The organism is Aeromonas sp. R2-2 (genome assembly GCF_040908355.1).
In the GTDB taxonomy this organism is placed as follows: Bacteria; Pseudomonadota; Gammaproteobacteria; order Enterobacterales; family Aeromonadaceae; genus Aeromonas; species Aeromonas veronii.
In genome coordinates, this window is record NZ_JBFODQ010000068.1 from 57,672 (window position 1) to 107,396 (window position 49,725).

Annotated in this window: 54 protein-coding genes, 1 tRNA gene and 1 other annotated feature (1 of these 56 cut by a window edge); of the genes, 16 read left to right on the forward strand and 39 right to left on the reverse strand. The window is 58.0% G+C overall.

Translation table 11 applies throughout. The features are described 5' to 3' along the window. A protein-coding gene (locus tag AB5Z09_RS14000; protein WP_136501477.1) for an isocitrate dehydrogenase crosses the window boundary here: on the forward strand, window positions 1-89 show its 3' end. 919 nt of this gene lie to the left of the window's left edge; the window shows 89 of its 1,008 coding nt (coding positions 920-1,008); its start codon lies off the left edge, out of view; it ends in the stop codon at window positions 87-89. A 117-nt stretch (window positions 90-206) separates the two neighbouring features. Further along, window positions 207-665 (forward strand): hypothetical protein, encoded by a 459-nt coding sequence (locus tag AB5Z09_RS14005; protein WP_005349721.1) that lies wholly within the window; start codon window positions 207-209, stop codon window positions 663-665. Between the two features lie 82 nt (window positions 666-747). Here the strand turns inward: AB5Z09_RS14005 and rlmM are convergent, their stop codons facing one another. From rlmM to dinB, 6 genes are all read right to left on the reverse strand, one after another. Next, window positions 748-1,842, reverse strand: coding sequence for a 23S rRNA (cytidine(2498)-2'-O)-methyltransferase RlmM (gene rlmM, locus AB5Z09_RS14010; RefSeq protein ID WP_005338617.1), 1,095 nt, complete (start codon window positions 1,840-1,842; stop codon window positions 748-750). Then, complete coding sequence (locus AB5Z09_RS14015) at window positions 1,835-2,221, reverse strand: DUF423 domain-containing protein (protein WP_040097987.1); 387 nt, start codon at window positions 2,219-2,221, stop codon at window positions 1,835-1,837. The genes rlmM and AB5Z09_RS14015 overlap by 8 nt, the downstream gene beginning before the upstream one ends. A 51-nt stretch (window positions 2,222-2,272) precedes the next feature. Next, the gene (locus AB5Z09_RS14020) at window positions 2,273-2,902 is read right to left on the reverse strand and encodes an alpha/beta family hydrolase (RefSeq protein WP_088869975.1); all 630 of its coding nucleotides are present in this window, start codon (window positions 2,900-2,902) and stop codon (window positions 2,273-2,275) included. Beyond that, window positions 2,895-3,815, reverse strand: coding sequence for a transcriptional regulator GcvA (locus AB5Z09_RS14025; RefSeq protein WP_005338622.1), 921 nt, complete (start codon window positions 3,813-3,815; stop codon window positions 2,895-2,897). The genes AB5Z09_RS14020 and AB5Z09_RS14025 overlap by 8 nt, the downstream gene beginning before the upstream one ends. 284 nt (window positions 3,816-4,099) lie before the next feature. Further along, window positions 4,100-6,241 carry a methyl-accepting chemotaxis protein gene (locus AB5Z09_RS14030; RefSeq protein ID WP_368195519.1) on the reverse strand — a complete coding sequence of 714 codons (2,142 nt, stop codon included), beginning with the start codon at window positions 6,239-6,241 and terminating at the stop codon, window positions 4,100-4,102. 66 nt (window positions 6,242-6,307) lie between these two features. Then, a complete protein-coding gene (gene dinB / locus AB5Z09_RS14035; RefSeq protein ID WP_031227617.1) occupies window positions 6,308-7,363 on the reverse strand; it encodes a DNA polymerase IV in 1,056 nt (351 codons plus the stop codon). A gap of 131 nt (window positions 7,364-7,494) precedes the next feature. Here dinB and AB5Z09_RS14040 point away from each other — a divergent pair, with 131 nt between their 5' ends. Beyond that, a complete protein-coding gene (locus tag AB5Z09_RS14040) occupies window positions 7,495-7,701 on the forward strand; it encodes a hypothetical protein (protein ID WP_021230317.1) in 207 nt (68 codons plus the stop codon). Window positions 7,702-7,811: 110 nt separating this feature from the next. Here the strand turns inward: AB5Z09_RS14040 and AB5Z09_RS14045 are convergent, their stop codons facing one another. Then, a complete protein-coding gene (locus tag AB5Z09_RS14045; protein ID WP_021230318.1) occupies window positions 7,812-8,372 on the reverse strand; it encodes a DJ-1 family glyoxalase III in 561 nt (186 codons plus the stop codon). A gap of 37 nt (window positions 8,373-8,409) precedes the next feature. Further along, window positions 8,410-9,363 carry a ketopantoate reductase family protein gene (locus tag AB5Z09_RS14050; protein WP_031227618.1) on the reverse strand — a complete coding sequence of 318 codons (954 nt, stop codon included), beginning with the start codon at window positions 9,361-9,363 and terminating at the stop codon, window positions 8,410-8,412. Between the two features lie 200 nt (window positions 9,364-9,563). Between AB5Z09_RS14050 and AB5Z09_RS14055 the strand changes: the two genes are divergently transcribed. After that, on the forward strand, window positions 9,564-10,046 hold the full coding sequence (locus AB5Z09_RS14055; RefSeq protein ID WP_005338634.1) for a YajQ family cyclic di-GMP-binding protein: 483 nt from the start codon (window positions 9,564-9,566) through the stop codon (window positions 10,044-10,046). A gap of 107 nt (window positions 10,047-10,153) precedes the next feature. Here the strand turns inward: AB5Z09_RS14055 and AB5Z09_RS14060 are convergent, their stop codons facing one another. From AB5Z09_RS14060 to AB5Z09_RS14080, 5 genes are all read right to left on the reverse strand, one after another. Next, entirely contained in the window at window positions 10,154-10,960 is an 807-nt protein-coding gene (locus tag AB5Z09_RS14060) for an outer membrane protein OmpK (protein ID WP_368195520.1), read from the reverse strand. 156 nt (window positions 10,961-11,116) lie between these two features. After that, window positions 11,117-12,496, reverse strand: a complete 1,380-nt coding sequence (locus tag AB5Z09_RS14065) for an MFS transporter (protein ID WP_368195521.1) — start codon at window positions 12,494-12,496, stop codon at window positions 11,117-11,119. A 173-nt stretch (window positions 12,497-12,669) separates the two neighbouring features. Beyond that, the gene (locus AB5Z09_RS14070; RefSeq protein ID WP_050547831.1) at window positions 12,670-13,257 is read right to left on the reverse strand and encodes a peptidylprolyl isomerase; all 588 of its coding nucleotides are present in this window, start codon (window positions 13,255-13,257) and stop codon (window positions 12,670-12,672) included. Between the two features lie 2 nt (window positions 13,258-13,259). Continuing rightward, entirely contained in the window at window positions 13,260-13,844 is a 585-nt protein-coding gene (locus AB5Z09_RS14075; RefSeq protein ID WP_005349692.1) for a YajG family lipoprotein, read from the reverse strand. Window positions 13,845-13,861: 17 nt separating this feature from the next. Beyond that, window positions 13,862-14,995 (reverse strand): methyltransferase, encoded by a 1,134-nt coding sequence (locus tag AB5Z09_RS14080; RefSeq protein WP_323887230.1) that lies wholly within the window; start codon window positions 14,993-14,995, stop codon window positions 13,862-13,864. Between the two features lie 204 nt (window positions 14,996-15,199). Between AB5Z09_RS14080 and AB5Z09_RS14085 the strand changes: the two genes are divergently transcribed. The 9 genes from AB5Z09_RS14085 (at window position 15,200) to nqrM (ending at window position 23,059) form a co-directional block, all read left to right on the forward strand. Continuing rightward, complete coding sequence (locus AB5Z09_RS14085) at window positions 15,200-15,514, forward strand: BolA family transcriptional regulator (RefSeq protein WP_021230324.1); 315 nt, start codon at window positions 15,200-15,202, stop codon at window positions 15,512-15,514. Window positions 15,515-15,948: 434 nt separating this feature from the next. After that, the gene (locus AB5Z09_RS14090) at window positions 15,949-17,292 is read left to right on the forward strand and encodes a Na(+)-translocating NADH-quinone reductase subunit A (protein ID WP_005349684.1); all 1,344 of its coding nucleotides are present in this window, start codon (window positions 15,949-15,951) and stop codon (window positions 17,290-17,292) included. A 3-nt stretch (window positions 17,293-17,295) separates the two neighbouring features. Continuing rightward, on the forward strand, window positions 17,296-18,525 hold the full coding sequence (locus tag AB5Z09_RS14095; protein WP_005338642.1) for an NADH:ubiquinone reductase (Na(+)-transporting) subunit B: 1,230 nt from the start codon (window positions 17,296-17,298) through the stop codon (window positions 18,523-18,525). After that, window positions 18,515-19,303, forward strand: a complete 789-nt coding sequence (locus AB5Z09_RS14100) for a Na(+)-translocating NADH-quinone reductase subunit C (protein WP_005338643.1) — start codon at window positions 18,515-18,517, stop codon at window positions 19,301-19,303. The genes AB5Z09_RS14095 and AB5Z09_RS14100 overlap by 11 nt, the downstream gene beginning before the upstream one ends. Beyond that, window positions 19,296-19,928 carry an NADH:ubiquinone reductase (Na(+)-transporting) subunit D gene (locus tag AB5Z09_RS14105; protein WP_005338644.1) on the forward strand — a complete coding sequence of 211 codons (633 nt, stop codon included), beginning with the start codon at window positions 19,296-19,298 and terminating at the stop codon, window positions 19,926-19,928. Before AB5Z09_RS14100 ends, AB5Z09_RS14105 begins: the two co-directional genes overlap by 8 nt. A 3-nt stretch (window positions 19,929-19,931) precedes the next feature. Then, window positions 19,932-20,528: an NADH:ubiquinone reductase (Na(+)-transporting) subunit E gene (nqrE, locus tag AB5Z09_RS14110; RefSeq protein WP_005338645.1), complete on the forward strand. Its 597-nt coding sequence runs from the start codon at window positions 19,932-19,934 to the stop codon at window positions 20,526-20,528. Window positions 20,529-20,560: 32 nt separating this feature from the next. Further along, window positions 20,561-21,784, forward strand: coding sequence for an NADH:ubiquinone reductase (Na(+)-transporting) subunit F (nqrF, locus tag AB5Z09_RS14115; protein WP_005338656.1), 1,224 nt, complete (start codon window positions 20,561-20,563; stop codon window positions 21,782-21,784). A gap of 3 nt (window positions 21,785-21,787) precedes the next feature. Next, complete coding sequence (locus tag AB5Z09_RS14120; RefSeq protein WP_005338666.1) at window positions 21,788-22,825, forward strand: FAD:protein FMN transferase ApbE; 1,038 nt, start codon at window positions 21,788-21,790, stop codon at window positions 22,823-22,825. A gap of 9 nt (window positions 22,826-22,834) precedes the next feature. Beyond that, window positions 22,835-23,059 carry a (Na+)-NQR maturation NqrM gene (gene nqrM / locus AB5Z09_RS14125; RefSeq protein WP_005338668.1) on the forward strand — a complete coding sequence of 75 codons (225 nt, stop codon included), beginning with the start codon at window positions 22,835-22,837 and terminating at the stop codon, window positions 23,057-23,059. Between the two features lie 73 nt (window positions 23,060-23,132). On the opposite strand, the gene AB5Z09_RS14130 is transcribed toward nqrM, so the two are convergent. The 17 genes from AB5Z09_RS14130 to AB5Z09_RS14210 form a co-directional block, all read right to left on the reverse strand. Next, window positions 23,133-23,672 carry a DUF3833 domain-containing protein gene (locus tag AB5Z09_RS14130; RefSeq protein ID WP_236352938.1) on the reverse strand — a complete coding sequence of 180 codons (540 nt, stop codon included), beginning with the start codon at window positions 23,670-23,672 and terminating at the stop codon, window positions 23,133-23,135. Between the two features lie 14 nt (window positions 23,673-23,686). Further along, entirely contained in the window at window positions 23,687-24,229 is a 543-nt protein-coding gene (locus tag AB5Z09_RS14135) for a chalcone isomerase family protein (protein WP_236352939.1), read from the reverse strand. Continuing rightward, entirely contained in the window at window positions 24,186-24,407 is a 222-nt protein-coding gene (locus AB5Z09_RS14140) for a TIGR02450 family Trp-rich protein (protein ID WP_019445887.1), read from the reverse strand. Before AB5Z09_RS14140 ends, AB5Z09_RS14135 begins: the two co-directional genes overlap by 44 nt. Beyond that, window positions 24,404-24,880, reverse strand: coding sequence for a DUF2878 domain-containing protein (locus tag AB5Z09_RS14145; RefSeq protein WP_368195522.1), 477 nt, complete (start codon window positions 24,878-24,880; stop codon window positions 24,404-24,406). Before AB5Z09_RS14145 ends, AB5Z09_RS14140 begins: the two co-directional genes overlap by 4 nt. A 2-nt stretch (window positions 24,881-24,882) precedes the next feature. After that, window positions 24,883-26,139, reverse strand: a complete 1,257-nt coding sequence (locus tag AB5Z09_RS14150) for a class I SAM-dependent methyltransferase (RefSeq protein WP_368195523.1) — start codon at window positions 26,137-26,139, stop codon at window positions 24,883-24,885. Next, the gene (locus tag AB5Z09_RS14155) at window positions 26,139-26,921 is read right to left on the reverse strand and encodes a DUF1365 domain-containing protein (RefSeq protein WP_368195524.1); all 783 of its coding nucleotides are present in this window, start codon (window positions 26,919-26,921) and stop codon (window positions 26,139-26,141) included. The genes AB5Z09_RS14150 and AB5Z09_RS14155 overlap by 1 nt, the downstream gene beginning before the upstream one ends. Continuing rightward, window positions 26,918-28,177: an NAD(P)/FAD-dependent oxidoreductase gene (locus AB5Z09_RS14160; protein WP_368195525.1), complete on the reverse strand. Its 1,260-nt coding sequence runs from the start codon at window positions 28,175-28,177 to the stop codon at window positions 26,918-26,920. Before AB5Z09_RS14160 ends, AB5Z09_RS14155 begins: the two co-directional genes overlap by 4 nt. After that, complete coding sequence (locus AB5Z09_RS14165; protein WP_157161269.1) at window positions 28,174-28,908, reverse strand: SDR family NAD(P)-dependent oxidoreductase; 735 nt, start codon at window positions 28,906-28,908, stop codon at window positions 28,174-28,176. Before AB5Z09_RS14165 ends, AB5Z09_RS14160 begins: the two co-directional genes overlap by 4 nt. Continuing rightward, on the reverse strand, window positions 28,905-29,333 hold the full coding sequence (locus AB5Z09_RS14170) for a nuclear transport factor 2 family protein (protein WP_157161270.1): 429 nt from the start codon (window positions 29,331-29,333) through the stop codon (window positions 28,905-28,907). The genes AB5Z09_RS14165 and AB5Z09_RS14170 overlap by 4 nt, the downstream gene beginning before the upstream one ends. A gap of 1 nt (window position 29,334) precedes the next feature. Beyond that, the gene (gene phrB / locus AB5Z09_RS14175; RefSeq protein ID WP_368195526.1) at window positions 29,335-30,756 is read right to left on the reverse strand and encodes a deoxyribodipyrimidine photo-lyase; all 1,422 of its coding nucleotides are present in this window, start codon (window positions 30,754-30,756) and stop codon (window positions 29,335-29,337) included. Continuing rightward, complete coding sequence (locus AB5Z09_RS14180) at window positions 30,753-31,640, reverse strand: MerR family transcriptional regulator (RefSeq protein ID WP_368195527.1); 888 nt, start codon at window positions 31,638-31,640, stop codon at window positions 30,753-30,755. Before AB5Z09_RS14180 ends, phrB begins: the two co-directional genes overlap by 4 nt. 146 nt (window positions 31,641-31,786) lie before the next feature. Beyond that, window positions 31,787-32,734 (reverse strand): DUF523 and DUF1722 domain-containing protein, encoded by a 948-nt coding sequence (locus AB5Z09_RS14185; RefSeq protein ID WP_157161273.1) that lies wholly within the window; start codon window positions 32,732-32,734, stop codon window positions 31,787-31,789. Between the two features lie 180 nt (window positions 32,735-32,914). After that, window positions 32,915-33,556, reverse strand: coding sequence for an autotransporter (locus AB5Z09_RS14190; RefSeq protein ID WP_227095940.1), 642 nt, complete (start codon window positions 33,554-33,556; stop codon window positions 32,915-32,917). Window positions 33,557-33,745: 189 nt separating this feature from the next. Then, window positions 33,746-34,318, reverse strand: coding sequence for a DUF3157 family protein (locus AB5Z09_RS14195; RefSeq protein WP_058058236.1), 573 nt, complete (start codon window positions 34,316-34,318; stop codon window positions 33,746-33,748). A gap of 106 nt (window positions 34,319-34,424) precedes the next feature. Beyond that, complete coding sequence (locus tag AB5Z09_RS14200) at window positions 34,425-35,261, reverse strand: hypothetical protein (RefSeq protein WP_042080710.1); 837 nt, start codon at window positions 35,259-35,261, stop codon at window positions 34,425-34,427. A gap of 79 nt (window positions 35,262-35,340) precedes the next feature. Next, the gene (locus tag AB5Z09_RS14205) at window positions 35,341-35,619 is read right to left on the reverse strand and encodes a DUF6482 family protein (RefSeq protein ID WP_005338699.1); all 279 of its coding nucleotides are present in this window, start codon (window positions 35,617-35,619) and stop codon (window positions 35,341-35,343) included. A gap of 18 nt (window positions 35,620-35,637) precedes the next feature. After that, window positions 35,638-36,249: an HAD family hydrolase gene (locus AB5Z09_RS14210; protein WP_368195529.1), complete on the reverse strand. Its 612-nt coding sequence runs from the start codon at window positions 36,247-36,249 to the stop codon at window positions 35,638-35,640. Window positions 36,250-36,419: 170 nt separating this feature from the next. Continuing rightward, window positions 36,420-36,541 (forward strand) — a sequence feature (Phe leader region). 38 nt (window positions 36,542-36,579) lie between these two features. Here AB5Z09_RS14210 and pheA point away from each other — a divergent pair. Then, window positions 36,580-37,752, forward strand: coding sequence for a prephenate dehydratase (pheA, locus tag AB5Z09_RS14215; RefSeq protein ID WP_005343631.1), 1,173 nt, complete (start codon window positions 36,580-36,582; stop codon window positions 37,750-37,752). A gap of 77 nt (window positions 37,753-37,829) precedes the next feature. Here pheA and AB5Z09_RS14220 read toward each other — a convergent pair whose 3' ends face one another. Both AB5Z09_RS14220 and AB5Z09_RS14225 read right to left on the reverse strand, forming a co-directional pair. After that, window positions 37,830-38,255: an LPP20 family lipoprotein gene (locus tag AB5Z09_RS14220; RefSeq protein WP_005349622.1), complete on the reverse strand. Its 426-nt coding sequence runs from the start codon at window positions 38,253-38,255 to the stop codon at window positions 37,830-37,832. Between the two features lie 10 nt (window positions 38,256-38,265). Beyond that, complete coding sequence (locus tag AB5Z09_RS14225) at window positions 38,266-38,886, reverse strand: FlgO family outer membrane protein (RefSeq protein ID WP_005338718.1); 621 nt, start codon at window positions 38,884-38,886, stop codon at window positions 38,266-38,268. A gap of 206 nt (window positions 38,887-39,092) precedes the next feature. Between AB5Z09_RS14225 and AB5Z09_RS14230 the strand changes: the two genes are divergently transcribed. Then, window positions 39,093-40,247, forward strand: a complete 1,155-nt coding sequence (locus AB5Z09_RS14230) for a flagellar assembly protein FlgT (RefSeq protein ID WP_019446850.1) — start codon at window positions 39,093-39,095, stop codon at window positions 40,245-40,247. Window positions 40,248-40,297: 50 nt separating this feature from the next. Then, a tRNA-Arg gene (locus tag AB5Z09_RS14235) sits at window positions 40,298-40,374 on the forward strand. 153 nt (window positions 40,375-40,527) lie between these two features. Here the strand turns inward: AB5Z09_RS14235 and AB5Z09_RS14240 are convergent. The 7 genes from AB5Z09_RS14240 to hcp1 all read right to left on the reverse strand — a co-directional run bounded on the left by AB5Z09_RS14240 (window position 40,528) and on the right by hcp1 (window position 49,650). Continuing rightward, window positions 40,528-41,895: a tetratricopeptide repeat protein gene (locus AB5Z09_RS14240; protein WP_181270214.1), complete on the reverse strand. Its 1,368-nt coding sequence runs from the start codon at window positions 41,893-41,895 to the stop codon at window positions 40,528-40,530. Between the two features lie 220 nt (window positions 41,896-42,115). Beyond that, window positions 42,116-42,976, reverse strand: coding sequence for a hypothetical protein (locus AB5Z09_RS14245; RefSeq protein ID WP_368195530.1), 861 nt, complete (start codon window positions 42,974-42,976; stop codon window positions 42,116-42,118). 137 nt (window positions 42,977-43,113) lie between these two features. Next, window positions 43,114-43,953, reverse strand: a complete 840-nt coding sequence (locus AB5Z09_RS14250) for a hypothetical protein (protein WP_368195531.1) — start codon at window positions 43,951-43,953, stop codon at window positions 43,114-43,116. A gap of 11 nt (window positions 43,954-43,964) precedes the next feature. Then, complete coding sequence (locus AB5Z09_RS14255) at window positions 43,965-45,878, reverse strand: lipase family protein (RefSeq protein ID WP_368195532.1); 1,914 nt, start codon at window positions 45,876-45,878, stop codon at window positions 43,965-43,967. 44 nt (window positions 45,879-45,922) lie between these two features. Continuing rightward, window positions 45,923-46,702 (reverse strand): DUF4123 domain-containing protein, encoded by a 780-nt coding sequence (locus tag AB5Z09_RS14260; RefSeq protein ID WP_335841653.1) that lies wholly within the window; start codon window positions 46,700-46,702, stop codon window positions 45,923-45,925. Next, window positions 46,699-48,768 (reverse strand): type VI secretion system tip protein TssI/VgrG, encoded by a 2,070-nt coding sequence (tssI, locus tag AB5Z09_RS14265; RefSeq protein ID WP_368195533.1) that lies wholly within the window; start codon window positions 48,766-48,768, stop codon window positions 46,699-46,701. The genes AB5Z09_RS14260 and tssI overlap by 4 nt, the downstream gene beginning before the upstream one ends. A gap of 363 nt (window positions 48,769-49,131) precedes the next feature. Then, window positions 49,132-49,650, reverse strand: a complete 519-nt coding sequence (gene hcp1 / locus AB5Z09_RS14270) for a type VI secretion system effector Hcp1 (protein WP_005332563.1) — start codon at window positions 49,648-49,650, stop codon at window positions 49,132-49,134. Window positions 49,651-49,725: the final 75 nt, after the last annotated feature.

The following is a 49,725-nucleotide window of genomic DNA, read 5'->3' on the forward strand; positions in this document are numbered from 1 at the left end:
CCATCGAATCCGGTGATCGGGTCACCCGCGATCTGGGTGGCACGGCTTCCACCAGCGAATTCACCCAGGCCATCATCGATCGTCTGTGAGTTAATTCATTGATTTTAAAAGGGAGCTTCTGCTCCCTTTTTTATATTTCCGAATCCTTTGCCACTCCCCGAACAGCAACTATGTTCAATAGAGAAGAAGAACAGGGAGTGTTTTTCATGAAGGGATACGGGTGCTATCTGGTTTCGGGTCTGATGCTGGTTTGTGGTACTGCCAGTGCTTTCGAGCAGGATCAACAGACCCAAACCGCCAAACTGCCACAGCAGGAAAAACGGACTGCCACCGAGGTATGGCGCTCGAGCCTGAATACCAACGACCTGCTCAAGGCACCCAAACCCCTGTCGTTTGGTATTGAAGTCTCCACCGACAACTTTGGTAATCAAAAGATCACCTCCTACCCGCAGCTTAATCTAACCCCGGAAAAGAGCGTCAGTCTGTCGGTTGAACGCTTCAGACCCAAGGTCAAGTTCAAGGCTGGCGGAATGAACACCGCCCTCAGGCTGAGAGGAGACGGGATAAAGATGCAATTCAATCCGGTCGACAAAACCATCCCGCTGCAGATAGAGATCAAGGTGACCGACGACGAATCCTCCCTGCGCCTCGATTACCGTTTCTGATATTTTCCGGCAGCCGAATAGCAAAAGGCCGACAGGTTTCCCTGTCGGCCTTGGTATTTATCGTACGGGCAGAACTGCTACATCACGCCTTGGGCTCGAGTTTGGAGACCCAGTACTTGTTATAAACATGCACGGTGATCTCTTCTCGATCGTGATAGAGCTGCTTGGCCTGGATCACGAACGCGTTGTCGATCTCCTTGAGCATCTCGCGCAACACTTCGATATTGTGTACCGACTCGGCATAACGCTTCTTCATCGGCAGCTTGAGGTTGAACATCGCCTCCTGGCAGTCACCCTCACGGAACCAGTCCGCAATCATGTGAACAACCCGCGCCGGTTTATCGACCATGTCGCACACCAGCCAGTAGGTGTTCTTCTTGCTCGGACGCCAGACGAAACCGTCATCCCGGATATGCTTGACCTGACCGGTATCCATCAGGGATTGGGCCATCATGCCGTTGTCAACCGCCGTCACCATCATGCCACGACGCACCAGCTGATAGGTCCAGCCACCCGGGCAGGCGCCCAGATCCACCGCCTTCATGCCTGAGCAGAGACGCACATCCCACTCTTCCCGCGGCACGAACACGTAAAACGCCTCCTCCAGCTTGAGGCTGGAGCGGCTCGGTGCATCGGCCGGGAAGCGCAGGCGCGGGATCCCCATGTGGAATCCGGAGTTGTTGAACGAGTAGGAGTAACCCAGCAAGACATGATCATTGGCCATGAAGAAGGCGTGGAACACCGGACGGTTTGGCGTCTCCTTCTTGGTCAGGATCTCGTTGCTGCGCAGCGCCTGACGAAGCGGCACGGTGAACTTGCGGCAGAAGGCCGACAGCTCTTTCGCTTCGTTGGTATCCGCGGTTTCGACCCGCAGATCGCCGCAAATGGTGTAGTCACTCACCGCCTCAAGGATCGGGGAGATCCTGTCCGCGACATCCAGATCCTTCAGCTCATGGGTGACCACCAGCATCTGGCGGATGAAGATGAGTTCCCGGAACGGCAGCTTGCGAGCCAGCAGGTCCGCCTGCTCCTCGTCATACAGTTCGAAGATCACATAACCGCTGTCGTCCTTGACCCGGGCGAAACCGTAGCACTGCATGTTACCGGCACGCTCGGTGATCTCTGCAGCCGCCTCTTTCTCAAAACCGGGGCGGCAATAAAGCAGCAGATTATTCATTTTTTCCTCCAAGACGACAGCCGGCCCAGCAGAGGGCCGCCCATCCCAACATAAAACAGAGGCCACCGGCCGGGGTAATCAATCCCAGCCCCTTGCTGCCAAGCAGCACCATGGCGTAAATACTGCCGGAAAATCCGATGATCCCCAGCACAAAAGCGGTGCCAGCCAGGTGGATCACCTTGCTGCGCACACCACACCAGCCCAGAACCAGCAGGGCCAATGCGTGAAAAAACTGATATTGCACGGCGGTATTGAATGCCGCCAGACGCTCGGGTGTAATGCCGGTCGCCGCCAATCCATGGGCGCCATAAGCCCCCAGCATGGTGGCCGTCAACCCGAAGAGACCGGCCAGTATCAGCCAATGTCGATGGATCTGCATCCTCACTCTCCCTCTCTCATCACGGCTGGCAATCAAACCAACCCTCTCGTGCTATCCATGTCGGGCCACAAAATGGCTGATGGCCGCCGCTGCATGCTGCATATTCTCCTGCTCACTCACGCCACTGGCTTTACGCGGTTTGAAACCATGATCACCATCGGTCAACCAATGGACCGATACGGCGGGTGAGAAGGGGAAATCGGCCAGTTCGGCGCGACTACCGAAGGTATCGCGCTCCCCCTGCAACAGCAGGGTTGGCACTGCAATATGCTTGAGTACCTCGCCTCGCCAGCTGTCGGGCTTGGCCGGAGGGTGGAAAGGATACCCGAGAATGAGCAATCCTGCAGCATTCATCTCACCCTCGCCTTCGCTATATAGTTCCGCCGCCATCCGCCCGCCCATCGACTTGCCCGCCAGAAACAGCCGTGGATGGGCAAACTCGCGGATCATGTCGCGCCAATGGGCTAGCAGCACAGGTGCTCTGTCCGGCGGGCGGCGCTTGCCATCCTGTGCACGCTTTGTCATGTAGGGAAAGTTGAAGCGCACCACTTCGATGTCGGGGCCAGCCAGCAGACGTGACAACTCGGTAAGAAAGGCATGATCCATCCCCGCGCCTGCCCCGTGGGCCAGCAAAATGCGAACGGGGGCATCAATTGCCCCCTCGCGGATTACATCAGGCATCGGCGAGCCTTGCCCTGCGACGCGCCTCTTCCTGCTCCACCAGCTCCAGCATCCAGTCGCGGAAGGCAACGATCTTGCCCTGATCCGACTGTTGCTCCTGACACACCAGATAGAAAGCATTTTTGCTCACCAGCACCTGCTCGAATGGGCAGATAAGGCGGCCGGCCTCAATCTCGGGTTGTGCCAGCACGCTGTGGCCAAGCGCCACCCCCTGGCCGTGGATCGCCGCCTGGATCACCATGGTGGAGTGGCTGAAGATGGGCCCCTGATTGACGTTGGGTGCATCGATATCGAGCTGGCGGAACCAGGCCTTCCAGTCGCGGCGGGAGGTATCGTGCAGCAGGGTATGAAGAGTCAAATCTTGCGGCGTACGCAACGGTTTGGGCCCGGTCAGCAGCAAGGGGGAACAGACCGGGATCAGGTATTCGGTATGCAGCTTGTCCGAGCGCAGACCCGGCCAGTTGCCGCGGCCGTAGTAGATGGCGACATCCACATCGTCGGTAAGCGACCCTTCATCGAGGTCGACCGCCTTGATCCGCACGTCGATATCGGGGTGGCGCTCGCTGAACTTGACCAGCCGCGGCACCAGCCACTGGATGGCGAAACTCGGCTGCAAACTGACAGTCAACGCCCCCTTGGCACTGCGGGCCAGCAGCTTGTCGGTCGCCTCAGAGATGGAGGCAAAGATGTCCTTGATATCCAGGAAATAGCCCTGCCCCTCTTCGGTCAGCAACAAGGAGCGATTTTTGCGGCGGAACAGCTTGATGCCAAGATACTCCTCCAGCGCCTTGATCTGGTGACTGATGGCAGCCTGAGTCACAAACAACTCTTCTGCTGCGCGGGTAAAGCTTAAGTGACGAGCCGCTGCTTCAAAGGCCTTGAGGGCATTGAGCGGGGGTAAACGACGAGACATGACACCAGCCGACGATGAGTTTTTCTAATGGGGCGCATTATAATTTGTCGGTTGCGGGTCGACCAGTGAATAAACATAATTCGCCCAGCAATCAGTCGTCATATGGCTCACATTTTCTACTACGTGTTGGTTTACATGTGTTTTTAGTGAGTCTTTCGACTGCGATTGTGGTGTTGTGTTTCTTCCTCTGCGGGAAGAGGGGCTCAAATCTCACCGGTTTGACCCAGTCTGTCATCTGAATGTGTTTGGCGCCTCCAGCTGGATGGCGCCTTTTTTCATCCCTTCTATACCTTGAACTGCCCCACCAGCTGCTGCTGCTTGTCCGCCAGCGCTGAGAGCTCGCGACCATTTTCGGCGGAGGTCGCCGCCTCGGCCCGAATGGTGTGGCTCACATCGCGAATGTTGCTGACGTTACGATTGATCTCGTCCGCCACCCGGCTCTGCTCCTGCGCCGCCCGGGCAATCTGCTCATTCATCTGATGGATGGTGGAGACTGACTGGATAATCTGCTCCAGTACCTGCACCGAGAGATCCACCTTGGCGAGGGTCTCGTCAGCCTGTCCATGACCATCGCGGATCGCCTTGACCACGGCGCCGGTACCGGATTGCAGTTGGCTGATCAGGGTCTGGATCTCGACGATGGCATTCTGGGTGCGACCCGCCAGATTGCGCACCTCATCGGCCACCACGGCAAAGCCACGGCCCTGCTCACCGGCCCGCGCCGCTTCAATAGCCGCATTCAGCGCCAGCAAGTTGGTCTGCTCGGCAATTCCCTGGATCACAATGAGGATGTCATTGATGTTGTCGCTGTTGGCGGAGAGTCGCTCCACCACCGGCTGGGCATCGTTGATGATGGTCATCAGCTTGCGCATCGCCTCCTGGGTGTCGGCAACGACATATTTGCCCTCTTGCGCCGCGGCATCAGTGGTGTTGGCAGCCGCCACCGCCGAGCCGGCATTACCGGAGACCTGCAACGCCGTAGCGCTCAGCTCTTCAAATGCCGTCGCCACCAGATCGATCTCCTGATACTGGGCCTGCATGCCGCTACTGGTGCGCTCGGCCACTTGCGCGGCTCGCTCGGCACTGTTGCGCGTACCGGAGACGGTATCAATCACCTGACTGATGGTGGATTGCAACTTGTTGAGGAAGCTGTTGAACCACTTGGCCAGCTCGCCGATCTCGTCTTGCCGCTGGATCTCGATACGCTGGGTCAAATCCCCCTCGCCGCTGGCGATATCCTTGAGACGGGCAACTACGGCGCGGATGGGTGCCACAATCTGGCGCGCCATCAACCAGATAAAACTCAGGGCCACCAGCGAGATCAGCACTCCGATCGACAGCTGCGAGACCACGCTGCGATTGGCCTCACTGGCCAGCTCATCTTGCAGTTGCTGGGCCGAGGCCAGTACTACGGCCCGTGGCAATTCAATGTAGATGCCCCATTTACGGTCGGTGCCACGCATGGATACCGGGACAAAGGTCTGCAACAGGGTGCCATCGCTGCTCCAGCGAGTCAGCTCCTGACCCTGACTGAGCCAGCCTTTCAGCTCGCTGGCCAGCCCCTGATACTTCTGATCCAACCCGCGCCCCATGATCACATCGAACTCATCGGCTCCCGCCACGCGCCCCTCGTGGCTGACCAGCAAGATTCTGCCCTTGCCGTCATAGAGCTCTTTGTCCATGGTACTGACCAGACTCTGCAAAGTGGCCAGCGAGATATCGACCCCGACCATCCCCAGCAAGGTCTCCTGCTCCAGCAGCGGGACCGTCACCGAGGTCATCAATATCTGTTTATCGCCCACATCGTCCAGATAGGGCTCCAGCAGGCAGAGGGCACGGGTGCGAATGCTGCAGCGATACCACTCGTTTTCGATTCCACCAGCCTCGGTCGGGCTCTCATCGGCCAGTACATCCTCATTCTGCACTTCCGGCTCTATCTTGCCGTTGTCATAGGCCCAGTAACTGGAAAAACGCCCCTTGTCGTTGGAACCCAGCGCCGTTGAGCCCTGATAGTTGCTGTCTTCCCCATCCAGCTGGTCAGGCTCGAACACCGCATAGACACCAAGCAGATTGGTCGATGAGGCAACGGCATCGTGCAGTTGCTGATTGACGGCGCTGCGCAGCGCCTCCGAATGGACAAAGTTCTCGGCCGCATTCTTGCGCTGGAACAACACGCTCTCCGCCAGCAAACTGGCGCGGAAATAGGCTTCATCGAGATAGCTGGTCACCTTGGCCGCCTGCTCCGAGCCCATCGCCTTCATCCAGTTTTCGGCAGACTGCTGCGCCTCGTGCATGGTGGCTTGCCGCACCTGCTGTTGCATCTTGTTCGCGTTGTAAATCGAAGAGGCAACCAGAGCGGCGGCTGTCACCAACAGACAGCAACCGGCGATCAGGGTAATCCGACCCTGGACAGAAAGAGCGCTCATGCCAATATTCCTACGTCATACAGATATGGATAGATTATCGACTTTATAAACAAAAACTTAACTCTCTCACAGCAAATCCAGCGAGAGTTGATTAACTTCACCCTCTTTTGGCAAACCCACCACCAAGCCCAGCAGGCGAACCGAACGCCCTTGCGCCCGCTGTAGCCCCTCTTTGAGCAGGGGAACGAACAAGGCTGGCTGATAGCCACCCTGACTGCGATAGACGGTGGTCTGGTGGAAGTCGGCAAACTTGAGTTTAATCCCCTGCCCCATCACCTGCTCGGCAGGGCACGCCAGCTGAAATCGCCGCTCAAGCTCCGGCAACAGTTGCTGCAAGACCGTCAGGCAGGCGGCTTCGTCACAAACATCGCTCGCCAGGGTGGTCTCCACCCCGATGGTTTTGCGGATCCGGTGCGCCTGCACCGGCTGTTCATCCAGCCCCCAGATCCGGGTCGTCAGCATCTCCCCCAGCTTGCCAAAACGGCTGCACAGTTCTTGTGCCGACAAGGCCCGCGCATCCTCACAGGTGTAGAGCCCCTGAGCCTCCAGCCGCTCGGCGGTCTTGCGCCCCACCCCGGGCAGTTTGCCAAGTGGCAACTGGCAGACAAATTCGGCCACTTCGTCGGGACGAATGACAAACAGACCATCAGGCTTGCGCTGCTCCGAGGCGAGCTTGGCGAGAAACTTGTTGGGGGCCACTCCGGCCGAGGCGGTCAATCCCAGTTCGGTGACGATGGCTTGCCGGATCTCTTGCGCCATCAGGGTGGCGCTGCCGCCACAGCAGCGACTGTGGGTCACATCGAGGTAAGCCTCATCCAGCGACAGCGGTTCAACCTGATCGGTATAGCGGAGGAAAATGGCCCTGAGCTGACGGGAGATATCCTTGTACACCGCCATTCGCCCAGGGATCAGTACCAGCGGCGGGCAGAGTTTTTTCGCCAGCGCGCTCGGCATGGCGGAGCGCACCCCGAACCGGCGCGCCACATAGTTGCAGGTCGAGATGACGCCGCGCCGCTCGGAGGCCCCACCGATGGCGAGCGGCACCTCCCGCAATGCGGGGTTATCTCGCATCTCCACCGCGGCAAAAAAGCAGTCCATGTCGATATGGATGATCTTGCGCATACCACTGTATAAATAAACAGACACGGTACCATCTTACCCCAAGGATAAGCACAGCTCTATCTCTCTCGTTACGGCTAAAATAGTAGACTCCAAGGAGACCTTTACTACCACAATGACAAGGAGCGTTCGGGATGAAATATCTTTGGCTGGGACTCTGTTTGCTACCGTTGACCGGCATCGGCAAGAACAACCCGACGGCAGAGTGCCGCTGGCTGTACGACCGGATTGAGATACTGGAACAGGCCATCAAGAAAGGGGACACACTCGGCACAAAGCAAGAGTTGTCACGCTGGCGTGAAGAGTTTCGCAAGAAGAAGTGCAAACAGTACGACTACTGAGCCGGACAAGATGGCGTGACCGACAACAGCAGATAACAAACGGGCCCCGATCAAGATGACCGGGGCCCGTTTTCAAAGCATGGCCAGCTGGATTCAGCAACAGAGTGCGCTCAAGGCAGCACCATAGGGTCAGCGACAGTGGCCGCTACCTCATCCCCGCACAGCACCCGAACCAGTTCGAGCGCAAACTCGATGGCGCTGCCCGGCCCCTGGCTGGTGATAAGGCGATGAGCCTCATCTCTGACTACCCGCTCATGTGACAGCTGCGATGCCGGTAGTCGGGACTGAAAGCCGGGATGACAGGTGACAATGGCACCATCCAGCAGAGCGTGATGTTGCAAGACCACCACAGGGGCGGCGCAGATGGCAGCGCGCCAGCGGCCAAGAGCGGCCTGCTCTTTGAGCAGATCGATGGCCAGCGGGGTATCGCGGATCACTTCGCTGCCGGGCAAACCGCCGGGCACCACGATGGCTTCAAAGTCCCGACGGGTCAGCTCGTCGATATGACAATCAGCCACCAGCTGTACCCCGCGCGATGCCTTCACCTGACGGGATCCGGCTGGACAACAAGAGGCCAGCACCACCTCGATGCTGGCACGCACCAGGGTATCGACAATCGCAACCGTCTCTATCTCTTCCGACCCGGGGGCCACCAGCACCAGTACACTCACGTTCGCCTCCTTGCAGCTTGCTCTGTCATGTAAAAGATCAGACGGCCTGACTCTTCTCTTTAATCGCCTGATAGAGACCCTGATTGACCGGTACGGCAATGCCATGCCGGGCAGCCTTGGCCAACAGGAAGCCGGTGATGGCCTCAATCTCGGTCTCGCGTCCCAGCTCCATATCCTGATGCATGGAGGAGTAATTGTCAGCGGTCAGCTCCACCACTGTCATCACCCGACGCTGCAACTCCTCTGCCGTGGTCGCAACTCCTTCGGCACACATCACATCCGCCACTTCCACGCAGATCTGCTGCAGGGCATCGGCAAAACGGGGGCCAGCCAGCTCGCCATTTTTCAGCTTGTAGAGGGCCGTCAGGGGATTGATGGCGCAGTTGATGGCCAGCTTTTGCCACTGGCGCGTCAATACCTGCTCATCCCAACCAGCCTGGCCCAGTGCCAACGCCAGCTCGTCCGCGAGCGCGGCATGGGCCTTGGCGGCATCGTTGATCGGGCCAAGCCAGGTTTCACCCTTGCCAGTATGACGGAAGACAAAATGACCGCACTGCATGGCGCCATGGCTGGTGACACCGGCAATCACCGGATTGTGCGGGAACATCTCGACCACCTGCTCGGCAATCCCCATCCCGTTGTGCAGCAGCACGATCGGCACGCCGGCATCGAGCTTACCCACCAGCGGTGTCAGTGCGGCAATCACCTGACTGGCCTTGGTCATCACCAGCAGACGCAGGATCTTGCCGGGTTTGCTGACAAATCCGCGCTCGATATTGAGCAGCTGGACATGCCCCTCCAGCGAGGTGAAATCGATCCCCGGATGGAGCGTGGACTTATGATGTTCGCGCAACAAGACACGGGTGGATTGACCACTCTGGGTCAGCAGGGAGGCAAAAACGCCGCCGAGGGCGCCACAACCCAACAGTGACCACTTCGGAGTAACGGGTGGAATAACGGGCTGTCGGGAATTTTTTAATCCGCTTGGCATGGTGTGACTCTGTCAGGGTAAGGGTTGCAATCCTCTCAACCTGTTACCGGGGATAAGTGAAGATGTCGCTGGTGGACACTAACGGGTCCACCCGTCCTGTGCGCAGGGGATTCTAGCAGAGCAACCCCATCAAAATCAGCAAATTTGCCCGTTTTCTGGTAGATTTGCCCCCCGATAACGCAACATGAGGAGCTCCGGCTATGCCGTCATTCGATATTGTCTCTGAAGTCAAAATGAACGAGGTGTTGAACGCAGTCGACAACGCCAATCGTGAACTGGCCACCCGTTTCGATTTTCGTGGGGTAGAAGCCAGCTTCGAGTTGAACAAGGAAGAGGTAAAGCTGGAAGCCGATGCCGATTTCCAGCTCAAGCAGATGGTCGAAATCCTGCGCGGTGCCCTGCTCAAGCGCAACATCGAAAACAGCTCCATGGAAGTAGGTGACTCCGTTCACTCCGGCAAACGCTTCCACCTGACCGTAAAATTCAAGCAGGGGATCGAGAAAGAGATCGCCAAGAAGCTGGTCAAGCTGATCAAGGACTCCAAAATCAAGGTACAGGTCGCCATCCAGGGTGATGAAGTACGTGTCACCGGCAAGAAGCGTGACGATCTGCAAGAAACCATGGCACTGGTCCGTGGCGCCGAACTGGGTCAACCGATGCAGTTCCAGAACTTCCGCGACTGATTTATCCACTCAGCCGTGGCGCACTTGATGACTCGCGCCACGCTATCTAAATCGCGGCCATAAAAAAACCGGAGCAGATGCTCCGGTTTTTTGTACCCCAAGTTTTATTAGAACTTGTAGGTAACAGAGAAGTAGTGGCTGAAGCCGGTAGACTTGAACGCGTCAGAGTTGTCGATACCGTAGATTTCGTTGAAGTACTTCAGACCGTAGCCAACGGCATAACGGTCGGAATGCCAGTAGATACCGTGGAAGGTTCCCAGACCATCAGAATGACTGGTTTCTTTCATGCCCCAGGTGTAATCCAGATAACCTTGGTAAGAGACGAAGCTGCCATTGGAGAAGGTATAGAAAGGTTTGAACCAGTTCATGGAGAACTGTTGGCCGTTCCAGCCTTCGCCTTGACCACTGAAGGTTTCGTTAGCATGACGCTTGTACAGGTTCATACCAACTTTGCCGAACCACGGCACCATAACGTCAGCACCCAGACCTACAAATGCATCATTCAGGCCTTGTACACCACCGATGTTAAACAGGGTGGCAACGTAAACTTCTTGCACCGGACCAAAAGAGAGGTCTTGGCCAGTCAATGCATCCAGAGATACACGCGGAGCAAACTTCATGAAGAGGTTTTCTTGCTTGTGCTTGTCGCTGTGCTTGGAGTCAAAAATATCGAAGTAATCGACGTAACCATACAGGTCAAAAATGCCTGAACGACCACCAAACTCCATCTCGAAATAAGTATCGTTGTAACCATCCGGACCATGGGGCTTCTGATCGATGGTGTGCATGATATTGAACTGCATCCACTTGTAGTCATTCTTGTGGATATCACCGCTGTAATCAGCAGCGAAGGCCGGGGTAGCGGCAGCAGCCAGCAGACCGGCAGCGATCAGAGTCTTGGTAAATTTGGCCATTTTATTGGTCTCTTGTGCGTTAGTTGAGGTTTTCCGTAGCCTGCCCACAAGGAGCGAGAGGGATTCTAATCAAATAAAATTGGGGGTGAAACAACTTCTCGGGAACTTTATCCGGAAGTGTGAATCTAATCACCCCCGATTCTACGCAAACGCTTGCTATTTGTCAGCCGTTGAGAGCAACTCACTCCCTTTTCTGGCGACAAGCACAATCAACAACAACACGGGCAAGCCCAATAAACTGGTTCCGACAAAGAAGGCACTGTAGCCAATCTGCTCCACAACCTGCCCGGAAAAACCGGCCAGCAACTTGGGTAGCAGCAACATTACCGAGCTGAACAGGGCGTACTGAGTGGCCGAAAATGCCACATTGGTCAGGCTGGAAAGATAGGTCACGAAGGCCGCGGTCGCGATACCGGCACTGAGGTTATCCAGCGAGATAATCAGCGTCAGCAGTTCCAGGTTGTGACCAACCTGATTGAGCAGGGCAAACAGCAGGTTGGTGCTGGCGGTGAGCAGCGCCCCCAAGAACAGGATGCGCAGCGTGCCGAAGCGCATCACCAGCACGCCCCCCAGCGCAGCGCCCACCAGCGTCATGATGACGCCAAACACCTTGGTAATGGTGGCAACCTCGGTCTTGCTGAACTGCATATCCACATAGAAGCTGTTGGACATCACCCCCATCACCACATCGGCAACCCGATAGCAGGCGATCAGAGCCAGGATCAGAAGCGCCGAGCTGCCATAGCGACGAAAGAAGTCAGCAAACGGACACCAGACCGCCTCATAGCCCCAGGCCCCCGCACTCGCCAGCAGCGCAGGCCACCCTTTTTCCAGGAGCTGCGCCTTGCGTTCGGCCTGTTGTTTGCACTGCTCGGCCAGATCGATATCCGGCTCGTGGCAAAACAGCGTGGTGATGACCCCGAGTGACATCAGACCTGCCATCACCAGATAGGTAATCTGCCAGCCACGATAGTCATAGCCGCTGTTGCTGCCAAACCAGGCTGCCAGCGCCAGCGCACCCGCGCCCGCCATGATCATCGCCAGTCGGTAACCGGTCATGTAGGAGGCAGCCATCGCCGCCTGCAGCCGCTCGGGGGCGGATTCGATGCGATAGGCATCGATAACGATATCCTGAGTCGCCGAGGCAAAGGCCACCAGCAGGGCAAACATCGCCAACTGAGCCAGCTCGGTCTTGGGATCGCAGAACGCCATGCCGACCAGCGCGGCGGCAATCAACAGCTGGGAGAAGAACATCCAGCTGCGGCGACGCCCCAGCAGCGTGGAGAGCAACGGCAGCGGCATGCGATCCACCAGCGGCGACCACAGCCATTTAAAGCCATAGGCGAGCGCCACCCAGCTCATATAGCCGATATCGGTCAGGCTGACATCGGCCTCGCGCAACCAGAATGAGAGGGTACCGAACACCAGCAGCAACGGCAGACCCGATGAAAACCCCATGGCAAAGAGAATAAACACCCGAAATTCGAGATAGACGGCGAGGGACTCTCTCCAGCTTGGTTTGCGGATCATGTTCAACTACCTGACGACTTTGGAAAAGTGCGTCATTTTGGCAGGTTGATGGCAGATAGCCAAGGCGAGCAAAGAGATAGGCAAAAGAAGTCCGGATAGAGAAAAGGCCCATCCCGAACGGGATGAGCCTTGTATTGTAACCTGACGAGGGCGAGTTGACGAACCGCGTCCGGTGAGAGTTACTTGCCCGCTTTCTTGTCGACTTTCTTGTCTGCCGGAGTTTCAGCCAGCAAGACCACCTTCTTCAGAATGATGGGACTGGTCGGCACATCGTTGGCGCGCAAAATGGGGCTGTAACCGGTCTGTACCTGAGCCAGTTTGTCCAGCACCTCCATCCCCTGAACCACCTGACCGAACACGGTATAACCCGCGGCGCCACCGGCGTTGAGGTTATTGTTGTCGACCAGATTGAAGTAGAACTGGCGAGTAGCGCTGTCGACCGCCTGGGTGCGGGCCATAGCGATGGAGCCACGCTTATTGGGCAGACCGCCACGCGACTCGTTGACCACAGGCTCATAAGTCGGCAACTGCTGGAACTGCTGGTTGTAACCCCCACCCTGCACCACGAAATCCTGGATCACCCGGTGGAAGATACTGCCGTCATAGCTGCCATCAGCCACGTAGCGCAGGAAGTTCTTCACCGTCTGGGGCGCCTGCTTGGACGCCAACTCCACCACGATATTGCCGTGGTTGGTCTCCATTCTGACTTTCGGGCCCGCGAACGCCAGCGGGGCGATCAGCATGGCCAGCAACCAGAGTTTTTTCATCATCAGACCCCTGCACCGTTCGGTTGACCTTTCAGGTAACCGCGCAGCGCATCATCCGCCATGATCTGCTGCAGCACGCTACCCAGTTGCAGGTTCAGTGTAGACTCCAGGTCGGCCATGCTTGGCTCGCTCGGGCTCTCCTTGCTGGAGGACATGTTGAACTGCTTGGTCAGACGGTTGCCCTGGAAATCGGCGATCACCTGCAGGCTGACGCGGGATTTGGTAACATAGGTAAAGGTCTTCTCTTCCACATTGACTGCGGCGTTGGAGATCACCAGCGTCAGGTTGGTGGTGCCACTGTTGCCCACTTCCAGACCCTGGCTGCGCAGCCCTTCGGCCAGCCGCTCGGCCATCAGCAGGTTGAGCGGACGCTCGCTGTTGACCAGCACGGGCGCTTTCTCTTTATGTTTGATGGAGAAGACGTAGGCAGCCTCACGCTTGTCCACCCCTTCCATGGTGATGCGATTGCCAGAGTAGTATTGCTGGTTGGCGGGGATCACCTGCGGATTGAGCAGCGCTGTCTCCGGCCAATGAGTGGCACACCCGCCCAGCATCAGGGCGGCCAGCAGCAAGAGTGACTTTTTCATCATGGTTTCCTTTGGCTTTAGCGTTTGATGGCTTTCAAAATAACGAATTTGCTGTTCGACGCAACGACTTGTGCGTTGGCAAACAAGCGCTTGAGTTTGTTGTGATAGTCCAGATGACGGTTGCCTACTATCCAGAGTTCACCCCCTTGAGGCAACACCCGGTGCGCATCGCTGAACATCTGCCAAGCGATATGATCGGTGATCGCCTGTAGCTGATGGAAAGGAGGGTTGCAGAGGATCCGATCCGCCGAGCCGACCGCCACCCCGTCGAGACAGTTATTGACCATAAAGCGGGCGCGCGGCAGTGCATCGGGCAGATTGTGCTCGACGTTGAGCTGTGCCGAGGCGACTGCCATATAGGATTCATCGATAAAGGTCACCTCCACCTCGCTGTCTTTGGCGAGCAGCGACAGACCCAGCACCCCGTTGCCACAGCCCAAATCGATCACCTTGCGGGCACTGTGGATGGGCAGGTTGTCCAGCATAAAGCGGGCTCCGATATCGAGACTGGTGCGCGAGAAGACATTGGCATGGTTGTGGATGAGCATGCCACTCCCCTCCAGCGGCCAGACAGTCGGGAAGGGGTTGGCCAGCGCGGGACGTTCTGCCTGCGGCTCGCAGTGAATGAGGCGCGCCTTCTTCCAGGCCAGCGAGGTACGGGTAGGCCCCAAATACTTCTCGAACAACTTGAGGGTGGAGGTATGAATATCCTTCGCCTTGCCGGCTGCGATAACGCGGGTTGCCGGTGTCACCACCGCACGCAATGCCAGCAGTTGCTGCTCCAGCAGTGCCTGATATTTGGAGACCTTGATCACTACCAACGCAGGGGCATCGGGCAGCGGCGCCAGCGCATCCTGCAAGCGGAGCCCGCCTGCATCCAGTCCGTTTTCGGCCAGATTGGCCAGGGTCGCCCGCTCACTGATGTAGGAGTCGGTGACGCAGCAGGGGGAGTGCGGATGCAGATAGGCGGCCAGCGCGCCAAAGCCATCATTCATGATGATGACGGGGCCCGCCTGCTCGAGGGGAGACTCCGCCAGGGTGTTGATCAGATATTCGTCAGCCGCATCCCAGGCTTGCAGGGTCTCCTGACTCTGGCGCGGATAGCGGTAGAGCGTGAGCTGGCAATGGGGAGTGTCGAGAAGGGTTTGCATAGGAAGAGTCCAACCTCGGCTTGATTCGTGTATACAGGCGCCAGGGGCGACGCAAAGTGGCGCTATTCTAGCGAGGAGCAGGAATTTCACCAGTTCGATGCGCATCAAGGGGGCAACTGACGGGTGATTTCCCTCTTACGGGGGCTTATTCCATCCCGCGACTGCCGATAGAATAGCCCGACATTCACTCTGGAAGCCGATCCGATGACCATCCAACAACTGATTGAAGCCAAGCTGACCGTAGCCCTCTCCCCCTCCGTGCTGGAGGTAATCAACGAGAGCCACATGCACCGTGTGGAACCGGGATCTGAGAGCCACTTCAAGGTGGTGATCGTCAGCGAGCAATTTGCAGGGCAGCGGCTGCTGGCCCGTCATCGTCAGGTCAATGCGGTGCTGGCCGACGAGCTGGCCGGTGCCGTTCATGCACTGGCACTGCATACCTACACCGAGACCGAGTGGCAGGAAAAAGGCCATGCCCCACGCACCCCGAGCTGCGTTGGCAAACCGTCACTCTCCTGAAACCGGTTGTACCACAGGATTCCCCTCGAGAACCTGCCAACAAAAATTAAACATATTTCCCCCATTGGCCCCGAAAAGGCTACATCCAAGGGGGTATATTTCGGCATCAAGGCTTTTTGTTGATAGTGGAGACAAAGGCAAATACCCCTATCGAGGTATCGAAATAAAAAAACCTTTAAAACCACTACTTACAAGGTGTCAGGGGCTTATTCATTGCAGGTTAATTTTGTGATGGCACGGGGATTTTGCCCATTTGGCATGGCAGAAAATGCACCTTAAGTGGTAAACTCAAGCGCTTTTGAGTGAGCCTGCATGTTGAATAATTGTTGAGCCTGCCCACCTGGCACAACCACAACATCGACTCATTCAACCACCCGTCGTGATGTATTTCTCGGCGCTAACCAACCTCTCCCGTAACGGTAGTGCAAGTAAGTATGATTACAATCAAAAGAGGACTGGACATCCCCGTGCTGGGTGCGCCAGAGCAAGTAATCTACGATGGCCCCGCCATCACCCGTGTTGCGACACTGGGCGAGGAGTTTGTGGGGATGCGACCTACTATGTTCGTCAAAGTAGGTGATCGCGTCATCAAAGGTCAGGATCTTTTTGAAGACAAGAAGAATCCGGGCGTTAAATTCACAGCTCCTGCCACCGGTGTGGTTTCAGAGATCAACCGTGGTGCCAAACGTGTTCTCCAGTCTGTGGTCATCGACCTGGACGGTTCCGATGAACAGGTGACGTTTGAGCATTTTGCCTCTGCCGAGCTGGCCAAGCTCGAGCGCAGCAAGGTGCAAGAGATCCTGGTCGCATCAGGTCAGTGGACTGCGTTGCGTACCCGTCCGTTCAGCAAAGTCCCCGCGGTAGCGTCTGCCCCGCGCGCCATCTTTGTGACTGCAATGGACACCAACCCGCTGGCAGCCGATGCCGAGCTGATTATCAAGGAACAGCCGCAGGCCTTCCTCGATGGTCTGGCCGTATTGACCCGCCTGACCGACGGCGCAGTCTACGTCTGTAAAGGCGAAGGCAGTCTGCCCCACTCTCCGCTGGCTCAGGTCAAGGAAGAGATCTTCGTTGGTCCGCACCCTGCCGGTCTGCCGGGTACCCATATCCACTTCCTGGATCCGGTCAGCAGCACCAAGGTGCAGTGGCACATCAACTATCAGGATGTGATTGCATTCGGCAAGCTGTTCACCACCGGTCAGATCTTCACTGACAAGGTGATCGCGCTGGCTGGCCCGAACGTGCTCAAGCCGCGTCTGCTGCGTACCCGTCTGGGCGCCTGCATCAGTCAGCTCACCAACAATGAGCTGCGTGCCGACGAAAACCGTATCATCTCCGGTTCTATCCTGAGTGGTGCCAAAGCCGAAGGTGTTCACGACTACCTGGGACGCTACCACAATCAGGTTTGCGTGCTGGGTGAAGGTCGCGAGAAAGAGTTCCTGGGCTGGATCAACCCCAGCGCCAACAAGTTCTCTATCACCCGTACCACCCTCTCTCATCTGATGAAGGGCAAGCTGATCAACTTCACCACCACTACCAACGGTAGTGACCGTTCCATGGTGCCTATCGGCAACTATGAGCGGGTGATGCCACTCGACATCCTGCCGACCCTGCTGCTGCGGGACATGGTCTCCGGCGATACCGACGGTGCGCAAGCACTGGGCTGCCTGGAGCTGGATGAGGAAGATTTGGCGCTCTGTACCTTTGTCTGCCCCGGCAAGACAGAGTACGGCCCGATCTTGCGTGAGTGCCTGACCAAGATTGAACTGGAAGGTTAAGCGATGAGTTTCAAGCAACTTCTTGAAAATATGGAACACCACTTCGAACCGGGTGGAAAGTACGCCAAGTACTATGCCCTGTTCGAAGCGGCGTACACCCTGTTCTACACCCCGGGTAGCGTTACCCGCAACGCCTCCCACGTTCGTGATGCGCTCGATCTGAAGCGCATGATGATCATGGTGTGGCTGGCCGTGTTCCCGGCCATGTTCTGGGGCATGTACAACGTTGGTAACCAGGCGATTGCCGCCATTGCCCACATGGGCTCGGCTGCTGGTGCCAGCAGCTGGCAATATGCCCTGGCTACCATGCTGGGCGCCTCCCTCGATCCGGCTGTAGCCGGTATCGGCAGCAAGATGCTGATCGGCGCCACCCACTTCTTCCCGATCTACATCACCGTCTTCTTTGTCGGTGGTTTCTGGGAAGTGCTGTTCGCCATGGTGCGCAAACACGAGATCAACGAAGGCTTCTTCGTAACCTCCATCCTGTTTGCCCTGATCGTGCCGCCCGAGCTGCCCCTGTGGCAAGCTGCGCTGGGTATCACCTTCGGTGTGGTGATGGCCAAAGAGGTGTTCGGTGGTACCGGCAAGAACTTCCTGAACCCGGCGCTGGCTGGTCGTGCGTTCCTGTTCTTCGCCTACCCGGGCCAGATTTCCGGTGACGCCGTATGGGTTGCCGTTGACGGCTTCTCCGGCGCGACTGCCCTGAGCCAGTGGGCCCAAGGCGGCCAGATGGCGCTGATCAACGGTGCAACCGGCCAGGCTATCAGCTGGATGGACGCTTTCCTGGGTAACCTGCCGGGTTCCATCGGTGAAGTCTCTACCCTGATGATTCTGCTGGGTGCCGCCATGATCGTCTACATGCGCATCGCCTCCTGGCGCATCATCGCCGGCGTGATGATCGGTATGATCGCCACCTCCCTGCTGTTCAACGTCATCGGTTCCGATACCAACCCCATGTTCAACATGCCGTGGCACTGGCATCTGGTACTGGGTGGCTTCGCCTTCGGTATGGCCTTCATGGCGACCGACCCTGTCTCCGCAGCCTTTACCAACAAAGGCAAGTGGTGGTATGGCGCCCTGATCGGCGTAATGGTCGTGCTGGTTCGCGTGGTCAACCCTGCGTTCCCGGAAGGCATGATGCTGGCCATTCTGTTTGCGAACCTGTTTGCTCCCCTGTTTGACCACTTCGTCGCTCAGGCAAACATCAAGCGGAGGATTGCTCGTGGCGTTTAATAAAGATTCAACCCTCGGCACCGTCAGCGTGGTCACCGGCCTCTGTCTGGCCTGTTCCATCGTGGTATCCGTTGCCGCTGTGGGCCTGCGTTCTACCCAGCAGGAAAACAAGGCGCTGGACAAGCAAAGCAACATTCTCGCCGTAGCCGGTGTGGATGTGAGCGAAGTGGCCAAGCGCGACCTGGCCAAACTGTACGGCGAGAAGATCGAAGCGCGTCTGGTGGATCTGGCGACCGGTGACTTTGTTGACGGCGATGCCGACAACTTCGACACCAAGCAGGCAGCCAAAGATCCGGCCCGCAGCATCCGTCTTGCCGCCGCTGACGACAAGGCCAGCCTGCGTCAGATCTCCAAGCAGATCCCGGTATTCTTCGCCAAGGATGCCGAAGGCAAGATCGACAGCATCATCCTGCCCATCTACGGTCAGGGTCTGTGGTCGACCATGTATGCCTTCGTCGCCGTTGCCGCTGATGGCCAGACCATCAAGGGCATCACCTACTATGACCACGGTGAAACACCGGGTCTGGGTGGCGAGATCGAAAACCCGGCCTGGCAGGCGCTGTTCAAGGACAAGAAACTGTTCGACCAGAATGGCATGCCGGCGCTGCGCGTCATCAAGGGCCATGCTCCGGCGGGCTCCGAGCACGAGATCGATGGTCTCTCCGGTGCCACTCTGACCGGTAACGGCGTACAGCATACCTTCGACTTCTGGATGGGTCCCAAGGGCTTCGGTCCTTTCCTGGCCAAGGTTCGTGCAGGAGAAATCAACAATGGCTGACAAGAGCGAAATGAAGAAGTTGCTGTTGACGCCTGTGCTGGGCAACAACCCCATCGCCTTGCAGGTGCTGGGTGTCTGTTCTGCACTGGCGGTTACCAGCCAGATGAAAACTGCGTTTGTAATGACCCTCGCGGTCATGGCGGTCACCGCCTTCTCAAACCTGTTCATCTCCCTGATCCGCAACCAGATCCCGAACAGCGTCCGGATCATCGTACAGATGGCGATCATCGCCTCACTGGTTATCGTGGTTGACCAGGTGCTCAAGGCGTATGCCTATGACATCTCCAAGCAACTGTCGGTCTTCGTGGGTCTGATCATCACCAACTGTATCGTAATGGGCCGCGCCGAAGCGTACGCCATGAAGAGTGCCCCGCTGCCCTCCTTCCTGGATGGTATCGGCAACGGTCTGGGCTATGGCGCCATTCTGCTGAGCGTCGCGACCGTGCGTGAACTGCTGGGCTCCGGCACCTGGTTCGGCATCGAGCTGCTGCCGCTGGTGAATAACGGTGGCTGGTATGTGCCCAACGGCCTGCTGCTGCTGCCGCCGAGTGCATTCTTCATCATTGGTCTGATCATTTGGGGCGTTCGCACCAAGGATCCCAAGCAGGTGGAGGCGAAGGATTAAGGTATGGAACACTATCTGAGTCTGTTGATTAAATCGATCTTCATCGAAAACTTGGCACTCTCCTTCTTCCTGGGGATGTGTACCTTCCTGGCGGTGTCCAAGAAAGTAAAGACCTCCATGGGTCTGGGTATTGCCGTTATTGTGGTGCAGACCATCGCGGTTCCTGCCAACAACCTGATCTACAACTACGTGCTTAAAGATGGCGCTCTGGTATCCGGTCTGGATCTGAGCTTCCTGAGCTTCATCACCTTCATCGGTGTGATTGCAGCACTGGTACAGATCCTGGAGATGGCGCTGGACAAGTACTTCCCGGCACTCTACAACGCGCTGGGTATCTTCCTGCCGCTCATCACCGTGAACTGCGCCATCTTCGGTGGCGTCTCCTTCATGGTGCAGCGTGACTACAACTTCATGGAGTCTGTGGTCTACGGTGTGGGTTCAGGGGCAGGCTGGATGCTGGCGATCGTTGCGCTGGCTGGTATCCGCGAGAAGATGAAGTATTCCGATGTTCCGGAAGGCCTGCGCGGTCTGGGCATCACCTTCATCACCGCCGGTCTGATGGCGCTGGGCTTCATGTCCTTCTCTGGTATCTCCCTGTAATCGGCTTTCCTGCAATCAGAAAGGAACGATAGATGGAAATTATTTTGGGTGTGGTCATGTTTACCGTGATCCTGCTGGCACTGGTGGCAGTCATTCTGTTCGCCAAGTCCAAGCTGGTGACCGCGGGCGACGTGACAATCAGCATCAATGGTGACCCGGCCAAGGCTGTGACCAGCCCGGCCGGTGGCAAGCTGCTCGGCGTGCTGGCTGGCAGCGGTATCTTCGTCTCCTCCGCCTGTGGCGGCGGTGGCTCATGCGGCCAGTGCAAGGTACGGGTGAAATCCGGTGGCGGCGACATTCTGCCGACCGAACTGGATCACATCAGCAAGGGCGAAGCCCGTCATGGCGAGCGCCTGGCCTGTCAGGTTACCGTTCGCTCCGACATGGATATCGAACTGCCGGAAGAGATCTTCGGGGTGAAGAAGTGGGAATGTACTGTTATCTCCAACGATAACAAGGCCACCTTCATCAAGGAGCTCAAGCTGCAGATCCCCGATGGCGAGAGCGTACCGTTCCGCGCCGGTGGTTATATCCAGATTGAAGCCCCGGCTCACCACGTGCACTACAAGAACTTCGATATTCCCGAGGAGTATCGCGGTGACTGGGATCGCTTCAAGATCTTTGAGCTGGAGTCCAAGGTCGATGAGCCAATCATCCGTGCCTACTCCATGGCCAACTATCCGGAAGAGTTCGGCATCATCATGCTGAACGTGCGTATCGCGACCCCGCCCCCGAGCAACTGGACTGCCCCTCCGGGACAGATGTCCTCCTACATCTTCAGCCTGAAGGCTGGCGACAAGGTGACTATCTCCGGTCCGTTCGGTGAGTTCTTCGCCAAGGACACCGATGCCGAAATGGTATTCATCGGTGGTGGTGCAGGTATGGCGCCGATGCGTTCCCATATCTTCGACCAGCTGCGTCGCCTGAAGTCCAAGCGCAAGATGAGCTTCTGGTACGGTGCCCGTTCCAAGCGCGAAATGTTCTATGTCGAAGACTTTGACATGCTCGCCGCCGAGAACGAGAACTTCACCTGGAACGTCGCCCTGTCTGATCCGCAACCGGAAGACAACTGGGACGGCTACACCGGCTTCATCCACAACGTGCTCTACGAGAACTATCTCAAGAACCACGAAGCTCCGGAAGATTGCGAGTTCTACATGTGTGGACCTCCGGTGATGAACGCTGCCGTCATCAACATGCTCAAAGACTTGGGCGTTGAAGACGAAAACATCCTGTTGGATGACTTTGGTGGTTAATCCATGCACAGTGTTGTAAAGACCTGGCTAGCCTTCGGGCTAGCCTTTTTCTTGACTGGGTGCGGTCAGGAGACGGTCCAATCCAAACCGGAGATCCACATCACCGGCAGCACCATGGGCACTTATTACTCCATCAAGGTGGCGGACAGCGCCATCAGCGATCCGGCCAAGCTTCAAGCTGAGGTGGATGTGTTGCTGGAGCGGGTCAACGATCAGATGTCGACCTATCGCCCCGATTCCGAACTGTCGCGCTTCAACCAGAGCCGTGACAACAAACCGGTAGTGGTCTCCCGCGATACCGCACGGGTCGTCACAGAGGCCATTCACATTGGCCGTGAGAGCCAGGGGGCGCTGGACGTCACCGTTGGCCCCTTGGTCAATCTGTGGGGCTTTGGCCCGGACAAGAAGCCGACCAAGGTCCCTTCCGACGAGCTGATCACCCAGACTCGCCAGAAGACCGGTCTGGGCAACCTGCACGTCATCACCTCGGTGGATGCCGACACCCTGCAAAAAGACATTCCCGACCTCTACGTTGATCTCTCCGCCATCGCCAAGGGTTTTGGTGTGGACAAGGTAGCCGAGTATCTGGAGTCACTGGGTGCGCGCAACTATCTGGTGGAGATTGGTGGCGAGCTGCGGATCAATGGTGTCAACGGCAAGGGTCACCCCTGGCGCGTCGCCATCGAGAAGCCCACCGCAGGCACCGGCACGGTGCAAGAGGTGATCGTGCCCGGTGACAACGGGGTGGCCACCTCCGGCGATTACCGCAACTACTATGAACTGGATGGTCAGCGCTTCTCACACACCATAGATCCGCGCAGCGGCAAGCCGATCCAGCACCGTCTGGTATCGGTCACCGTGATCCACCCCTCCTGCATGACCGCAGACGGGTTGGCCACCGTGTTTATGGTGATGGGGACCGAGAAGAGCCTGGCCTATGCCAACGAGCGCGGCCTGGCGATCTTCGTGATCACCAAGACGGACAACGGCTTTGAAGAGGCTTACTCCGATGCCTTCAAGCCCTATCTGGTCAAGAAGTAAGAGGTAGAGATGCAGATTTTTCTGATCACCTTCGGGGTATTCATGCTGGTGATAGCCGCCATGGCTATCGGTTACATCTTCCAGAAGAAGACCATCTCCGGCTCCTGTGGCGGTCTGGGTAGTGTCGGCATCGAGAAAGAGTGCGATTGCCCGGAACCCTGTGACAACCGCAAGAAGAAGATGGCCAAGGAAGAGGCCCGTCGCAAGATGCTGGAAGAGAACCGCATCATCTGATGACTCTGGTTTTTCGGTAAACAAAAGCGCGCCATCGGCGCGCTTTTTACTGGCCGTTATCTTGCGTTAACGGTCAGGGCTGACGTTCGATATAGAGGATCACCTCGCCAAGATGGATACCGAACTTGCTGATCTCGGCACGATTGATCAGACGCTCTTCGTCCAACAGGTACATCCAGTCATCGAAGCTCACCCGCACCACCTCGCCATCCGGCAGCGCCAGATCGAGCTGATAACGCCAGTTGAGGGCGAACCCTTCGCTTTTACCCACCGCCTCTCCCACCACATCGGAAGCAGTACCTCGCCAGTGACCGTCAACCCCCTTGCTCAGATACCAGGTACGGGTCTGCTGGCGGCCATCATCAAAGTAGAACTGCTCGAACAGCTCTCCCTTGCCATCCTTCCAACAACCCACCATCTCGACCCGAAAGCGACTGGTCACTTCGCCGCTGCGGTCGGTTACCAAGCCGTGAGCCACTAATTTACCGTTGAAGAAACGGGCGAGATCCCAGTTTGGCCCCTGCCCCCGATAGTCATCGAGACTGGCACCACAGCCACTCAGCAGCAAAAAGGGGAGCAACAGCAACCAGCGGTATGCACGATAGAAAGGCATCAGAGACTCCATGTTCAGGGTTGGCCACGCAGGCGGCGGGTCAGGGCAGGATCGCGGCTGTTGTCAGCCAGCCAGATGGCGAGAAAAGCGGCCGAGAATTGCGGATCGGCCAGAGTGCCGAGGGGTTTTTCCTGCCACCAGAAGTGGCCTGCCCCGCCCTTGTCGACATAGAAGGTGAGCTTGTCGCCTGCCTGCACATCGGGCCAGAGTGCAGCGAGCTGGCCGAGCCAGCGCTGACGTTCGGCGTCGGAGCCAAGACCGAGTCGCTGCCACTCGGCGGCAGTGGCGCTCAACAGATCTTCCCGCTCGATGGATCTGGCATAGGTGAGGGTCAGGGCCTGCGGATAGTGACCGGGCTGATAGCGCCCGCTCACACTGTAGAGGGTGGCATCGTAGAGCTTGAACCAGAGCCAGTTCATCTCCCCCTGCCCGACCGGGCGCAGCTGCTGCCAGGGGGCGGCAGAAGCCTGCACTGCGGTTGCAGCCAAGAGCGTAAACGCCAGCAGTAGCGGGTTAATTCCACCCCATATGCCAGTGGTTGGGGTCTTCCAGTTCATGCCAGTCCATCTCCTGTTCTTGCAGGGTGTTGATATCCTGCATCACCACCTGCACCAGCCGACCTTGCGCATCCCGCTGGCAGGCAACCACCAGATAGAAGCGATCAGTGAGCTCATGCTGGCTCTCTTTGGTCCATTTGGAAAAAAGCAACGAGTCGGTCGAAAAGGTGTTTGTCATGACTCACCCTCCAGCTTGACCATTACCCACAGGAGTACGGGTAACCACCACATCCAGATCACTGCCAGCAGCGCCGTGCTGATCCAGATGCCCCAGGGTAAGTTTACTGCCCCCATGGCGGCCCCCGCCACATAGGAGGAAGCACCGCCAAATACGCCAAACAGCGCCTGCTGCCAGCGAGGCAAGCGCAACAGCCAGCGCAATCCATGGGAGAGGGTGAGAGCAAAACCAAGCCAGAGCAGCACCAGCCAGAGGGGAAAACCGGAAGGAAACCGGAACAGGCCGAGCTGCCAGAGCAGGACATCCAGCAGACAGCCGACGACCGCGATGGGAAGCAGCCGCCAGTCACGCTGGCGGCTGGGTGAGAAGAGAAAGTGCAGCAGCAAGATTGCCAGCAGCGGGCCCGGCTGCTGCCACTTCACCGCCAGCAACCAGTAGAGGTTGAACCCCAGCAGGTGAGCCCACTGCCACATGGTCAGTGACCGCTTACTGGCACATCACCCGACCAGCCAGCGGGCCCCGGCTTGGCGGCCTCCAGCTGCACCAGACTGATGGTGCGCTCCCAGAATCCCCCCTCGCAATAGGCAAAGTAGAAGTGCCACAGCCGGATGAAATCCTGGCTGTAACCGAGCTTGGGCAGCTCGGGAGCCAGCGCCAGAAACCGCTCGCACCAGTGAGCCAGGGTGCGGGCATAGTGATGGCCGTGATCATGCAACCGCACCAGCTGCATGTCAGTCTCCCGCGCCAGCAACCCCGCCATCTGGGAGACGCTGGGCAGGCAGCCACCGGGGAAGATGTAGCGCTGGATAAAATCGACCCCGCGCAGATACTGGGCGTGGCGCTGATCGGCGATGGTGATGGCCTGAATGAGCAGACGGCCACCGGGTTTGAGCAGCCGCGACAGCTGGCGGAAATAGTCGGGCAGGAAAGCGTGCCCCACCGCCTCGATCATCTCGATGGAGACCAGCTTGTCATAGGTGCCCTCCAGCTTGCGGTAATCCTCCAGCAGCAAGGTGATGCGATCCCCCAGCCCCTCCCGCGCAATCCACTCCTTGGCATAGTCATGCTGGGCCCGGGAGATGGTAGTGGTCGTCACCCGGCAGCCATAGTGGCGGGCGGCATAGACGGCGAGGCCACCCCAGCCGGTGCCGATCTCCAACAGATGATCGTCAGGGCCCAGCTCCAACCGCTCGCAGATGGTACGCAGCTTGGCCTGCTGCCCCTCTTCGAGAGTGGCCTCGGCGCTCGGATAGATAGCGCTCGAGTACTGCATATGGCTGTCGAGAAACCCCTGATAGAGGGTATTGCCGAGATCGTAGTGGGCGGCGATGTTGGAGCGCGAACCGGTCAGGGTATTGCGGTTGAGCCAGTGGCGCACCTTGTTGAACGGGAAACTGAGCCAGCCGAGGCGCCGCTCGAGGGAGTCAAGCAGGGTCAGGTTGCGGGCCAGCAGCCGCACCAGCGCCACCGGATCCGGGCTGGTCCAGAGCCCCTCCACCCAGGTTTCTCCGGCGGCAATGCTTCCCCCCAGCAACAGGCGACGATAGAAGGCAGGATCCTGCACCACCAGTTCGGCATGCAGATCGGTAACCGCGACGCCAAAGCTGTGGCGCTCACCGCCATCCCACAGCAGCAGCTGGCCATGTTCCAGGCGACCCAGCAGATTGAGCAGCAGTTGTCTTGCCCCCTTGTCGATGAAAGAGGCAGAGAGGGTTGATTGAGCAAGTTCCATTAGCGGCTCTCCGGATGGGTAAAAATCGGGGTTCGTTTGATAAATAGACGCAGGGCCTGCCAGTAGATCCCGAGCAGCACCTTCATGGTCATCCAGGGCCAGCGGGCCAGCAGGGCCACCAGCCCCTTGCGCGACAAGGGTTGGCGAGTGAGCGCCAGGGTTGCGTCAAACAGCTTGGCTTCACCGGATACGGGATGACTCTCGATGTGGATCAGTGTCTCCTGCGCGGGCGGTCTGATCCGCCAGTGATAGCGCATCGCCAGCCCCATAAAGGGGGAGACGTGAAAATCCTTGTCATGGGGCGCCAGCGCCGCCAAATCCAGCAGGTAGTAGTGACGCTCATTCCAGGGGGTGTTCGACACCTCTGCCAGCAGATAGCGTGCCTCGCCCTGCCGGTAGCAGAAGTAGAAGTTGACCGGGCTGAAGTAGAAGCCCAGACAGCGCACATTGCCGAGCAGCAGTACCCGCCCCTCGGGCTCGGCATCGCCACCCAGCTCGCTCACCTTCTGCCACACCGCCTGCTTGAGGCTCCCCTCACTCCCCTTGAGATAGTCACGGCGGTGAAACGAGAGCAGCCCAGCCCGCTCCACACCGAACCAGCGCCCCTGATCGAGCTGCGGCAGCTCGTCGAGATCCAGTCCCAGCATAAAAAGGCTGTAGGAGAAGGTGTGAGCCCGCGGCGCAAAACGGCGGTGGCGCACCGAACCCTGCCAGATGGCGCTGGTGACACCGGCCAGTTCGTTGGCCCCCTCATGTTCGGTGGCCACAGTGGCGCCGTTCATAGCTCGGCTCCGAAGCGCCTGGCGACATCCAGCGCGCTGCGTACCCCATCCTCATGGAAGCCGTTGTACCAGTAGGCGCCGCAGAAGTGGGTGTGCTGTTGGCCGCAGATCTCCGCACGTCGCTGCTGGGCGGCGATGGAGGCCTGATTGAACACCGGATGGTGGTAGACGAAGCGGCGCAACACCTTGCTCTCATCCACCTTGCCCTTGGGGTTGAGGCTGACGCAGAAGGGCTCCGGCGAGTTAACCCCCTGCAGGATGTTCATGTTGTAGCTCACCAGTGGCCGCGCCTCGTCATTGCCATCGAGCTGATAGTTCCAGCTGGCCCATGCCTTGCGACGAGTGGGCAGGCAGCGCGCATCGGTATGGAGCCAGACATCGTTGGCCTGATAGGGCATGTCGCCGAGGATGGCCTGCTCCCGCTCGCCGGGATCCGCCAGCAGCGCCAGCGCCTGATCGCTGTGGCAGGCGAAGATCACCTCGTCAAACCGCTCCTCACCGTAACTGCTCAGGATCACCACGCCGTCCGCGTCCCGCCGTACGCTCTGCACCGGACAGGCGAGGCGGATCTGCGACTGCCAACCCGCGGTAAGGGGGCCGATATATTCCCGCGAGCCACCCGGGATCACGTACCACTGGGGGCGATTGGCCACATCCAGCAGGCCATGGTTGGCAAAAAAGCGCAGGAAGAAGCCAAGGGGGAAGGCGCGCATATCGGCCAGAGTCGATGACCAGATCGCCGCTCCCATCGGCAAGATGTAGTGGCGGGCGAAGTAGTCACTAAACTCCCCCGCCAGCAGAAAGTCTCCCAGGGTCAGCTCGGGGCCAGCACCCTGATGTTGACCATCTGCCAGCCAGGCCCGAGCCTCCCGGTTGAACCGCAAAATCTCGGCGACAAAGCCGTAGAAACGGGGGCTCAACAGATTGCTGCGCTGGGCAAACAGGGTATCGAGGTTATGGCCGTTATACTCCAGCCCCTCCGGGCTCTTTACCGAGAAGCTCATCTCGGCCGGTTGGCGCGCCATGCCGATCCGCGCCAGCAACTTCAAGAAGTTGGGATAGGTGCGATCGTTGAAGACGATAAAGCCGGTGTCGATGGCATAGCTGCGGCCAGCCTGATTCACATCGACGGTCGCAGTATGGCCGCCCAGAGTCGGCGCCGCCTCGAACAGGGTTATGTCATGGAGTTTGTGGAGCAGAAAACCGGCGGTGAGCCCCGAGATCCCTGAACCGACGATGGCGATATTTTTCTTCATGAATGGCTTCCTTTCGATACGAGTGCGCGGCCAAGGCGCAGCCAGAGCCCCACCGGCAGCGCACCAAGCAGGCGCAGCAACCAGATGAAACGGCGGGGAAAGTGGATCTGGTGACGACCGGTGGTCAGCCCGTCCATGATGGCGCGGGAGGCCTCTTCCACCGTCACCAGACAGGGCATGGGAAAATCATTTTTGGCGGTGAGCGGCGTCTGGACAAAGCCGGGGCGGATCAGGGTTACTCCGATCCCTTTGCTGGCCAAATCGAGGCGCAAGGTATCCGCCAGATAGTCGAGGGCTGCCTTGGAAGCGCCATAAGCCTCGGCCCGCGGCAGCGGCAGCCAGCTCACCGACGAGCTGACGATGGCAAGGCGCGATCCCGCCCCGAGCAGCGGCAAGAAGGCGGCCAGTGCATGACCGGTGGCGGTCAGATTGGTGTCGATCACCCGGGCAAACAGCTCGCTGTCAAACCCCTCCGCCACATCCATGTACTCGCAGTTGCCTGCGTTGAGGATCAGCAGATCAAGGGATGGCAGCGTAGCAGCCACCCCGCTCATTGCGGCCAGATCCCGGGCATCGAACTGCAGCGGCGTGACGCCATCCAGCCCCAGCGCCTGCAGCCGTTCGCCATCGCGGCCACAGCCCCACACCTGCCAGCCTGCCCGCCGGTAATCCAGTGCCAGTTGACGACCGATGCCGGAGGTCGCGCCTGTAATAAGCACCCGGCCGCTCATGCGCCAAGCCTCATCTTGATAGTGCGCACGACGGGCCCAAGCAGCGGCAACTGCTCGTAGAGCATGGCGCCCAGGTCAAAATAGTCCCGGTGCTGGCACACCTTGCCCGCCTCGTCGAATTCGAGGCGGGTGGCCCCCTCCACCGTCACCGGCTCACCACCACGCAATCTGGGGTGAGAGAAGGTCATGGTCCAGCCGAGCCAGGCCTGCTGCCCTTGTTGCTGCTGACTGGTGATGACGAAACGGCAGTAGGCGAGGCGCTGATAGAGGGCGGCAAAATAGTCGCCAAGGGCCGCCAGCCCCTCGATACGGTGGGCCGGATCGGTAAAGACCACCTGTTCGGCATAGACCTCGGGCAAGCGGTGCAACTGCTGTCTGTCCAGTTGCTGATAGAGGCCAATAAAGCGGGCCAGCGGCTCGTTCATCCTATTTCTCCAGAGAGCGAAACATCTCGATGGCTCTCACCCGGGCAACGGCGTGATCCACCATGGGTGCCGGATAATCCTGTCGCCCCTTGAGTCGCAGCCAGTCGTGGGGCTGATGCACATAAGCGGCGGGAATATCGGCCAGTTCAGTTACCCAGGTACGGATAAACTCCCCTTGTGGATCAAATCGTTGCCCCTGAGTGGTGGGGTTGAATACCCGAAAATAGGGCGCTGCGTCGGCGCCGGTGCCCGCAGCCCACTGCCAGCCGCCGTTGTTGGCCGCCAGATCCCCGTCGATGAGTCGACTCATGAAGTAATCCTCCCCGAGCCGCCAGTGGATATGGAGATCCTTGGTAAGAAAACTCGCCACTATCATCCGCAGCCGGTTGTGCATCCAGCCGGTAGCGTTGAGGCAGCGCATCGCCGCATCGACGATGGGGTAGCCGGTACGCCCCTCGCACCAAGCGGCGAAGGCATCCGGATCCCAGCTCCACGGCAAGGCCGCCGTCTCTGGTTTGAAGGGGCGATTCATGGAGAGGGTCGGGATTAGCACCAGCAGGTGGCGATAGAACTCACGCCAAATGAGCTCATTGAGCCAGACAAAGCCGGGCTGGGCTTTCGACTGGGGTCGATAGCCCAGCCGCTGCTGGAGCGCCGCCACGCACTGACGCGGGCTGATGATGCCCGCCGCCAGATAGGGGGAGAGCACGGACGTGCCTGCGATGGCAGGAAAATCCCGGGTCTCGCCATAGTCGAGCACCGCCTGCTCCAGAAAATCGTTCAAACGGCGCCGGGCTTCCGCCTCCCCCACCAGCCAGCGTGGATCAGGCGTCAGCTCGCCGAGCGCTGCATCAACCCACTCCCGCTCGGCCAGCGGCTGCCACGGCAACGACTCGCCACGCGGTGTCGGCGCCCGATGAATGACAAACCCCTCTTCATCGAGGGCCTTGAGCCAGGCTCGGCTGAAGGGGGTGAACACCTTGAACATCTCACCCGAGCCGGTCAGCACCCGCCCCGGCGGCAATACGCAACAGCCGTTGAACCAGTGACAGCTCACCGCCTGCTCAGCCAGCGCGGCGCTGACGGCATGGTCGCGACGCTGCTCATCGATCTCGATAGCCTGATTGGCATAGAGCTGGGTCACACCCTGCTCGCGGCAGAGGTTTGCCAACGCAGCGGGCGCCTCGGCAAAGGTCTCCACTCGCAGCAGATGGAGCGGGATGCCGAGCACCGCCAGCTCGCGGCCCAACTCATCCACCTGCGCCAACATAAAGCGCTGACGGATGGGGGCCATTTTGTGCTGCCGCCACTGGGTAGGAGAGATGATAAAGAGCGCGGCGACCGGTCCATCACCGGCGCAGGCATGCCGCAGCGCCGGGTTGTCGGCAAGGCGCAGATCGTTGCGAAACCAGACCAGTTTCATGATTTTTTCCTCCCGCGTCCGCTGGCGCCAGCCGCAGCAGGTGCGTTCGCCATCAGCTCGGCAAGGCTCGCCTGCCAGCCGTGTGCTTTCAGCCACTCATCGTCGTAGAGACGACCCAGTTCGCCAAACAGGCGCGTGCCTGCGGGCCACTCGGCGGCCAGCTCCTGTTTGCCAAGCCCTGCCCCCAGCAATACCAGCCAGGGGGTAACGGCACGCCCCTCCAGCAGGCTGGCATGGCGCGGCTCGACCGCCCCCAGCAGTTGCACCTCATAACCCTGACCGATCAACTCGTAGGCGGCCCAGACCAGATCGAGGGGGCCGACTTGCCCCCAACTCGCCAGCGTGATCGGCACGCCCTTCTCCTGCTCGATCAGGTGGCGGGCGAAGCGGGTATGGAGCCAGCCCAGCCACACCTGTTGCAGCAGCTCGCCATCGGGCCGTTCACGCCACAGCCCCAGCAGCCGCTCCACCAGCGGTTGCAGTACCCGGCTGCGCACCAGCTCGAACGGGTAGCTCGCCAGCAGGTCGTTAAGCTCGGACTCCGCCTTGCGCTGGTTGAAGGCAATCAGCGCCTGACTGAACTGCTCCAGGGTTTGCTGCCAGTGATCGCTCACCGGCTCAGAATGGGGTTCGCTCAGGAGCCCCTTCACCTGCCCGATACTCACTCCCCGCTCCAGCCAGCTCAGGATCTCGCCGATCTGGCGAATATCCTGCTCGCTGTAGAGGCGGTGGCCCTTTTCGGTGCGGGCCGGTTGCACCAGACCGTAGCGGCGCTGCCAGGCACGCAGGGTCACGGCGTTGACGCCGGTGAGGCGGGAGACCTCGCGAATGGGGTAGATCCCCTCATCAGCGAGAGGAGCAACTTCTTGCGATAAATCAGACATGACAACGTCCATCAAACAGAGGGGTAAGGCTCCCCGGCGCAAACCATGCGCCGGGGCAACAGAACGGATTCAGAGCCCGTAACGCAGTTTTAGCGTGTTGGGATGAAGGTCGAGATAGACCTGCTCGACCGCACAAAACAGAATTCTCAGAGCCCGTAGCGCAATTTGAGCGTATCGGGGTGCGGATTGAGATAAACCTGCTCGGCAAGATAGGGATTGGGGTACTCGCGCAGGTAGTGGCGGATCAGGGTCAGCGGCACCAGCAAAGGGAAGATGCCGGTGCGGTACTTGTCGATGGTATCGGCAAGCTCCTGCTTCTGGGCCGGGGTCAGCACCCGCTTGAAGTAGCCCTGCAGGTGCATCAGCACATTGGTGTGGCTGCGACGGTTGGCCCGCAGGGTCAGCGCGGTCATCAATCCCTTGATGTAGTTTTCGGCCACCTCCTGCAAATTGGTGGACTTGCCCAGATTGCCAAGCAGCTTGCCGAGCGCCCGGTAGTGGGTGGTGGCGTGGGAGAGCACCAGATACTTGTAGCGGGAGTGGAAGCGGATCAGCGCAGAGGCGGTAATACCGCGGGCGCAGAGTTGCTGCCAGTCGTGGTAGGCGAAGACCCGCAGCACGAAGTTCTCCCGCAGGATGGGGTCGCACAGGCGGCCATCTTCCTCTACCGGCAGCAGGGGGTTGGCCTCCATCAACGCCTTGGCAAAGAGGCCAATCCCCTCCTTGGCACTCCCCTCGTTGTTGGCGCCATAGACCTTGACCCGCTCCATGCCACAGCTGGGGGATTTGGCACAGAGGATATAGCCGGAGATAAAGTCGAGCTGACGGGCTTTCTGCTCGCTGAAGGCGATCAGCTTTTCAGTGACATCGAAACTGCCGTTGCTCGCCTCGGCGCGGATCTCGCCGTGGCGCTTGACCAACCGGATGGCGGCGCGGGGCGCCCCCAGACCGATGGCCATCTCGGGACAGACGGGGTGATAGTCAAAGTGAGCGCCAAGATCCCGTTCACAGAAGCTGGAGCGCTTGTGGCCCCCATCGAAACGTACCTCTTGTCCCAGCAGGCAGGCACTGATACCGACTTTAATCTTGTACATGATGACGCTCCTTGTATAAGCATTGATTCAGTTATAGCAGTTATACAAAAAAATGAAAGTTGTATAACTATTTGCGACTGATACGACACAAGGAGAAAAAAGGGATCACCGGAAAAAGAAAAAACCCATGGCGAACGCCATGGGTAAAAGTCAAGACACTACGGACTACGGGAAGGGGGATTAGAAGCTGTACTTCACACCCAGGCTGGAGATGGAACCTTTTTGCAGATCCCAGTTGCGATAGGTGTAATCGGCAGTCAGCGCCCAGTTCTGGTTGAGCTTGTAGGCACCGCCCACCTTGAAGTCGTGCATATCGTCGGTCATGTTGGCGTAGCGATAAGCGGTAGAGAGCTCGATGTCGCCGATGTCGTAGCGCAAGCCCACTTCACCGTACATGCTGCCGCTATCCTTGCGAGCAACAGCATCCCACCCTTTGTTAGCGATATCGCTGGCAAGTTCACGCTCCAGCATGTAGCCGGTCACACCGGTTTCACCGTAGAGGTTCAGACCTGTGCTGAGCGGGGTAAATACACCGACACCGATGCTGGAGATCGACATGCTGTCGTTGCCGTTGCTGCGAGAGGTGTATTCAGTGCTGCCGCGACCATAGAAATTGGAGCCGAAGCTCTTGGAGAGATCCAGGCTCAGACCGCCAAAATCACGGGTTCCTTTGCTGTCATTGCTGAAGGTACCGCTGAGATAGTCGGATTTGGTGTGCGCCCAGGTAGCCGCGCCCTTGGCATAGCTGAAGGCATCCTGTGCCATGACGGAAGTAGAGGCAAACCCGACCAGAACCAGAAGAGAGACTGTTGCTTTTTTCATGATGATAACTCCATGTGATTGGGCCCGTTGCTAGCGAGCTGGTATGGAGTCATTGTGCGATCAGGTTCCCGGCTTGCCGAGCTGCAAGCTGTTGCAGAACCATGTCAGATGTAAGCAGATATTGCAGGGGGTGTCAGCGGCAACAAGTTGCCGACCCACACGGTTTGCATGGGCCGCAACAACGCCAAATCAGCGGAAGACCACCTCGTCAATTTCGACCCGCACCAGCGGCTGACCGGTCAATCCGGCAGGACGGGGGATCTCGAGGGCCAGTGACGGACGGGCTTGCCCCTTGCGCAGATAGGTCTCCGGCAGGCGATTCTCGGCAACCCAGAAGCGGGCCTCCTGACGGCTCAGCTGCACTCCGTCAGCACTGAACAGGGTCACCATGCCACGTACCCCGACCACATTGCGGGTGCCGGTATTGCTCACCATAAAGGTCAGCACCAGCGGGTCAGATCCCTCGATCTTGTCCAGCTTGACCACCACACCGTCACGCGCCATCTGGGCAAGCAGTTCCGGATTGGCCTTGGCCTGATCGGTCAGCACCGGAGCAGCGACGGCCACCACGGCCCCAGCCTTCCCATCAGCAGCCATGCCCTGTACGGACTCGGCCGGTTTAACCACCAGATACTCCCAGGTGAAGTCGTCGTTGAGCTGAACCTGCCGACCATCGGGCAACGTCACCTGAGAAAGAGGGGCAGCCTGCGCCAATACGGGGGAGAGGCACAGGGCAATCAGCAGACGGGAGAAGGGTTTCATTGGGCGAAGCTCGGTAACGGGTGAAAGGGCAACAGTATAAACAGTCCCGTCGCCCCTTGCCTATGACAGCACTCACGTTCTGGCACCCGCATCGCTTGCCCGCAGGCTAGATGGCGAGATCGTGCCGCTCTTTCTGTGCCATATCCAGGGTCACCAGATCGAACTTGCTCCCCTTGAGGGCGGACAAAATATCCGATTGCATATCAAAGGCCTGCGCACGCTGATGCTCGGGCAGACGCACCCGGGCCAGGGTGGTGGAGCAGTCGCACAGGGTATGGAAAAAGACCTGTGCCTCGTCCAGCCCCATGTCGGCCAGCATCTGCTCTGCCTGATCCACCATTCGCAAATAACGCTGCTCAAGCTGCCGTGGATTGGTGAAGCGATTGCTAAGGCAACCATTGCTCCCCTTGCCCCAACGACCGAGCTGACGCTTGTTGAAGCCGTAACGATAATCGCGACGCATCAATCCGTTGTCGGCAAAAAACCAGATTGAGTTGGCAGGCAGAGACCCGAACTGGGCAAGATAATCATCACGCTCCTCCACCGCTGCCGGAACCAGCAACGGCAGATGAGTCCACTCCGGACGAGTCTGCACATACTCACCAATGCGGCGAACCGGGTCGATCAGCCCTTCAATATTTGGCAGGCGATCGCAAAAGACGATCTCGTCACTCTTGATGACCCAGTGATCGATACCATAACGCTGGCAATAACGGCGGGCACGGGCTACTTCGCTGCGACTGCGGGTCGGATTATCGAGGGTAATTGCGTGGATTTTCACACCGGCAGCGCGGCACAGCTCGATGCTGTAGCAGGATTCCAACCGTCCCGAAAAAGAGACAACCAGCTCGTCAAAACTTGCCAGTCGCTCAATCAGCAGCTGTTCCCTGGCTTGAAAAGAGTGATCATATCCCTGATTCAGTACAACTACATTGGCACCCATTAAACAGCTCCGGATGATGAACAGGTGCAGTATTGTGCGGCAAACAAACTGAATAGACCCTTAAAGAGTCTGGTTAAAATTAAAACTTGATGATTATTTCCTGTGATTCTGCTGCTAAATCTTCATTTTGGGCGTCATAAATTCGTAATCTTGCTTGGTGAACCCGATGGGCTCGCAAGAAACCCTGCGCCTGATCCAGTGAGGTGAAGGTCAGGCGTCCTCCCTCGCTGTCGGTCAGGCAGAGGCACTCCCCTTCTGCCTCAACACAGAGCTGATAACCGCTGCCATCCTTGCAAGCGATGATCAGGGTCGCCTCGGGATAGTGACTGAGCCAATTGCGAAATCGGCCATGCTCCATAGTGCTCCTAGAGGGGCATCACCCCCTGCCGGTGGCGGGCAAACAGCCCAGCTCACCCAGTTGCTGGCGGCAACTCGCCGCGTCGGTAAAGACGATCCCCCTGATACCGAGGGCCTCGGCGGCCGCGATGTTGGCGGGACTGTCATCGATGAAGAGACACTCTGCCGGTTTCAGATCGAACGACACCAGCAGATAGCGGTAAATATCCGGCTCCGGCTTCATCATCCGCACCCGCGCCGAGACCACCTTGCCGCTGAAGAAGCGCCAGAAATCCTGATGCTGCTCCAGCCAGTCGATGCTGGCATGACCCATGTTGGAGAGGGCATACAGGGTGTGCCCCGCCCCGTGCAGCTCGGCTATCAGGGTTAGCATAGCGGGATCTGGCTGCAGGGAGGCCGGAACGGCCTGTAAAATGGCCAGATTCTGTGCCGCCGAGAGGCCGGTGCGCGCTTGCGCTTCCCGGGCCATGGTGTGGAGCGACATGGTGCCTCTGTCCACCTCCAGCCAATCCGGGTGGTTAAAGAGCAGATCAGCCAACTCTTCGGCTCCTTGCGGGCCACGCACCGAATGCACTATGCCTACCGGATCCCAGCTCACCACCACCCGTCCCAGATCGAAAATAATCGCCATCGTCTTTACCTCCCCCACTGGGTTTCAGTCATCGAAACAGAGTCAATAGAACATCGCTCATACGCCATTTTATTAACCGGATACCCTGCCCCCATCCCCGCCCGCGGGCAAGTTTTACTTGCATCAAACCGACAAATCCCTTAATGGTTATGACGTTACTTCAAGGACACACCTATGCACGCACCATTCTTCTTTGCTTTCTCGTTTATCCGGCCCGCTTGAGGGAAGGCCTGTCGTCGTGTGAACAGAAAGCAAAGACGAATCGAGCCTCCCCTAGCGGAGGCTTTTTTTTGCATTAATATCAATCGATTACTTGGATAGGGAACAATCATGGCAACGCTCGACGAGATCAGACAAGACATCACCCGGTTGGATCAGGAGCTGCTTGCCCTGCTGGCGAAACGCAAGACCCTCAGCATCGAGGTCGCCCGTGCCAAGCAAGCCAACCCGCGCCCCATTCGTGACCACCAGCGGGAGCAGGAGCTGCTGGTCGCCCTGATCCAGAAAGGGCGTGTGCTGGGGCTGGACGCCCAGTACATCACCCGCATCTATCACACCATCATCGAAGACTCTGTGCTCTCCCAGCAGGCCTATCTGCAGAGCCTGCTCAACCCGGAGCAGCAGGAGCCGATGACCAGCGTCGCCTATCTGGGGCCGCGCGGTTCCTACTCCAGCCTCGCCGCCCGCAAATATCTGGCGCGCTACAAGGATCAGGTGATCGAGGTGAACTGCCAGAACTTCCGCGAAGTGCTGGATGCGGTGGAGTCAGGCCGCGCCGCCTTCGGCGTGCTACCCATCGAGAACACCAGCTCTGGCTCCATCAACGAAGTCTATGACGTGATGCAGCACACCAGCCTCTCCATCGTCGGCGAGCTAACCTACCCCATCGAGCACTGCATCCTCACCGCCGTACCGACCGAGCTGAGTCGCATCAAAACCTTCTATGCCCACCCGCAGGTGTTCCAGCAGTGCTCCCACTATCTGAGCAAGCTGGAAGGAGCCCGTCACGAGATCTGCGACTCCTCCTCCAGTGCCATGATGAAGGTGAAAGAACTGGCCAGCCCGGAGGCCGCCGCCATCGGCAGCGCCGCCGGTGGTGAACTGTATGGCTTGGACGTGCTGGCCGAGCAGCTCGCCAACCAGAAAGAGAACTACAGCCGCTTCATCGTGGTGGCGCGCAAGCCCATCGACGTGGCGCCGCAGATCCCGGCCAAGACCACCCTCATTATGTCCACCTCCCAGAAGCCGGGTTCGCTGGTCGAGGCGCTGCTGGTACTGCGCAGCCACGAGATCAACATGACCAAGCTCGAATCCCGTCCGGTGCAGGGCAACCCGTGGGAAGAGATGTTCTATCTGGATGTCTCCGCCAACCTGCAGACCCCGGCGATGCAGGCCGCACTGGTGGAGCTGACCAAGATCACCCGCTATATCAAGGTGCTTGGCTGCTACCCGAGCGAGGATGTGAAACCCACCGCAGTGCCGCCGGTGCTGATGGGGAGCTAACCAGCCCACAACGACAAAAGGCGAGCACCCTGCTCGCCTTTTGTTTTGATGCCGGTTTTCACGGCAAGCCCATCAACTCAGAACTGACCGGCCATCAGCTGGTTGATGTTGTAGAGGGCACGGGTATCGAGCTCCATCTCGGTGGCATAGGTGTTGCCGCGCGGATAGGAGGCAACCACCCGGGCACCACGCACCACACCGGCGACCGACACATCCAGGGAGTTGGAGGTCTGGGTCAGGTCACGATAGCTGCTCTGGCCGCGCACCTGCTGACCATTGAGCTGCTCGGCCAGCTCGCGATATGCATCCATCTTGGAGGCGCGAATGGCTTGCAGCATCTTCTCCGACTGGGAGGGGCCGGGCTGGATGTCGATCACCGCATAGCCTACCGCCTTGAGCACCGGAAAATCATCGGGCTTGCCACCCTGGGTGTAATCCACCACCCGGTTGTAGCTGCAACCGGTGAGCAAGAGTGCCAACAGGCAACCAAACAGGATCTTCATGACTCGCTCCTCACGGGGTCAGGTTGACCAGATGACCGCCCGGCCGGGCCTGACTGTCACGCATCAGATAGCCGCGATTGATCGATGCCCGACCAAACGAGTTGTTGGCACCGAACAGATATTTTTGCGGGATCAGGCTCTGGGCTGTGGTCTCCACCATCTTGGTGCGCATGTCGATAACGCGGGCGTTGACCAGGATCCCCTTGCTATTGCGGCTGAAGGTGCCGACCAGAATGCGGGAGATCGGCAAACGGGAAGAGAGCTCCTTATAGTTGCGGCTCAGCACGAAGTCTCCCTGCGGCGTCACCTTGATGCTACCGGTCAGCTTGAAGTCCACCACCACCTCGCCGCGGCGGTTGAGCTCGTAGATAAAGCTCTCCTCAATCTGCTGCCCCATCCAGTTGGTATCCTGCAGGGTATCGAGATCGACGAAAGAGGCCACCGCGATGGGTTCGGTCAGGGTGGTCAGCGATTTGCGCTCCATCAGCTGATCGGTCATGCGCGCCACCAGCCAGTTGAGCTCCATCCCCTGCGCCGCCTGGCGGGGGTCACCCTGATCCCGATTGATAGGGTCGGAGCCACACCCGGTCAATGCCAGGGCGAGCGCCAACGCCGTGATGAGTTTGTTCATGGATACCTTTCCTGTATCTGCACCTGACTTATTATCGGACGCGCCGGACAAAGCTTGAGCCGGGAATGAGGCATGATTCTTGCTTTTTAATGGACATCGTCAGCGCCAACGTGCGCTGCCACTTGGAACGTGTTGTGATCCATGTCGGCCAGCAAGCGCCATTTCCTCAAAATGGCTCGGCTGCCCGCCAACTCAAGGTATCTGCTATGAAATTACCGCTGCTGTTGACCCTGCTGCTGGCCAGCTTGAGCGCCCGAGCCGAGCTTATAGAAGCGCAGGGCAGCGCCGCCATTCTGGGGGGCGATGAGGTCTATGCCCGCGAGCAGGCGACCCGCGACGCCCTGCGTCAGGCGCTGCTGGCCAGCGGCGCGGCCGTTTCCAGCGTCCAGCGTCTGGAAAATGGCAGCCTTCGCTCCGAGCAGATCCAGATCCGCTCCGGCGGAGACATTCGCCAGTACCGGCTCAAGCGGGAAGAGGTGCGCAACGGCCGCATGTATATCACGCTAGTGGCCGACATTCAGGCCGAGCGCCAGATCTGCCAGACCCAGCACTTCGCCAAGGATTTGACACTGGTGAGGCTGCGGATGCGCTATCCGGACCAAGCCAGCTACGGCGCCATGGACGACATGCCGGAAAACCTCTCGCGACGACTGTTCGAGACTCTCGCCAACGCGCCGCAAGGGGTCGCGGTGCGCCAGTGGCTGGATGAAAACCTGCGCATCGACCCGCTTCACCTGCAACAGGGGGATCGCAGTGCCCTCGAGGAGATCAAGGCGCTCAGCCTGCGTACCGACAGCCAGTATCTGGTGCTCGGCAGCATCGACGATCTCTCCATCGAGCCGCAGGGCAACCAGCTGACCAGCTGGTATGAGGATCCCGTACGCAACTTTCGCATGCAGCTCTACCTGTTTGACGGCATCAACGGCAGCCTGGTCAACCGCAAGGTCTACGAAGGGCGCGCCACCTGGACCTTTGGCAAGCGGGAGCAAGTGGGCAGCAGCAGCGGCCAGTTCTGGCAGTCAAGCTATGGCCAGGAGGTCAACTACCAGTTGCAGCAGGCGGCTCAGGATCTGGTAGCCCAACTCACCTGCGCCCCGGTCACCGCCCGGGTAGTCGGCCAGAACGAACGCGGCCCCTACATCAATCTGGGGCGGCGCAACGGCGTCAAACTCGGCGATCAGTTCCGCATCCAGCACAACGCCGACTTCATCGACCCCTACGGCAAATCGCGCATGATGCGCAACCCGGCCGACGGACTCTTCGAAGTGGTGCAGGTGTTCGACGATGGCGCCATCATCAGCAGCCAGAACAAATATTCGCCGTTTAACATCCAGAACGGGGATTTGGCAGTATTGGAATAAGAATCAAGGGTTTAAAAGGGAGTTGCTTCTTGTATAATGCCCGCCACACAGCTCCCGTAGCTCAGCAGGATAGAGCGGTCCCCTCCTAAGGGACAGGCCACTGGTTCGACTCCAGTCGGGAGCGCCATATAAAACAAGGGGTTGGCATCATCATGGTGCCAACCCCTTGGTCGTTTTTGGCCCTGGCGTGCTTGTGAGCGTATTGCCCCATCATTCGCTCAAAACCCAGGGGCTATGGGATAACACAGTGGCCCTGAAGGGCCACTTGCCTGTCAAGCTATCAGCCTTTTTGCCAGGTAGTGGCGATCTTGCCAAACCAGTGTTCAGAGAGTTTCTGCGCTTGTTTGACTTCCGGCTTGGTCATCGCTGCTTCCAGCTCATCACGAGCCTGCACGGCTTCTGGCATCCCTTCTGTTGCCGCCATAGATAACCAGGCATAGGCATGTACCCGGTTGCGCGGAGCCCCCAGTCCCTCTTCACGCATGGTCCCCATACGGTATTGAGCCATCCGGTCACCCTGCTGGGCAGCCAGACGATACTGCTTGAGTGCCAGCACATAGTCCTCTTTACCGCCCAAACCCTGCCGCAGCATCTCGCCATAAGCATATTGAGCCTGGGTATGACCTTGTCCAGCAGCTTTGGCATAGCTGGCTCTGGCTTGCTCCAACTCACCCTGCTCTTGCTGCAACTGCGCCAGCTCGAAACTGGCCTTGGTGATCCCGCCTTCCGCAGCCAGAGTCAACCAATGCTGCCTGGCTACACCATCTGTTTGTTGCAAGCTCAGTTGGTACTCCGCCTCATGCGAGCCATGAGTCACAGCCAGCTCCAACCAATATCTGCCCAACGCAGGATCAGCTTGCACCTGCTCTCCCGCCAGATATGCAACACCCAGCCATAGTTCAGCTTCGGCAGAACCCGCATTGGCAGCCCGCTGATAAGCCGCGAAAGCATCAGTTGGTGTAGCCTGACGAGCCAGCAACAACAAGGCATCCGGCTGCTGCTGGGCGGCCGCCTTCTCAAACCAGCGCTGGGCAATATCCGGGCGTTTGATCACCCCTTTCCCCTGCTCATAGCGCTTGCCCAGCTGATACTGAGCGTCTCGATTGCCCAATTCTGCCGCTTTTTCCAACCACTTGACGGCATCCTCATCCGCCCCCTGCTGCTTGGCATACCACTGCCCAAGGATCAATTGCGCCTCTGCATGATCCTGTTTGGCGGCTTTCTCGAACCAGTCGAGGCATTCACTGACCAACTTGCCCTGATGCTGCTCCTGACACATCAGGCCCAGCTGATAGCTGGCATTGCTGTTGCCAAGGCGAGCAGAGCGCTGCCACCACTGAGTAGCAAGTGCTGGATTCTTTGGCTCACCGAGTCCAGCCTGATACCACTCCCCTACCTGCCAGGCAGCATTGGCACGGACCTGCTGATCAGCAGCCAAAGGGCCCGACTGCTCTGCCGCTTGCTGCATCCAGTGCATGGCATTGGGGTAATCGGGTTGGGTTGCCAGCCGTCTGGCCAGTTCATATTGAGCCTTGCCATTGCCCTGAGTGGCGGCTTGGGATAACTCGGCGTCAGTGAATGAAGTAGTAGAAGAGCAGGCAGCAAGCAGGCTGGTCGCCAGCGTCAGCCATAAGATTCGATGGGTCATGAGATAATTCTTCGTAGAGTGAAAAAGGAACGGATGAGGTGCTGCTGTATTGCGGGCTAATCCGTTATGCTACGCAGCCACCTGATGGGCATATAGCTGATGCGGCGCCTTCCCTGGCCATTAGCCTTGCCTGTCAGGTGGTTTGCTACAGGTGATCCTGATAGACCTTCTGCCAATAGGCATACTCGGCCTTATCGTGACCGTCCATTATAAGGAAAGGTCAATCCGGAATAATCGGCTTCCATGGCTCTTTTTTCTTTGGCTTTATTTCGTAATAACGATAGTCACGTAACGGTTCGTTTTCTGTCACATCCCCATTGGGGTAGTAATCTCGATAAACGAAATTTCCTTTGAGCTTGCTTCCCTCCGTGGTGCCATAAACCAGATAGTCATGATCAACCATGGGAGAAAAATGAATAGTACCAAGCGGGGTAGGAGCCTTGCCGGGTTGATAAGCAAAGTCAGGTTGGCGCTCCCCAACTTCTCCGGTCGTATTTTTGATAATACCAACTGAATTAAGCCATAATACGCTTTTACTATAACTCGCTGGATACCCCTTCTCGATTTCTTGCAAAGACGCATAAGGATAATAACGAGGTGTTCTGCTGATTTCGTCCGACTGATATTCTTGTTCCTGTTGCTTGATACTAAAAGTATAGGTGGCAGCGCCAGATTCCAAGGCAGCAAATTGGCTGACAATAGGAATGCGGGCATTATAGTAGTTGGGATCCTTGATCTCTGAAGAAATATTGATTTTATCGAGCTGCCAGCCACAGCGGGAGCCGCCATCAAGGGCGATCTGGACCGAATAGTGACCAGATTTGGGATAAATCAGACCAAAATATGTTGCGAGATCCCCACTGTTACGGGTACAGCCCTTGGTTGAATAGTAATTTGGCACTATGGTCACTTTGACCTCCGGCGGGATCACCCCATCAATGGTGAGCCAACGATTCTGCTGCGGCGGGTCCAACGGCGGATGGTTATAATCCTTTTTGAGGCTGTTATAGGCGGCGCGCGAAATGCAGCCGCTTAACAGGGTGCAGCAGAGCAGGGTAAGCACTTTTATTTTCATATTCATGATACTGGCCTCTATTTACGGGGTGCTTGCCACATGCGGGTGATAGCAAACTGCTCCGGCTCAGTCTGCCCCTGTGGCAATAGGGGATGAAATTAATTTAAACGCGCATCCCCTGGCCGCAAACATATCGCAAAAAATCAATCAGGAATAATTGGCCTCCATGGCTCTTTTTTCTTTGGCTTTATTTCGTAATAACGATAGCCACGTAATGGTTCATTTTCTGTGATGTCACCATTGGGGTAGTAATCTCGATAAATGAAATTTCCCTTGAGCTTACTTCCCTCCGTGGTGCTATAAACTAGATACTCATGATCGACCTCGGGGGAAAAATGAATGATACCAAGCGGTGTAGGAGCCGTGCCGGGCCGATAAACAAAGTTGGTCCCGCTCTTTCGGCCTCCGTTCAAATTGTAAAGGAATAATGCACTTTTAATTTTACTTGAAGGATTATCTTTATTTATTTCTAATAATGATGCATATGGATAATAACGGCGGGTCATGTTTACCTCGCCCATCGGTCCAACTTCCTCTGCTTCTATGAAGTGAAAGGCATGAACGCCCGCGACAGACTCCAAGGCGGTAAATTGGCTGGCAATAGGAATGCGGGCATTATAGTAGCTGGGATCGTTAATCTCAGAAGAGATTTCGATGCTATCAAGCTGCCAGCCACAGCGGGTGCCGCCATCAAGGGCAACCTTGACCGAATATTGGCCAGATTTGGGATAAATCAGACCAAAGTATGTTGCGAGATCGCCACTGTTACGGGTACAGCCCTTGGTTGAAAAGTAATTTGATACGATTTGCATACGTACGTCTGGCGGGATCACCCCATCTATGGTGAGCCAGCGGTTCTGCTGCGGCGGGTCCAACGGCGGGTGATTATAATCCTGTTTGAGGCTGTTATAGGCGGCGCGCGCGGCGCAGCCGCTTAACAAGGAACAGCAGAGCAGGGTAAGCACTTTTATTTTCATATTCATGATACTGGCCTCTATTTACGGGGCGCTTGCCACAGGCGGGTGATAGCAAACTGTTCCGGCTCAGTCTGCCCCTGTGGCAATAGGGGATGCAATTGGTTGTCGATCTGTAGCGCGCCATTCTCACGCCAGCTGACTTCCTTCGCGAGCCACTTTTTTTTCTCTATTAATACCTTGCCGTATTGGATAGCCTTTGCCTCGTTTGGATCAGGCAAGTTGTGCTGCTTATCCAGCAACCCCAACACACGTTTTTGCAGATAACCGGCATATTCCCCGCTGGGGTGTGAATGTATATTTGCACCGCCGCCATGGGAAGGGTTATCGCCGGGAGGATAGGCGTTGGCCAACGCAGCCTTTGCCTGTGCATCCATGCTTGCTTTGCCCTCCACCGCCAAATGGGGGATCACCAGCAACTTGGTTTGCACTGTCAGCAGTACCTTTTCACGCTGCTTCCCTGCCCCAACCCAGTAGTGGGTGTCGGTATAATCAAAGTGAACCAGCTTGCCATGATGAGCGTAGGGATCCTTGTCTGGCAACCCCAACGCAAGCACCGAGAAGACCTTGCCCAACAGGACTATCTTGGCCCCGGGGTGATCAAACCCGCGACCGGGGGGGACACTCGTCACCTCATCACTCTCGTTGCGATGGCGAAAATGGGGGAAGGTGAGCTCGCGCAGCGCACTTTCGGTGAGGGTACGTGGCATGCCATAGGTGTAGAGCAAGGGGCGGCTAGCCTTGAGGCTAGCGGCATGGAGCAGCGCCAACGCCCCCCCCAGCGAATGGCCACAGATAAACAGCTTTTTACCTCTAGCTGCAGTAGTAATATCTGTGTATACCTTGGCAATGCTGGACTTGGGATGCTTGGGCACCGCGGCAAACTGGTTATAAAAGCCCTGATGGGCCTTGCCTTGATTGGCGATGCTCATTTCCTGACACGGCACCGGAGTAAAGTTACCATCGGTGAGGCCATCGGAGAGTGACGCAGTGCCGCGCCAACTGACGATCAGTTCTTCGGGGCGCTGCACATAAAAAAACTGGGTATCGTACGAGCCACCAACCATGTCGCTCGGGGGGGCTTCCCCCTGCTCACCCTGTTCAGTGCAATCGATAAAAATAGGGGTTTCATAGCGTTCCCGATAAGGCACATCTTTAACCAAGGCCGCCTTGCTAAGGGCATTAATCCCATAAGGCAGGCGAGAGAGATCCTGCATCTGCTCAACAAAGAAGTGGGTGATAGAGCGGGCCCGTTCACTGGCTGAAGGGATGTACTTGGGGTTTGTTTTTCGCTTTTCCTTCACACGCTTGGTATTTGCCTCATTGACATCACCCCCGGCATAGGCCAAATGGGCCATCAATGCCAGGTTATGAGCGTTGCCCAGATTGTATTCCGGGCTGTGCTCCAACATCAGCACCCAGGCGCGCAGCGGAGTGATCTCAAGGGTGATCTTGATGGAGCGAGCTCCTGCTTTACTGAAGGCATAGAGTGGCCGCCGAGCTGCGCTCGCCTTGGCAGGATCTCCATGTGGAAAGTGGTAAGGAGGGAGCGGATGGCGCTTATCCTCCTCTTTTTGTTGTTCCTCTTCGAACAACGCTGGCAGCCTGTCCACCAACTGACCAAAACGGGCATAGCGAGGCAGGCGCCCTTGCTGTTCTGCCTCACGCTGGACAGGTGTGCCGTAGTCACTACGAGAAAGACGCAAGTGACGATGGGGCTCTTGCAGCACATCGGCTAATGCATCCGCCTCCAGCATCAGATAGAGAGGGCCGGGAGGCAACTCTTTCTCAACAATCACACCATCCCCGCTGGACTGCTTTCCTTGCCGTATTATCTTTTTGGGCCCATGGCCAACCCAAAGCACATACGGAAGATTGGGGAGCGGCTGACCGAGTTCGTCTACCAACTTTATTTCAGCTTCGTACTTGAGCATTTTACAGTCAAGGCACCCCTCAAGGGTGCGAGGTGTGGCTGCAGTCATATCGTGAGGGTTCCTTGTTGAGTTAACCATGCCAGAGCGTCATCAAGCGTCAGGGTCTGGATAACATCGCCGCGTTGGGCGCACGCAGTCAGCCAAGGGCGAATACGCTCAGAGAAGGGGGAATCCTCGGTATCCCATTGAGATGCGTCATCAGCTCGCTCTTCCCATAACTGCAAAGAGAAGTTCATGACTGCTGAATTGATACCGGGTTCACTGCGATGCCAGGCATCGATCAGTGATGGGGGAACGCTCCATGGGTAATCATTGTTCGGCGCTAAATTGCCGCTGTTTTTCAGCCATACCTGCCCCGATGGCAGCCGGAGCGCCTCTACAGGAGAGAGCAGGCCAGCCCACAAGGCGGGCTCATTGGCTGACAGCCATATGGACAACAGTCTGGGATCATGAAACCGAAGAGCTTTAAGTTGACCATCAAGCATTCCCCGCAAATAGTGCTGCCAGTGTTCTTTTTGAGCAAGCCATGCCTCACGGCTGGCATAAAGCCAACCCCAGGATGGGTCTGGTTGTTGCTCAGCCCAGCTCAATACTGCACTGGCTGTTGCCCACGGCAATTCAACCAGCCATGGGCTGGCATGAAGGATGGAACGCATCGGAGTTTGCACATACAACGGAATCGCATTCATCACCCAGCCTTGTTGGTGCCAATCACTCACGGGACTGGGCTGTGCAAGTGGATTGAGCATTGCATACAGGGTCATCGATTCAGCACTGACAATGTGCTCTGCCTGCGCAAAAAGGGCGATAGGCTTGTCCGTCATTCGTCACACTCATTGATGTTCATTGCGGTCTCCTGCTGGGCAAGCAGCGGGCAGGCTTTCCCCCCTTTAAATGGAAGTGGCGGGGTGTAGGCAGGTAACTCAACCCCACCGGGTAACCCCGGCATTTGCCCCGCCCAACCTGAACCTGAGCCGGGACTGCCGCCAGAGTTCATCTTGATGGTGGGGCCGACTAAGGTGACGCCGCTTGGATCGACCTTCACAAAACTGCCACCGACTTTCAGGGTGATCTCCGACCCGGCTTCCAACACAATTTTTTGGCCCGAGTCGAGATGAATCTCCTGTACAGCATCAATCAGCAACGACTGGCCTAGCTTCTGGTGCATGGAGGCATCGACCGTCAGCGAATAGTCCGCCTTGATCTGGTCGCGTTTTTCACCTTCAACTGTCAGGTGGTCATTGCCGAGGCTGGGCGGAGCGCCATCCTTGCCCGGCACCTTTCTGATGCGGGTGACGCGCTCGTTGTCGATATCCCGATGCTCGTCATGCTTGATGTGCCACGCCGCATCGTTTTCAATCAGCACATTCAGGTCTTTCTGACCGTGGATATAAATCTCTTCCTGTCCCGCCTGGTCTTCAAAACGCAGCTCGTTGAAACCCTCGCCCTGGTGGGTTTCGGTGCGCAGCACGGTGCGAGTCTTGTTGGCTGGCAGCTCATACGGCGGCCAGTTGGTGGCGTGATAGGTACGGCCGGTGACGATAGGCTGGTCGGGGTCACCTTCGAGGAATGAGACGATAACCTCATGGCCGATGCGCGGTATCGCCATCATGCCGTATTGGCCACCGGCCCAACCCTGGCTCACCCGCACCCAGCAGGAGCTCTGGTCGTTGGAGCTGCCGTAACGGTCCCACGGGAACTGCAGCTTTACCCGGCCATGTTCGTCGCAGTAAATCTCCTCCCCTTCTGGGCCAACCACGATGGCAATTTGCGGGCCGTCCACCATCGGCTTCTGAGGTGCCTCGGGGCTGCCGATGCGGGCGCGCCAGGTGGTACTCGCCTTCACTACGCCAAATTCGTTGTGGTAGACGGTAGGGCCGCTGCCACCTTCTTCTTCCAGCGCTTGCGGTTGTTCACCGGTGTGGCGGATATGGACAATTTGCCAATCGCTGTTGAGGCTGCCGTTCGGGTGTTCGGTCAACGCGAAGCTTTGTCCCGGCAAGAGGGCTGCGCTGTTGGATTTGCCGCTGCCCGCTACCGCGTCATTGCGCAGGGCATCGAGCCGGTGTTGTGCAAACGCCTTGCCGCTCGGGTCCTGCTTGTAGCGGCCCGGATAGTCGAAGTGCTGGTAGGTATCGCGCTGATGCTCGAGCTCTGCCCCCTGCTTTTTATGGGAGAGGCCATAAGCCGGCGTCTTGAAGCTGTAGTCCTTGAGCTCCACATCCGAGGGGCGCACCGCCTCGCGGTAGTGGAACTGGCGCACATAGGGACCTTGTTCCAGCGAGCGGTTGCCGAGGTTGAAAAATAGCTCGGGGCCGGCGGTCAGGGCTGCCGCATCGTCAGCAAAGACGATGCGGTGCTTGCCTGCTTCAAACTCGTGGAAGTAGAAGAGCCCCTCTTCGGCTGCGAGGCGATTCACGAAATCGAGGTCGGTCTCCCGATACTGCACGCAGTATTCGCGCTGGGCGTGCTCGTTCTTGAGCGCAAAGGCGTAGTCAGTAATGCCGTGTTCTTGCAGCAGGATACTGAGGATTTCGTCGGGCTTTTGCGCCTGGAAGATGCGGGAGTTCTGGCGCAGGCCCAGCCGCCACAGGGCCGGTTTGACTTGCAGGCTGTAACGGGTGCGGCGAAAGCCGCTGTCCCCTTGGGCAAACTCGCTCACTACCCCGCATACGCGGCGTTGCAGCTCGCCGTTGTACCACACCATCAGCTCGCAGGGCTGGTCCAGCACGGCGCCAAAGTCAACATCAGGCTGGCTACTTGCCACCTCCAACTGCAAGTTGAACGGCCGGTTCAGCCCCTCATCCAGCTGAAAACTGGCCACCACGAAGGTGCTCTCGGGCAACGCTCCCACCTTGACGGTAAATTGCAATCCGGTTTGATTAGCCATGGCTTTTCCCTCTTGTCACGGCCAAGCTGTGCCTGAGCCCTTGCCAACTCTCGCGCCCATACACTCCCTCGCCGCGCAGCCACGCTACCGCCCTCTCCGGTGCCGCAAGGGCCACCAAAGATAAGGGGGTTAACAGGTTACGAGCGGTTCGGGTCTGCATCACAGGACACCCTTTAGTGCTTTGCCATCCCTCCGCACTCACCGGCAGGGCATCAAACCCCGGCAGGGGGATGGCAAAACAGAAAAGCTCCAGCCAACCCGTTGGCCAGGCTGGAGAAAATGCACAGTACAAGAAGCCGGTTGAACAACCGGCTCAAAGACACATTACTACTTACAAGGAATACCAAAGTACCGAAGCAAGGCTTACGCCTCGATGGGCGCGCGCCAGTCGTCCGCACCGGAAGTACCGGCAACGGTGTGCTCCCAGTCAATCTTGCGGTAAGCCATGGAGACCTGGATAAGCTGGGTGAAGTCAGACTTCGCCGGGTCCTGGCAGTGCGGCATCTGGCAGTCGATGTCAACGATGGTGGCATCGGTCAGCACGGTAGAGAAGAAGTGCTCCTGCTTGCCTTCAACGGAGGTGCGGTACCACTTCAGGGTCACTTTAGGCAGCATCTCGCCGGAAGCCAGGGAGTTGTACATCAGCGGCACGGCTTTGTTCAGCGCAACGGTGAACTTGAACGGCTTGTGGACACGCTGACCAGCCGGCTGACCGGATTGCGGGTCGGTCGGGACAGTCACAACGTGCTGGAACTCTTGTACCAGCATCTCGTCTTCGTGACCTTGTACGAAGATGTTGCCGACGGAATCGGAGGTGAAGGCACCTGCGGTGATATTGCCCTGGGTTTTACCTTCGATGCTGATATAACATGGAGTTGGCATGGGTATGCTCCTAAATAGGTTGGTTAAACGAGATAGCACTCGACCAACCTTTAGCAGCGTCCATGCCATTTTTTT

What these genes read in the sequence shown, in the direction of transcription:
- AB5Z09_RS14200 (WP_042080710.1), bottom strand. Translation starts at nt 35,261, where the DNA reads ATGGGTGCCAATGTAGTTGTACTGAATCAGGGATATGATCACTCTTTT.
- AB5Z09_RS14225 (WP_005338718.1), bottom strand. Translation starts at nt 38,886, where the DNA reads ATGAACAAACTCATCACGGCGTTGGCGCTCGCCCTGGCATTGACCGGG.
- phrB (WP_368195526.1), bottom strand. Translation starts at nt 30,756, where the DNA reads ATGAAACTGGTCTGGTTTCGCAACGATCTGCGCCTTGCCGACAACCCG.
- AB5Z09_RS14055 (WP_005338634.1), top strand. Translation starts at nt 9,564, where the DNA reads ATGCCGTCATTCGATATTGTCTCTGAAGTCAAAATGAACGAGGTGTTG.
- AB5Z09_RS14135 (WP_236352939.1), bottom strand. Translation starts at nt 24,229, where the DNA reads ATGAACTGGAAGACCCCAACCACTGGCATATGGGGTGGAATTAACCCG.
- AB5Z09_RS14075 (WP_005349692.1), bottom strand. Translation starts at nt 13,844, where the DNA reads ATGAAAAAGTCACTCTTGCTGCTGGCCGCCCTGATGCTGGGCGGGTGT.
- AB5Z09_RS14145 (WP_368195522.1), bottom strand. Translation starts at nt 24,880, where the DNA reads ATGTGGCAGTGGGCTCACCTGCTGGGGTTCAACCTCTACTGGTTGCTG.
- AB5Z09_RS14070 (WP_050547831.1), bottom strand. Translation starts at nt 13,257, where the DNA reads ATGAAAAAACTCTGGTTGCTGGCCATGCTGATCGCCCCGCTGGCGTTC.
- AB5Z09_RS14160 (WP_368195525.1), bottom strand. Translation starts at nt 28,177, where the DNA reads ATGAAGAAAAATATCGCCATCGTCGGTTCAGGGATCTCGGGGCTCACC.
- AB5Z09_RS14015 (WP_040097987.1), bottom strand. Translation starts at nt 2,221, where the DNA reads ATGCAGATCCATCGACATTGGCTGATACTGGCCGGTCTCTTCGGGTTG.
- AB5Z09_RS14120 (WP_005338666.1), top strand. Translation starts at nt 21,788, where the DNA reads ATGCACAGTGTTGTAAAGACCTGGCTAGCCTTCGGGCTAGCCTTTTTC.
- AB5Z09_RS14230 (WP_019446850.1), top strand. Translation starts at nt 39,093, where the DNA reads ATGAAATTACCGCTGCTGTTGACCCTGCTGCTGGCCAGCTTGAGCGCC.
- AB5Z09_RS14030 (WP_368195519.1), bottom strand. Translation starts at nt 6,241, where the DNA reads ATGAGCGCTCTTTCTGTCCAGGGTCGGATTACCCTGATCGCCGGTTGC.
- AB5Z09_RS14255 (WP_368195532.1), bottom strand. Translation starts at nt 45,878, where the DNA reads ATGCTCAAGTACGAAGCTGAAATAAAGTTGGTAGACGAACTCGGTCAG.
- tssI (WP_368195533.1), bottom strand. Translation starts at nt 48,768, where the DNA reads ATGGCTAATCAAACCGGATTGCAATTTACCGTCAAGGTGGGAGCGTTG.
- AB5Z09_RS14040 (WP_021230317.1), top strand. Translation starts at nt 7,495, where the DNA reads ATGAAATATCTTTGGCTGGGACTCTGTTTGCTACCGTTGACCGGCATC.
- AB5Z09_RS14060 (WP_368195520.1), bottom strand. Translation starts at nt 10,960, where the DNA reads ATGGCCAAATTTACCAAGACTCTGATCGCTGCCGGTCTGCTGGCTGCT.
- AB5Z09_RS14185 (WP_157161273.1), bottom strand. Translation starts at nt 32,734, where the DNA reads ATGTACAAGATTAAAGTCGGTATCAGTGCCTGCCTGCTGGGACAAGAG.
- AB5Z09_RS14095 (WP_005338642.1), top strand. Translation starts at nt 17,296, where the DNA reads ATGAGTTTCAAGCAACTTCTTGAAAATATGGAACACCACTTCGAACCG.
- AB5Z09_RS14020 (WP_088869975.1), bottom strand. Translation starts at nt 2,902, where the DNA reads ATGCCTGATGTAATCCGCGAGGGGGCAATTGATGCCCCCGTTCGCATT.
- AB5Z09_RS14195 (WP_058058236.1), bottom strand. Translation starts at nt 34,318, where the DNA reads ATGAAACCCTTCTCCCGTCTGCTGATTGCCCTGTGCCTCTCCCCCGTA.
- AB5Z09_RS14150 (WP_368195523.1), bottom strand. Translation starts at nt 26,139, where the DNA reads ATGGAACTTGCTCAATCAACCCTCTCTGCCTCTTTCATCGACAAGGGG.
- AB5Z09_RS14180 (WP_368195527.1), bottom strand. Translation starts at nt 31,640, where the DNA reads ATGTCTGATTTATCGCAAGAAGTTGCTCCTCTCGCTGATGAGGGGATC.
- AB5Z09_RS14210 (WP_368195529.1), bottom strand. Translation starts at nt 36,249, where the DNA reads ATGGCGATTATTTTCGATCTGGGACGGGTGGTGGTGAGCTGGGATCCG.
- AB5Z09_RS14250 (WP_368195531.1), bottom strand. Translation starts at nt 43,953, where the DNA reads ATGAATATGAAAATAAAAGTGCTTACCCTGCTCTGCTGTTCCTTGTTA.
- AB5Z09_RS14205 (WP_005338699.1), bottom strand. Translation starts at nt 35,619, where the DNA reads ATGGAGCATGGCCGATTTCGCAATTGGCTCAGTCACTATCCCGAGGCG.
- pheA (WP_005343631.1), top strand. Translation starts at nt 36,580, where the DNA reads ATGGCAACGCTCGACGAGATCAGACAAGACATCACCCGGTTGGATCAG.
- AB5Z09_RS14190 (WP_227095940.1), bottom strand. Translation starts at nt 33,556, where the DNA reads ATGAAAAAAGCAACAGTCTCTCTTCTGGTTCTGGTCGGGTTTGCCTCT.
- nqrM (WP_005338668.1), top strand. Translation starts at nt 22,835, where the DNA reads ATGCAGATTTTTCTGATCACCTTCGGGGTATTCATGCTGGTGATAGCC.
- dinB (WP_031227617.1), bottom strand. Translation starts at nt 7,363, where the DNA reads ATGCGCAAGATCATCCATATCGACATGGACTGCTTTTTTGCCGCGGTG.
- AB5Z09_RS14170 (WP_157161270.1), bottom strand. Translation starts at nt 29,333, where the DNA reads ATGAACGAGCCGCTGGCCCGCTTTATTGGCCTCTATCAGCAACTGGAC.
- rlmM (WP_005338617.1), bottom strand. Translation starts at nt 1,842, where the DNA reads ATGAATAATCTGCTGCTTTATTGCCGCCCCGGTTTTGAGAAAGAGGCG.
- AB5Z09_RS14240 (WP_181270214.1), bottom strand. Translation starts at nt 41,895, where the DNA reads ATGACCCATCGAATCTTATGGCTGACGCTGGCGACCAGCCTGCTTGCT.
- AB5Z09_RS14025 (WP_005338622.1), bottom strand. Translation starts at nt 3,815, where the DNA reads ATGTCTCGTCGTTTACCCCCGCTCAATGCCCTCAAGGCCTTTGAAGCA.
- AB5Z09_RS14245 (WP_368195530.1), bottom strand. Translation starts at nt 42,976, where the DNA reads ATGAATATGAAAATAAAAGTGCTTACCCTGCTCTGCTGCACCCTGTTA.
- AB5Z09_RS14105 (WP_005338644.1), top strand. Translation starts at nt 19,296, where the DNA reads ATGGCTGACAAGAGCGAAATGAAGAAGTTGCTGTTGACGCCTGTGCTG.
- AB5Z09_RS14260 (WP_335841653.1), bottom strand. Translation starts at nt 46,702, where the DNA reads ATGACGGACAAGCCTATCGCCCTTTTTGCGCAGGCAGAGCACATTGTC.
- AB5Z09_RS14165 (WP_157161269.1), bottom strand. Translation starts at nt 28,908, where the DNA reads ATGAGCGGCCGGGTGCTTATTACAGGCGCGACCTCCGGCATCGGTCGT.
- AB5Z09_RS14050 (WP_031227618.1), bottom strand. Translation starts at nt 9,363, where the DNA reads ATGCCAAGCGGATTAAAAAATTCCCGACAGCCCGTTATTCCACCCGTT.
- AB5Z09_RS14005 (WP_005349721.1), top strand. Translation starts at nt 207, where the DNA reads ATGAAGGGATACGGGTGCTATCTGGTTTCGGGTCTGATGCTGGTTTGT.
- AB5Z09_RS14090 (WP_005349684.1), top strand. Translation starts at nt 15,949, where the DNA reads ATGATTACAATCAAAAGAGGACTGGACATCCCCGTGCTGGGTGCGCCA.
- AB5Z09_RS14155 (WP_368195524.1), bottom strand. Translation starts at nt 26,921, where the DNA reads ATGAACGGCGCCACTGTGGCCACCGAACATGAGGGGGCCAACGAACTG.
- AB5Z09_RS14085 (WP_021230324.1), top strand. Translation starts at nt 15,200, where the DNA reads ATGACCATCCAACAACTGATTGAAGCCAAGCTGACCGTAGCCCTCTCC.
- nqrF (WP_005338656.1), top strand. Translation starts at nt 20,561, where the DNA reads ATGGAAATTATTTTGGGTGTGGTCATGTTTACCGTGATCCTGCTGGCA.
- hcp1 (WP_005332563.1), bottom strand. Translation starts at nt 49,650, where the DNA reads ATGCCAACTCCATGTTATATCAGCATCGAAGGTAAAACCCAGGGCAAT.
- AB5Z09_RS14130 (WP_236352938.1), bottom strand. Translation starts at nt 23,672, where the DNA reads ATGCCTTTCTATCGTGCATACCGCTGGTTGCTGTTGCTCCCCTTTTTG.
- AB5Z09_RS14080 (WP_323887230.1), bottom strand. Translation starts at nt 14,995, where the DNA reads ATGCAAACCCTTCTCGACACTCCCCATTGCCAGCTCACGCTCTACCGC.
- AB5Z09_RS14140 (WP_019445887.1), bottom strand. Translation starts at nt 24,407, where the DNA reads ATGACAAACACCTTTTCGACCGACTCGTTGCTTTTTTCCAAATGGACC.
- AB5Z09_RS14220 (WP_005349622.1), bottom strand. Translation starts at nt 38,255, where the DNA reads ATGAAGATCCTGTTTGGTTGCCTGTTGGCACTCTTGCTCACCGGTTGC.
- nqrE (WP_005338645.1), top strand. Translation starts at nt 19,932, where the DNA reads ATGGAACACTATCTGAGTCTGTTGATTAAATCGATCTTCATCGAAAAC.